Annotated in this window: 52 protein-coding genes (1 of these 52 running past the window's edge); 19 read left to right on the top strand and 33 right to left on the bottom strand. The window is 73.8% G+C overall.

Features of this window, described 5'->3' with window-relative positions; translation table 11 throughout:
• A protein-coding gene (locus AC2A1K_RS27370) for a hypothetical protein (protein ID WP_483899505.1) crosses the window boundary here: on the bottom strand, window positions 1-1346 show its 5' portion. Its footprint begins 130 nt before the window's first position; 1346 of the gene's 1476 nt are visible here — the first part of the coding sequence; it begins with the start codon at window positions 1344-1346; the stop codon falls past the left edge of the window.
• Window positions 1347-1648: 302 nt separating this feature from the next.
• Here AC2A1K_RS27370 and AC2A1K_RS27365 point away from each other — a divergent pair, with 302 nt between their 5' ends.
• Genes AC2A1K_RS27365 through AC2A1K_RS27345 form a run of 5 tightly spaced genes read left to right on the top strand, consistent with a single transcriptional unit; the run spans window position 1649 to window position 6650 of the window.
• Window positions 1649-3046 (top strand): glutamine synthetase family protein, encoded by a 1398-nt coding sequence (locus tag AC2A1K_RS27365; RefSeq protein WP_483899504.1) that lies wholly within the window; start codon window positions 1649-1651, stop codon window positions 3044-3046.
• Between the two features lie 30 nt (window positions 3047-3076).
• Complete coding sequence (locus tag AC2A1K_RS27360; protein WP_483899503.1) at window positions 3077-4006, top strand: class II glutamine amidotransferase; 930 nt, start codon at window positions 3077-3079, stop codon at window positions 4004-4006.
• Window positions 4003-4782 carry a glutamate synthase gene (locus tag AC2A1K_RS27355; protein WP_483899502.1) on the top strand — a complete coding sequence of 260 codons (780 nt, stop codon included), beginning with the start codon at window positions 4003-4005 and terminating at the stop codon, window positions 4780-4782. The genes AC2A1K_RS27360 and AC2A1K_RS27355 overlap by 4 nt, the downstream gene beginning before the upstream one ends.
• A gap of 10 nt (window positions 4783-4792) precedes the next feature.
• Window positions 4793-6205: an FMN-binding glutamate synthase family protein gene (locus tag AC2A1K_RS27350; RefSeq protein ID WP_483899501.1), complete on the top strand. Its 1413-nt coding sequence runs from the start codon at window positions 4793-4795 to the stop codon at window positions 6203-6205.
• On the top strand, window positions 6198-6650 hold the full coding sequence (locus tag AC2A1K_RS27345; RefSeq protein ID WP_483899500.1) for a hypothetical protein: 453 nt from the start codon (window positions 6198-6200) through the stop codon (window positions 6648-6650). The genes AC2A1K_RS27350 and AC2A1K_RS27345 overlap by 8 nt, the downstream gene beginning before the upstream one ends.
• A gap of 13 nt (window positions 6651-6663) precedes the next feature.
• Here the strand turns inward: AC2A1K_RS27345 and AC2A1K_RS27340 are convergent, their stop codons facing one another.
• A complete protein-coding gene (locus AC2A1K_RS27340) occupies window positions 6664-7320 on the bottom strand; it encodes a helix-turn-helix domain-containing protein (protein ID WP_483899499.1) in 657 nt (218 codons plus the stop codon).
• 174 nt (window positions 7321-7494) lie between these two features.
• On the opposite strand from AC2A1K_RS27340, the gene AC2A1K_RS27335 reads away from it, so the two are divergent.
• Window positions 7495-8877 carry a GntP family permease gene (locus AC2A1K_RS27335; RefSeq protein WP_483899498.1) on the top strand — a complete coding sequence of 461 codons (1383 nt, stop codon included), beginning with the start codon at window positions 7495-7497 and terminating at the stop codon, window positions 8875-8877.
• A gap of 103 nt (window positions 8878-8980) precedes the next feature.
• Here AC2A1K_RS27335 and AC2A1K_RS27330 read toward each other — a convergent pair whose 3' ends face one another.
• Both AC2A1K_RS27330 and AC2A1K_RS27325 read right to left on the bottom strand, forming a co-directional pair.
• The gene (locus AC2A1K_RS27330) at window positions 8981-9697 is read right to left on the bottom strand and encodes a CDP-alcohol phosphatidyltransferase family protein (protein WP_483899497.1); all 717 of its coding nucleotides are present in this window, start codon (window positions 9695-9697) and stop codon (window positions 8981-8983) included.
• Window positions 9694-10449, bottom strand: a complete 756-nt coding sequence (locus tag AC2A1K_RS27325) for an endonuclease/exonuclease/phosphatase family protein (protein ID WP_483899496.1) — start codon at window positions 10447-10449, stop codon at window positions 9694-9696. The genes AC2A1K_RS27330 and AC2A1K_RS27325 overlap by 4 nt, the downstream gene beginning before the upstream one ends.
• A gap of 130 nt (window positions 10450-10579) precedes the next feature.
• Here AC2A1K_RS27325 and AC2A1K_RS27320 point away from each other — a divergent pair, with 130 nt between their 5' ends.
• Window positions 10580-10918: a hypothetical protein gene (locus tag AC2A1K_RS27320; protein WP_483899495.1), complete on the top strand. Its 339-nt coding sequence runs from the start codon at window positions 10580-10582 to the stop codon at window positions 10916-10918.
• Window positions 10915-11370, top strand: a complete 456-nt coding sequence (locus tag AC2A1K_RS27315; RefSeq protein ID WP_483899494.1) for a pyridoxamine 5'-phosphate oxidase family protein — start codon at window positions 10915-10917, stop codon at window positions 11368-11370. The genes AC2A1K_RS27320 and AC2A1K_RS27315 overlap by 4 nt, the downstream gene beginning before the upstream one ends.
• A gap of 7 nt (window positions 11371-11377) precedes the next feature.
• Here AC2A1K_RS27315 and AC2A1K_RS27310 read toward each other — a convergent pair whose 3' ends face one another.
• The 3 genes from AC2A1K_RS27310 to AC2A1K_RS27300 all read right to left on the bottom strand — a co-directional run bounded on the left by AC2A1K_RS27310 (window position 11378) and on the right by AC2A1K_RS27300 (window position 14395).
• Window positions 11378-12736, bottom strand: a complete 1359-nt coding sequence (locus tag AC2A1K_RS27310) for an APC family permease (protein ID WP_483899493.1) — start codon at window positions 12734-12736, stop codon at window positions 11378-11380.
• Window positions 12737-13040: 304 nt separating this feature from the next.
• Window positions 13041-14252 (bottom strand): acyl-CoA dehydrogenase family protein, encoded by a 1212-nt coding sequence (locus AC2A1K_RS27305; protein ID WP_483899492.1) that lies wholly within the window; start codon window positions 14250-14252, stop codon window positions 13041-13043.
• Window positions 14253-14317: 65 nt separating this feature from the next.
• Window positions 14318-14395, bottom strand: coding sequence for a putative leader peptide (locus AC2A1K_RS27300; RefSeq protein ID WP_483899520.1), 78 nt, complete (start codon window positions 14393-14395; stop codon window positions 14318-14320).
• A 279-nt stretch (window positions 14396-14674) separates the two neighbouring features.
• On the opposite strand from AC2A1K_RS27300, the gene AC2A1K_RS27295 reads away from it, so the two are divergent.
• Window positions 14675-16804 carry a DEAD/DEAH box helicase gene (locus AC2A1K_RS27295; RefSeq protein WP_483899491.1) on the top strand — a complete coding sequence of 710 codons (2130 nt, stop codon included), beginning with the start codon at window positions 14675-14677 and terminating at the stop codon, window positions 16802-16804.
• A gap of 164 nt (window positions 16805-16968) precedes the next feature.
• On the opposite strand, the gene AC2A1K_RS27290 is transcribed toward AC2A1K_RS27295, so the two are convergent.
• The 6 genes from AC2A1K_RS27290 to AC2A1K_RS27265 form a co-directional block, all read right to left on the bottom strand.
• The gene (locus AC2A1K_RS27290) at window positions 16969-17994 is read right to left on the bottom strand and encodes a 6-phosphofructokinase (protein WP_483899490.1); all 1026 of its coding nucleotides are present in this window, start codon (window positions 17992-17994) and stop codon (window positions 16969-16971) included.
• Between the two features lie 224 nt (window positions 17995-18218).
• Complete coding sequence (locus AC2A1K_RS27285; RefSeq protein ID WP_483899489.1) at window positions 18219-18737, bottom strand: flavin reductase family protein; 519 nt, start codon at window positions 18735-18737, stop codon at window positions 18219-18221.
• Window positions 18734-19048, bottom strand: a complete 315-nt coding sequence (locus AC2A1K_RS27280) for a hypothetical protein (protein WP_483899488.1) — start codon at window positions 19046-19048, stop codon at window positions 18734-18736. The genes AC2A1K_RS27285 and AC2A1K_RS27280 overlap by 4 nt, the downstream gene beginning before the upstream one ends.
• A 17-nt stretch (window positions 19049-19065) precedes the next feature.
• The gene (locus AC2A1K_RS27275; RefSeq protein ID WP_483899487.1) at window positions 19066-20451 is read right to left on the bottom strand and encodes a phenylacetate--CoA ligase family protein; all 1386 of its coding nucleotides are present in this window, start codon (window positions 20449-20451) and stop codon (window positions 19066-19068) included.
• Complete coding sequence (locus AC2A1K_RS27270) at window positions 20448-21260, bottom strand: SDR family NAD(P)-dependent oxidoreductase (protein WP_483899486.1); 813 nt, start codon at window positions 21258-21260, stop codon at window positions 20448-20450. The genes AC2A1K_RS27275 and AC2A1K_RS27270 overlap by 4 nt, the downstream gene beginning before the upstream one ends.
• A gap of 150 nt (window positions 21261-21410) precedes the next feature.
• Window positions 21411-22520: an LLM class flavin-dependent oxidoreductase gene (locus AC2A1K_RS27265; protein ID WP_483899485.1), complete on the bottom strand. Its 1110-nt coding sequence runs from the start codon at window positions 22518-22520 to the stop codon at window positions 21411-21413.
• Between the two features lie 236 nt (window positions 22521-22756).
• Here AC2A1K_RS27265 and AC2A1K_RS27260 point away from each other — a divergent pair, with 236 nt between their 5' ends.
• From AC2A1K_RS27260 to AC2A1K_RS27225, 8 genes are all read left to right on the top strand, one after another.
• Entirely contained in the window at window positions 22757-23128 is a 372-nt protein-coding gene (locus tag AC2A1K_RS27260) for a Zn-ribbon domain-containing OB-fold protein (RefSeq protein ID WP_483899484.1), read from the top strand.
• Window positions 23125-24261, top strand: coding sequence for a thiolase family protein (locus tag AC2A1K_RS27255; RefSeq protein WP_483899483.1), 1137 nt, complete (start codon window positions 23125-23127; stop codon window positions 24259-24261). Before AC2A1K_RS27260 ends, AC2A1K_RS27255 begins: the two co-directional genes overlap by 4 nt.
• Window positions 24258-25529, top strand: coding sequence for a cytochrome P450 (locus AC2A1K_RS27250; RefSeq protein ID WP_483899482.1), 1272 nt, complete (start codon window positions 24258-24260; stop codon window positions 25527-25529). Before AC2A1K_RS27255 ends, AC2A1K_RS27250 begins: the two co-directional genes overlap by 4 nt.
• A gap of 16 nt (window positions 25530-25545) precedes the next feature.
• A complete protein-coding gene (locus AC2A1K_RS27245; RefSeq protein ID WP_483899481.1) occupies window positions 25546-26187 on the top strand; it encodes a TetR/AcrR family transcriptional regulator in 642 nt (213 codons plus the stop codon).
• Entirely contained in the window at window positions 26184-26945 is a 762-nt protein-coding gene (locus AC2A1K_RS27240) for an SDR family NAD(P)-dependent oxidoreductase (protein WP_483899480.1), read from the top strand. Before AC2A1K_RS27245 ends, AC2A1K_RS27240 begins: the two co-directional genes overlap by 4 nt.
• A 16-nt stretch (window positions 26946-26961) precedes the next feature.
• Window positions 26962-28440, top strand: coding sequence for a class I adenylate-forming enzyme family protein (locus AC2A1K_RS27235; RefSeq protein ID WP_483899479.1), 1479 nt, complete (start codon window positions 26962-26964; stop codon window positions 28438-28440).
• Between the two features lie 154 nt (window positions 28441-28594).
• Window positions 28595-29470, top strand: coding sequence for a universal stress protein (locus AC2A1K_RS27230; protein WP_483899478.1), 876 nt, complete (start codon window positions 28595-28597; stop codon window positions 29468-29470).
• Window positions 29471-29612: 142 nt separating this feature from the next.
• Complete coding sequence (locus tag AC2A1K_RS27225; RefSeq protein ID WP_483899477.1) at window positions 29613-32291, top strand: bifunctional acetate--CoA ligase family protein/GNAT family N-acetyltransferase; 2679 nt, start codon at window positions 29613-29615, stop codon at window positions 32289-32291.
• Between the two features lie 33 nt (window positions 32292-32324).
• On the opposite strand, the gene AC2A1K_RS27220 is transcribed toward AC2A1K_RS27225, so the two are convergent.
• The 3 genes from AC2A1K_RS27220 to AC2A1K_RS27210 form a co-directional block, all read right to left on the bottom strand.
• Window positions 32325-32927 carry an Rv1733c family protein gene (locus tag AC2A1K_RS27220; RefSeq protein WP_483899476.1) on the bottom strand — a complete coding sequence of 201 codons (603 nt, stop codon included), beginning with the start codon at window positions 32925-32927 and terminating at the stop codon, window positions 32325-32327.
• 117 nt (window positions 32928-33044) lie between these two features.
• Window positions 33045-33521, bottom strand: a complete 477-nt coding sequence (locus tag AC2A1K_RS27215; RefSeq protein ID WP_483899475.1) for a CBS domain-containing protein — start codon at window positions 33519-33521, stop codon at window positions 33045-33047.
• The gene (locus tag AC2A1K_RS27210; RefSeq protein WP_483899474.1) at window positions 33518-34006 is read right to left on the bottom strand and encodes a universal stress protein; all 489 of its coding nucleotides are present in this window, start codon (window positions 34004-34006) and stop codon (window positions 33518-33520) included. The genes AC2A1K_RS27215 and AC2A1K_RS27210 overlap by 4 nt, the downstream gene beginning before the upstream one ends.
• 249 nt (window positions 34007-34255) lie before the next feature.
• Between AC2A1K_RS27210 and AC2A1K_RS27205 the strand changes: the two genes are divergently transcribed.
• Entirely contained in the window at window positions 34256-38695 is a 4440-nt protein-coding gene (locus tag AC2A1K_RS27205) for a cation-translocating P-type ATPase (RefSeq protein WP_483899473.1), read from the top strand.
• Window positions 38696-38729: 34 nt separating this feature from the next.
• Here the strand turns inward: AC2A1K_RS27205 and AC2A1K_RS27200 are convergent, their stop codons facing one another.
• The 8 genes from AC2A1K_RS27200 to AC2A1K_RS27165 form a co-directional block, all read right to left on the bottom strand.
• On the bottom strand, window positions 38730-39275 hold the full coding sequence (locus AC2A1K_RS27200) for a universal stress protein (protein WP_483899472.1): 546 nt from the start codon (window positions 39273-39275) through the stop codon (window positions 38730-38732).
• Window positions 39276-39340: 65 nt separating this feature from the next.
• Window positions 39341-39886 (bottom strand): universal stress protein, encoded by a 546-nt coding sequence (locus AC2A1K_RS27195; RefSeq protein WP_483899471.1) that lies wholly within the window; start codon window positions 39884-39886, stop codon window positions 39341-39343.
• 140 nt (window positions 39887-40026) lie between these two features.
• Window positions 40027-40926: a universal stress protein gene (locus tag AC2A1K_RS27190; RefSeq protein ID WP_483899470.1), complete on the bottom strand. Its 900-nt coding sequence runs from the start codon at window positions 40924-40926 to the stop codon at window positions 40027-40029.
• Window positions 40927-40934: 8 nt separating this feature from the next.
• Complete coding sequence (locus AC2A1K_RS27185) at window positions 40935-41132, bottom strand: hypothetical protein (protein ID WP_483899469.1); 198 nt, start codon at window positions 41130-41132, stop codon at window positions 40935-40937.
• A 113-nt stretch (window positions 41133-41245) separates the two neighbouring features.
• A complete protein-coding gene (locus tag AC2A1K_RS27180) occupies window positions 41246-42724 on the bottom strand; it encodes a bifunctional aminoglycoside phosphotransferase/ATP-binding protein (RefSeq protein ID WP_483899468.1) in 1479 nt (492 codons plus the stop codon).
• Window positions 42721-43602, bottom strand: a complete 882-nt coding sequence (locus AC2A1K_RS27175; RefSeq protein ID WP_483899467.1) for a universal stress protein — start codon at window positions 43600-43602, stop codon at window positions 42721-42723. The genes AC2A1K_RS27180 and AC2A1K_RS27175 overlap by 4 nt, the downstream gene beginning before the upstream one ends.
• Window positions 43599-44486 (bottom strand): universal stress protein, encoded by an 888-nt coding sequence (locus AC2A1K_RS27170; RefSeq protein ID WP_483899466.1) that lies wholly within the window; start codon window positions 44484-44486, stop codon window positions 43599-43601. The genes AC2A1K_RS27175 and AC2A1K_RS27170 overlap by 4 nt, the downstream gene beginning before the upstream one ends.
• Window positions 44487-44800: 314 nt before the next feature.
• A complete protein-coding gene (locus tag AC2A1K_RS27165; RefSeq protein WP_483899465.1) occupies window positions 44801-46774 on the bottom strand; it encodes a S9 family peptidase in 1974 nt (657 codons plus the stop codon).
• A 528-nt stretch (window positions 46775-47302) separates the two neighbouring features.
• Between AC2A1K_RS27165 and AC2A1K_RS27160 the strand changes: the two genes are divergently transcribed.
• Window positions 47303-47728 (top strand): pyridoxamine 5'-phosphate oxidase family protein, encoded by a 426-nt coding sequence (locus AC2A1K_RS27160; protein ID WP_483899464.1) that lies wholly within the window; start codon window positions 47303-47305, stop codon window positions 47726-47728.
• Window positions 47729-47755: 27 nt separating this feature from the next.
• On the opposite strand, the gene AC2A1K_RS27155 is transcribed toward AC2A1K_RS27160, so the two are convergent.
• The 9 genes from AC2A1K_RS27155 to AC2A1K_RS27115 all read right to left on the bottom strand — a co-directional run bounded on the left by AC2A1K_RS27155 (window position 47756) and on the right by AC2A1K_RS27115 (window position 57391).
• Window positions 47756-48193 carry a hypothetical protein gene (locus tag AC2A1K_RS27155; protein WP_483899463.1) on the bottom strand — a complete coding sequence of 146 codons (438 nt, stop codon included), beginning with the start codon at window positions 48191-48193 and terminating at the stop codon, window positions 47756-47758.
• A gap of 11 nt (window positions 48194-48204) precedes the next feature.
• The gene (locus tag AC2A1K_RS27150; RefSeq protein ID WP_483899462.1) at window positions 48205-48696 is read right to left on the bottom strand and encodes a universal stress protein; all 492 of its coding nucleotides are present in this window, start codon (window positions 48694-48696) and stop codon (window positions 48205-48207) included.
• 279 nt (window positions 48697-48975) lie between these two features.
• Window positions 48976-49500, bottom strand: a complete 525-nt coding sequence (locus AC2A1K_RS27145; RefSeq protein WP_483899461.1) for a hypothetical protein — start codon at window positions 49498-49500, stop codon at window positions 48976-48978.
• Window positions 49501-50144: 644 nt separating this feature from the next.
• The gene (locus AC2A1K_RS27140) at window positions 50145-51029 is read right to left on the bottom strand and encodes a phosphotransferase (protein ID WP_483899460.1); all 885 of its coding nucleotides are present in this window, start codon (window positions 51027-51029) and stop codon (window positions 50145-50147) included.
• Window positions 51026-52117: a phosphotransferase family protein gene (locus AC2A1K_RS27135; RefSeq protein WP_483899459.1), complete on the bottom strand. Its 1092-nt coding sequence runs from the start codon at window positions 52115-52117 to the stop codon at window positions 51026-51028. The genes AC2A1K_RS27140 and AC2A1K_RS27135 overlap by 4 nt, the downstream gene beginning before the upstream one ends.
• Window positions 52114-53853 carry an ABC transporter ATP-binding protein gene (locus AC2A1K_RS27130; protein ID WP_483899458.1) on the bottom strand — a complete coding sequence of 580 codons (1740 nt, stop codon included), beginning with the start codon at window positions 53851-53853 and terminating at the stop codon, window positions 52114-52116. Before AC2A1K_RS27130 ends, AC2A1K_RS27135 begins: the two co-directional genes overlap by 4 nt.
• A 1-nt stretch (window position 53854) precedes the next feature.
• Window positions 53855-55033, bottom strand: a complete 1179-nt coding sequence (locus AC2A1K_RS27125) for a glycosyltransferase family 4 protein (RefSeq protein ID WP_483899457.1) — start codon at window positions 55031-55033, stop codon at window positions 53855-53857.
• Window positions 55030-56253, bottom strand: coding sequence for a glycosyltransferase family 4 protein (locus AC2A1K_RS27120; RefSeq protein WP_483899456.1), 1224 nt, complete (start codon window positions 56251-56253; stop codon window positions 55030-55032). The genes AC2A1K_RS27125 and AC2A1K_RS27120 overlap by 4 nt, the downstream gene beginning before the upstream one ends.
• Window positions 56243-57391, bottom strand: a complete 1149-nt coding sequence (locus AC2A1K_RS27115; protein ID WP_483899455.1) for a glycosyltransferase family protein — start codon at window positions 57389-57391, stop codon at window positions 56243-56245. The genes AC2A1K_RS27120 and AC2A1K_RS27115 overlap by 11 nt, the downstream gene beginning before the upstream one ends.
• Between the last annotated feature and the right edge of the window lie 280 nt (window positions 57392-57671).

Genomic DNA, 57671 nt, shown 5'->3' with positions numbered 1-57671 from the left:
TCGGAACCCCGGACCTGCACGTCCTCGGGGACCCGCAGACCGATGGTCCGCTCGAGGACCACCGCCAGGACGAGGGCGGTGGCCCACCCGATCGCGATCACCACCGCGAGACCGAGGAGCTGCCACCAGGGAGTGATCTGGACGTTCTGGAACGCGTACGGTCCCGAGTCGATCCCGAAGTAGCCGCCCTGAGGTGTACCCCAGGCGACGAGGCCGACGGCGACGATCCCGTAGATCCCGGCGCCGACGAGCACCGGACCGAGCTTGTGCTCGTCGATCTCCCGGCGCTGCATCCACTCGTAGACGCCGTAGGCCACGAACGGCGCGATGAGGGCGACGATGAACATCTGCCACGGCTCGTAGACGTCGAACGCCGGGGCTCCGGACAGGTACCCGGCGAGTGGCCCGAGCAGGGCATAGAAGTACTTGCCGGTCCGATAGGCGATCAGCGCGCCGGTCAGGGCACCCCCGGCCCAGGCGAGGCCGAGGTTGTTGAAGGCGATGCCGACGCTGGTGTCCGACATGTTGATGCTGACGAACAACGCCTCGGGGTCGACGAAGAAGCCACACGAGAGGATCACCATGGGCAGTCCGGCGAAGATCGCCATCAGGCCGACGACCGTCAGGCCCAGATTGTGATAACGGTACTCCGCCACCTCGGGATGCGGCCGAAACACGCCCGGACGGGGCCGGAGGCGTACCGCCAGCACCAGCCCGACGACCCCGGCGAAGACGTAGACGAATCCCGACCCGAAGAAGTCGTGGTAGCCCAGCGCGGTCAGCGGTCCGGTCGATCCCCAGGTGAGCCAGCTCAGCACCGAGGAGACGACGGCGAGCACGAAGGAGATCACGAAGTACGCGGCGGCCCGGATCCGCTCGGTGACGCCGAGATGCACGAGGACGTTGATGATCCCCGCGAAGCAGGCGAGGAAGAAGACGAAGATCTGCTGGTTGTTCAGCGCCGCGCCCGTGCCCACGTCCGGGTCGACGTTCTGGGCGAGGTCATTGGCGAACGCGCCGCCCAGCCACCAGTCCGCGATCGACTGCCAGTACGGATTGGGCACCTCGAACGCCACGTAGTACTGCCAGTTCCAGATCGCGAAGCCGATCAGGAAGTAGGTCGCAAAGCCGATGAAGAAGCCGACGAGCTTCTGGAGCATGCTGTCGAAGACGTTGACCCGCCGGACGCCTCCGAGGTCGACGAGCAGAATCCCCGCGAGGATGAGGAGAGCGCCGACCGTTCCGGAGGCGTAGACGAGGTTCTGCGTCAGGGAGTTCGTGCTCACCTGGTCCGGAAAGATCGGATCCGGTGGTGTCGGCACCGAGTTCCACCATGTCGCCGTCACGGACGCCTCCTGACGTGAGGACCGTCATCTGTGACCCAGAGCATCCCAGGAGCACCCTCCTGACGTAACCCCCTCAGTGAACGGCGTTCGCTTGGGTTCAACACGGCGGCCGGGCGTGGATCTCCTAGGAGCTGGCCGGGCGCGCCCGGGCGCCCCGGGGAGCAGCCCCGTCTCCGGCCGGGCCAGCGCGCGGATCGGCGTCCAGGTGTTGTCTAGTGTGATGAAACAAGGTCTACTCGACGTGGCCCGACGTGGTCCAGTTCACGTCACTCCCGGCGCCCACCATCCGCGGAGGTCCCGCCATGCCCACCGACCTCGAGAACTTCCTTGCCGTGGACGGACGCGACGATGCCGTCGCCGAGATCCGCCGCAGGATCGACGAATCCGGCGTCAGCTACATCTACTACCAGTTCGTCAGTGTCACCGGCCGGATCATGGGCAAAGGGGCACCGGCGCCGCACTGGGAACGCTTCGCGCGCACGGGCTTCCAGCTCGTCTACGGGTCGACGGCCAACCTGTTCACCGACCGCCACGGCGAATACATCGGGTACGGCGCGGAGGCCTGCGAGCTCGTCGGCCTACCCGACGTCGAGACGTTCCAGGTCCTACCCTGGGATCCGAAGACCGCGCGGGTGTTCTGCACGTTGTTCCGAGGCCGTGAAGAAGCCGAGGAGCCGGGCGCCCACCTCACGTCCGACTGTCGCGGGAACCTCAGGCGCATCCACGAGGAGTTCACGAACCTCACCGGGTACCACCTCCGGGTCGGCGCCGAGCCCGAGATGATGTGGCTCAAGCTCAACCCCGACGGCACGCCGTCGGTGGACGGGATGACGAAGCCGTACTGCTACCACATCGACCAGTTCAGCGAGCTGCAGCCGCTCATCCACCGGGTCATCGAGTACGGCACGGCGATGGGTCTGGACATGATCCAGGGCGATCACGAGGACGCCCCGGGACAGCTCGAGCTCAACTGGCAGTTCGACCGTGCGGAGCTGACCGCCGACCGCTTGACGACCTACCGACAGATCTGTCGTCAGGTCGGCCGCGAGTTCGGTGCGTTCCCCTGCTTCATGCCGAAGCCGTTCATGGGCGTCTCGGCCAACGGCTGTCACCACAACCTCTCGCTGTGGGACGGCGACACCAACGTCTTCCTGCCCGAGGGCGACGATCCGCGCATGCCGAGCAAGATCGGTCTGGCGGCGATCGGCGGCGTGCTCGAGCATCTGTCCGCGCTCACCTGCATCACAGCGCCGACGGTCAATTCCTATCGCCGGCTCTGGGACGCCGGGTTCTGGGCGCCGCTCTATGCGGACTGGGGTTTCCAGAACCGCACGACCGCCCTGCGTGTCAGCGCGCCGGACCGTTCCGAGTACCGGTCGGTCGACTCGTCGGTGAACCCCTATCTCTCGTTCGCCTCGCTCATCAAGGCGATGGCCGACGGCATCCAGCGCAACCTGGACCCCGGTCCGCCCGAGGAGCGCAACATCTACAACGCCATGGCCGAGGGCAAGGAGGTGAAGAGCATCCCGATGAACCTCGGCGACGCCTTGCGCGCCCTGGACGCCGACCGGGTGGTGCGCAGCGCCATGCCCGGTGACATGTACCGGGTCTTCGAGCACTACAAGCGCGACGAGTGGGAGCGCTTCTGTGCCGCGGTCACCGACTGGGACGTCAAGGAGTACCTCGACATCCTGCCGTAGCGGGACGAGCCCGAACGAGGGAGAAGCCACATGTGTGGAATTGCCGGGATCATCCACACCGACGGCCCGGGCGACGTCGGTCGCGAGATGACCAAGATGCTCCAGTCCATGCGGCACCGCGGGCCGGACTCCGCGGGGTACGCGCTCTACGGCGAGCCGGGCGAACCGCTCGTCATGCGGTTCAAGCTCGCCGACCCGAACGAGACCGGCGACTTCGACTTCGACGAGCGCCTCGAGCGCAGCCGGCGCGAGGTGGAGTCGCGCCTGTCGAAGGTCGGCGCCACCGTCGACCGCGTCGAGGGCGAGTCGGCCTACGCCTACCGCGCGAGCTTCCGGTACGAGGGCGAGCTCAAGCCGCTGGCCGACTACATCGAGAACATCCCCGGCTGCGAAGTGCTCTCGCTCGGCCATTCTCTGGAGATCGTCAAGGATCTCGGGGACGCGAGGACGGTGTCCGACCAGTACCGCCTGGACGCCTTCCGCGGCACGCACGCCATCGGGCACGTGCGCATGGCGACCGAGTCCGACGTCGACATCGCCGGCGCGCACCCGTACTGGGCGTACCCGTTCTCCGACGTCGCCGTGGTCCACAACGGTCAGCTGACGAACTACCACCAGTGGCGCCGGCGGCTCGAGCGCAGCGGGCACCGGTTCCAGTCCGAGTGCGACTCCGAGATCATCGCGGTCTACCTCGCCGAGCGGCTCGCCGACGGCGTCAGCCTCGAGACGGCGATGAAGGGCAGCCTCGCCGACCTCGACGGCGTCTTCACCTATCTCGTGGTCACCGAGGACAGCCTCGGCATGGCGAAGGACGAGATGGCCGCGAAGCCGCTGGTCCTGCACGAGGGCGACGACCTCGTCGCGCTCGCGTCCGAGGAGAGCGCCATCCGCGCGGTCCTACCCCAGGAGATCGACACGTACGACCCCTACGAGTCGGAGGTGCTGGTGTGGTCGCGATGAGACAACGGGTCGGCCGCAACGACATCCGAGGGCTCGCCGAACCCGACGTCGAGGCCCCGAAGACCGCGCGGGTGGAGGGCGACACCGCCGTCTTCGACGCCGCGGACCTCAGCCCCCGCCAGATCAACCTCGAGCTGCGCCGCCTCGTCTACACCGAGGGCGTCGGCGAGGTGACCATCGAGAATCCCGGCGCGAAGCACTCGGTCGCCGTCGGCATCCTCACCCGCTGCCGCATCACGATCGACGGCAGCGTCGGCTACTTCGGCGCCACCCTCGGCGACGGCCCGGAGATTCACGTGACCGGCCGAGCCGGCTGGTCGCTCGGCGAGAACATGATGTCCGGCGTCGTGGTCGTCGACAAGAACGCCGGTTCGCTCACCGGGGCGGCTCTGCGTGGTGGCGATCTGGTGGTCAAGGGTCACGTCGGCGCTCGGACCGGCATCGACCAGAAGGGCGGGACCATCATCGTCGGCGGCGACGTCGGATCGATGACCGGGTTCATGATGCAGCGTGGGCGTCAGATCATCTGCGGGAACGCGGGCCCGGGCCTGGGCGACTCGATGTACGACGGGGCGCTCTACGTCGCCGGCACGGTCGCCTCGCTCGGCGTCGACTGCGTCGAGGCGGAACTGACTCCGGAGGACGAGGAGCTGCTGGGCCGGAAGTTCCGCATCTACGGCCTGGATCGGCCGGACACGTTCAGGAAGTTCGTCTGCGGCAAGCAGCTCTGGAACTACGACACCCTCGAACCCTCCGAGCGCAAGCTCGTCCTCTAGAGAGAGTCCTATGGCTGACGAGACAGCACCTTCCGAGACGACGTTCCTCGGCCAGAGCCAGATCTTCACGCCCGAGGTCATCAACGACATCCACATGAAGGCCGAGCTCGGCCGCTACCGGATGCGCGGGGGCGGCATCTTCAAGAAGATCCCGCACTGGGACGAGCTCGTGTTCCTCCCCGGCACCCTGACGCGCTTCGTGATCGAGGGCTACCGCGAGAAGTGCGAGACGAGGACCGTGCTCGGAGCGCGCTTCGCGAAGAAGCCGATCGAGCTCGACATCCCCGTGTACATCACGGGCATGAGCTTCGGCGCGCTCTCGCTCGAGGCCAAGATGGCGCTCGCCAAGGGCGCGTCCATGGCCGGTACGGCGACCTGTTCGGGCGAGGGGGGAATGATCCCGCCGGAGCGCGACCTCTCGACGAAGTGGTACTACCAGGTGATCCAGAGCCGCTACGGCTTCAACCCCCACCACCTGATGCTGGCCGACGCGGTCGAGTTCTTCATCGGTCAGGGGTGCAAGGTCGGCCTCGGCGGCCACCTCATGGGCCAGAAGGTCACGGAGCAGGTCGCCGAGATGCGTTCGCTGCCGGTCGGCATCGACCAGCGCTCGCCGGCCCGTCACCCGGACTGGCTCGGTCCGGACGATCTGTCGCTGAAGATCCAGGAGATCCGCGAGGCGACGGACTACCAGGTCCCGATCCAGCTCAAGCTCGGCGCCTCGCGCGTCTACGACGACGTGCGGATGGCGGCCAAGTGCGGGCCGGACGTCATCTTCCTGGACGGCGCGGAAGGCGGCACCGGTGCCGGACCGCACATCGCCACCGAGGAGACCGGCATCCCGCTGATCGCGGCCATCCCGGAGGCTCGCAGGGCGCTGGAGGACGTCGGCCTCGCCGACGACATCGACCTCGTGGTGGCCGGGGGCATCCGCAACGGCGCTGACATCGCCAAGTGCATCGCGCTCGGTGCCACAGCCGTGGCGATCGGAAGCGCCGCGCTGATGGCGCTGGGCTCCAACAAGGAGATCCCGGGGGTCACCGACTACGAGGGCACCATCGGCGTACCGGCGAGCAAGTTCTACCACTGGCACACCGGTCGCGACCCCGCCGGTATCACCACCCAGGACCCGGAGCTGCGCAAGCGGCTGAACGTCGACGAGGGCGCCGAGCGGGTCTACAACTTCCTGCACACGCTCACTCTCGAGGTGCAGATGCTCGCCCGTGCGTGCGGCAAGACCGACGTGCACAGCCTCGAGCCGGAGGACCTGGCCGCACTGACCACGGAGTCCGCGGCGATGGCCCGGGTGCCGCTGGCCGGCACCACCTACATCCCCGGGGTGACCGAGGAGCGCACCCTCTCCGAGATCAAGTCGCTGCTCGGGAAGCACCTCGCCAACGACGGGGGCGGCCGCGATGTCTGACCTCTTCGACCTGTCCGCGCGTCGGCTCACGACGCGCTCCGGCATCGACACCGAGGAACTGACGGGGCGCACGTTCGACTACCAGTTCGACGCGTCCCTCGTCGAGGACGTCGATCTGTACGCCTCCACGCCCGGCGACGACCTCAACTGGCTCGAGGACATCCACCTGATGTCCGAGGACGGCGTCCCGGCGGTGTTCGACCGGTACACCAACGCGTTCGTCAAGATTCATTTCGAGATCCCCGAAGGCCGGGAGGACGAGTACGCCCGCAAGGTCCTGATCAAGCACCTGCAGGAGGGCAACTCGTATGGCGTCTGGCTGAAGTACCGGCACGCCAAGTTCCCCCAACCCGAGCTCGGGTCCTGGCTCCGGGACTCGCCGACGGTCGGGGAGAACTGGACCCCGCCGCAGCTCGAGGGCTGGGAGCCGCCCGAGGGTCACTGAGGGGCGAGCGTCGCTAGGGGATCTCCGGCATGTGCCCGTAGCCGGTGACGGTGAGGAACGTGATCGGGAGCTGCACGAGCTCCGAGGGGCCGTGCGGGCCCTCGCCGTCGAAGATCAGCGAGTCGCCCGCGCGCATCTCGTACTGGGTGTCGCCGTGCACGTAGCGCATGACCCCGTCGAGCATGAACAGGAACTCGGTTCCCGGATGCTGGAAGAGCGGGAAGACCTCGCTGGCCTCGGTGAGCGTGCAGAGCAGGGGTTCGAGTCGCTTGTGCTGCCCGCGCAGCGCGCCGAGCATCCGGTAGATGTGCCCGACGTTGCTGCCCCGGCGTGAGATCTCCGCGCCGTGGCCGGAGCGGGTGAACACGGCCTCGCGGTCGGAGTCGATGCCGCGGAACAGCGCCGTCACCGGGATCTCCAGCGCTGCCGCCAGCCGGGACAGGACCGAGAGGCTGCACGACGTCTGCGCGTTCTCGATCTTCGAGAGCATCGCCTTGGACATGCCGACGCGCTGCGCGAGCGACGTCATCGTGTAGCCCTTCGCGATGCGGTACTCGCGGGTGCGGGAGGCGATGACGTGCTCCAGCTCGCCCAGGCCGGGAGCGAGCTGACCGAGGGGCTCGTCCGACCCGGGGTCCGGTTCGCCCGAATCCTCGGTCACTGAGGTCACGACCCGAGAATAGTCCGTGGACGCTGGCGGGAAACGCCGTTCACCACCCGGTCGAGCGGCCGCGCGCCCGTGCGCGGGACTCCGACCCGGCGCCGTCCGGTCTCCGCGAGCAGCTGCGCGCCGAAGCACACCCCCGGTTTGCGCTGATCGCCCGCTTCACCATGATGGCGCGCCATGCCCGGCTGGTACCTCGTCACGGCGACCGCAGCGGTCGTCGTCCTCGCCGTCCTGCTCATCGTGCGGGTGCGCGTCCACCCCGCCGTGGTGCTCGCGCTCGCCGCGGCGACCGTCGGGCTGGCCACCGGCCTCGGGGTGGAGGGCACGGTCGACGCCGTCACCACCGGGTTCGGCGACATCATGGCCGACGCCGGCCTGCTCATCGCCTTCGGCGTGCTCATCGGCTCGCTGCTGCGCGCGGTCGGCGCGATCGAGCGCCTCGTCGCGACCCTGCTGCGCTGGTTCGGCCCGCAGCGCATGCCGATGACCATGACGGTGGCGTGCGCGACGGTGCTGCAGCCGATCTTCGTCGACGTCCTCATCGTGATCGCGGCACCGCTGGCCCGGCGTATCGCCGCCCGGATCGGGCCGACGGGCGTCCCGCGGATGGCGGCGGCGATCGCGATCGGCTGCGAGTGCGGGATCGTCATGATGGTGCCCGGGATCGGGACCGTGGCGATCGCCGGCGTCCTCGGCGTCCCGCTCGGGCGGATGCTGGTGTTCGGCCTCGTCGTGCTGGTGCCGACCGTGGTGATCGCCTCCGCGATCACGGGCGCGATCGTGTCGCGTTGGTGGGACCCCGCGCGCGACGAGCCGGAGGCGGCCGAGGACGCCGATCCCGCGGAGACCGGCGAGGACCAGGCCGGCGAGGACCAGCCCGCCGGGATCGACGGCGCCGACCGGACCCCGGCCTCGCGCACCCCGCTGGCGGTCCTGCTCGCCCCGCTGCTCGGCGCTCTGACCCTCATCGCCGCCGGCGCGATCGTCGAGGCGGCGGGCGCGTACCTCCCCGTCCTGGCCTTCGTGGCCGCGCCACCGATCGCCCTGCTGCTCGGCGTGCTGGGCACGATGGTCGTGGCCCGCCGCGAGCTCGGGCGCGACGGGATCGACGCCCCGCTCGCCGAGGGCTTCCGGGAGAGCGGACTGATCCTCGTGCTCACCGGCGTCGGCGGGTCGCTGGCCGAGGCGATCTCGGCGTCCGGCCTGGGCGAGGTGCTCGGCGGGCTGTTCTCGGCGAACACCGCGCTGCCGCTGGCCACGGTCTGGCTCACCGCCGCGGTACTGCACGTGGCCGTGGGCTCGGTGACGATCTCCGCCATCACCGCCGCCGGCGTGCTCGCCCCCGTCGCGCCCGCGATCGGGCTGGACCCGGTGCTCATCGCCCTGGCCGCCGGCACGGGCGCGCTGTTCGTCGTGCACGTCACGAGCAACACGTTCTGGCTGCTGCAGTCGCTGCTCGGGCAGACCGTGCGGGGCGCGTTGAAGACGTGCTCGTTCGGGGTCTCGATCGCGTCGGTCGTCGGGCTGGGCTGCACGTTGGTGCTCAGTGCGGTGCTGTGAGGCGCTGCGAGGCGCTGTGAGGCGCTGCGAGGCGGGAGCCGCATCGCCTCCCCCGCCGCCGGCCGGGGCGCGTCACCCCTGCCCGTGCGCCGGCTCGAGGCCGTCAGTCCCCCAGGTTCCGGGGACGCCCGCGCAGGTGCCGGCGGACGTTGACCACGAGCTGGACGGCGGCGGCGACGGTCAGCGCGGTCCAGATCCCGGCGGCCACGGTCACCGCCGTGGCGGCGACGGTCGGGACGACCCCGGCCGCGAAGAGCCCGACACCGCCGATCACCAGGCGGGCCGGGCGCTCGGGGAAGCTCACGAGCCCCACCCCGCCGACGCCCTCCGCAGCCGCGCCGGCGCGGATCGCCTCGCCGAGCAGGGTCAGCACCGCGGCCGCGGCGCACAGCGGTCCGGGGGCGCCGAGAGCCCACAGCCCGACGATCATGCTGAGGTCGCCGATGCGGTCGACGAGCTGGTCGACGACCCGGCCCCAGGCGGTCGAGGAGTCCGTGAGCTGGGCGACCGCCCCGTCGACGCCGTCGAGCACCGCGACGACCACGACGAGCGCCGCGGCGAGCAGCGGCCAGCGCCCGCCGAGCGCGGCGACGGCCCCGACGGCGACCGCGACGACGCCGCCGACGACCGTCACCGAGGTCGGCGAGACACCGCGGCGGGCCAGCGGGGCGCCGAGCCGGTGCGCGAGGCGCAACCAGGCCATGGTGGGACGGGACGAGCGGACGTCGTAGCCGCCGTGGGCCCGCGACCAGCGGTCGAAGTAGCCCTCGAGGTCGTCGACGTCCACCCGCATCACCCCGACGAGCACTGTAGCCGTCACGCCCCGGACAACCGGAGCTCCGCGATCACGGGGTCGTGGTCGCTCGCCCGGGTCCCGCGCACGATCCAGGAGTCCTCGACGTCCCAGACGTCACCGCCGGCGAGGATCCAGTCGAGGCGCAAGGGGCCGCCGTGGAACCGGCGCACCGCGGCCGCACGCACCCCGCCGAACCCGTGGAAGGTGTCCTCGTCCTGGCGCACGGTGTCGGAGTAGCCGTGGGCGAGCAGCGCGCGGTACGGCGTCGAGCCGGGCGGGCAGTTGAAGTCGCCGGTCACCACGGTCGGCGCCGGGCCGTCCAGGCGCCGCAGGAGCAGCTGGGTGCTCTCCTGCCGCGCGAGCGCGCTCCAGTGGTCGAGGTGGACGTTCACGTGCCGGAACGTCGCGTCGGTGCCGCGGACCGCGAACCTCGCCCAGTTCAGGGCGCGCACGTTGCGCGTGCCCCAGGACGCCGACGGAACGTCCGGGGTCGCGCTGAGCCAGAAGCCGCCGTGCTCGAGCAGCTCGAGACGGTCGGGCGCGTAGAGGATCGCGTTGTGCTCGGGGCGCCCGCGGGTACCCGCCGCCGGGCCGAGCACGAGGCCGTAGCCGGCGAGCTCGCGGCGGTAGGTCGCGAGCGCGGCGCGCTGGAGCTCCTGCACGCCGAGCACGTCCGGCGCCTGTGCACGCACCGTCGCGACGTTCACCGCCGCCCGCCGCGACCACCGGTGCCGGCCGTCCACGGGCGTCGTGAAACCGCGGACGTTGAAGCTCATGACCCGCAGGCGCGCCGACTCTCCGATGGCCCCATTCAAGAGGTCCGCTGGAAGCGGGCGCGCAGTGGGCGCCCGTCGGGATCGAGCACCATCCGGTAGGCGGGCCCGGTGATCCAGCGCCGTCGCCCGGGTGCGCACGCACCGTCGCCATCGCCTCGGCCTGCCCGATCATGGCGGGGTTCGGGCCGGCGTCGCGGTGCGGGCGCGGCACGACGGCGACGAGGTGGCCCAGCGCCGTGATGACCGCTTGATGACCGCGCGCGCGACGCTGCGCTCGCCCCACGGGGCGTACGGGAGCGGCGGCGTCCGGCGGGGATTAGGTGCGCAGGACCTGGACGGCGCACGTCCCGGTCGCCGGCGGGTCGGGGATCGGCGCCGGGATTCGGGAGGCCCGCCGCGGGGAGTCCCGGGAGGCGACGTCGCCGGCACCACGGCGCTGTCGGACCTCGGTGCCATCCTCGGCGCATGACGAGCTGGCGAGATGTCGAGACAGCGGTGCCGGAGTTCGCGCGCCGTGTGCGGGACCTGTTCGACGCCCACCGGCACAAGACCCTCGCGACGCTGCGCGCCGACGGGTCGCCGCGCATCTCCGGCATCGAGACGGTGTTCGACGACGGCGAGCTGACGTTCGGCTCGATGCCGGCCGCGCGCAAAGGCGCCGACCTGCGCCGCGATCCCCGGTTCGCCCTGCACAGCGCCACCGTCGACCCCGTCGAGAGCCAGGAGGCGCAGTGGCCCGGCGAGGCGAAGATCGCCGGCCGGGCCGTCGCGTCCGGGGCGATCACCGAGGGACCGAGCGGCGACCTCTTCCGCGCCGACATCACCGAGGTCGTCCACACCCACCTCAACCCCGAGGCAACGCTCCTCGTCGTCGAGTGGTGGACGCCGGCACGGGGACTCCGGAAGCTCGAGCGCGAGTAGCGCCGGCTCAGAAGGTCAGCGTCGTCTCCTTCGGCCCCTGTTCGAACCGACGCTTCCCGACGCGGGCGATGATGAACAGGATCGTCCCCACCACGACGAAGGCCGCGCCGAGCAGCCAGATCTCGAGCGACTGCTGGGTGAGCAGCACGATGCTCGCGATGATCGCGAGGATCGGGATGACGGTGGGGACCCGGAAGTGGTCATGGTCCACCTCGTCCTTCTTGAGCACCAGGCACGAGATGTTCGTGGAGATGAACACGAACAGCAGCAGGAGGACCGTGGTGTCGGCGAGGGTGCCGATGTTGCCGACGAAGCTCATCCCGATCGTCGCGAGGCCGACGGCGATGATCGCGACCCACGGCGTGCGACGGGTCGGGGCGACGTTGCCGAAGATCGAGGGCAGCAGGCCGACCTCGGCGAGCCCGTAGGTCGCGCGGCTCGCCATCACCATGAACAGCAGCGCGCCGTTGGCGATGGCCACGAGCGCGATGAGCGAGAACAGCCACTCGGGGATCGGCAGCCCGGACGCCGTGATCACCTCGAGCAGCGGGCCGGTGGACTCCGCCATGACGTTCGGGTCGACGACGATCGCGGAGCCGAGGGCGATGAGCAGGTAGATCACGCCGGCGGTGCTGATCGCGCCGAACAGCGCCCGCGGGTAGGCGCGGCTCGGCTCCTTGACCTCCTCGGCCATGTTGGCCGCCGCCTCGAACCCGAGGAACGAGAAGAACGCGACGACCGAGGCGGCGAAGGCCCCGACGAGGATGGGCTGGTCCGGCGAGGGCATGAGGATCCGCCCCGGGTCGCCCCCGCCGCCACCGAAGACGATGGCCGCCACGACGATCACCATCACCAGGCCGCTGGTCTCGATGATCGTGGCGATCGTGTTCGCGGCCAGGGACTCCCGGACGCCGCGCAGATTGATGCCGATGAGGATCAGCAGGAAGATGACGGTGACCGGCGCGGCCGGCACGTCGACGAGCGTCGTGAAGTAGTCGCCGGCGAACGCGTTGGCCAGCAGCGCGGAGGTGACGATGCCGGACGAGAGCATGAAGAACCCGACGATGAAGGTCAGGAAGGGTTTCTTGTAGGCCCGTTCCGCATACCGCGCGGCGCCGCCCGCGTGCGGATACTTCGTGATCATCTCGGCGTAGGTGCCCGCCGTCAGCAGCGCCACGACCAGCGCGATGACCAGCGGCAACCACAGCATGCCGCCGACGTCCTCGGCCATGGTGCCGACGAGGGTGTAGATGCCCGCGCCGAGCGTGTCGCCGACGATGAAGAAGAACAGCAGCACCGTGCCGACGTTGCGCGCCAGCTTGGTGTCCTGCCCCGCCGGCTCTGTCGTCCGCCCGGTTTCCGTCATGGAGGAATGGTCGGGGAAGGACGCCCCTCTCGCCTCTCGATGTCGGGATTTCGAAACATGACCTCAACGCAGGCAACGAGCGCGCAACCGCTTGCGCGATCTCGGCAGCGTGCGGGGCAGGCGCGCGTCGACCCGGCCCGCCCGACCGCCTCGGCGATCGAGCGCAGCAGGAACCCCGGCCCGGAGCCGACGCCGAGCACTCCCGTCTCCGAACTGCAGCAGTGCCGTTCCGGCGTCCTCCCTCTCCCGGGAGGCCACACGACAGGGACGCGCCCGCCCCGGCGCCGTCCGTTGGGCCGCAGGTTCAGCGGCGTCCGGCGCTCCAGGCGTAGGGCAGCTCGGCGCCGTTGAGGACGTGGTCGCCGACCGTCTGCAGCTTGTAGATCAGCGGGTTGTGCACCGAGATGGTGCGCGCGTTGCGCCAGTGACGGTCCAGGCGCAGCGTCTCCGACGTGATCGACGCGCCGCCCACCTCGAACAGCTGCGTCGTCGCGTCGAGGACGGTCGGGATGACGACGGCCTGGGCGCGGGCCACGTCGAACTCGACGCGGTCGAGCAGGTCGGCGTCGGAGCTCTCGGTGGCGAGCAGGTGGTCGAGCTGGTCGGCGATGTCGAGCACGAGCGTGCGCGCCGCGTAGGCGGTGGACGACAGCCGCCCGATGACCTGGTGGACGAGCGGGTCGTGGCGCGGGAGATCCGCGGGGGCGTGGGTGAAGGTGCGGGTGCGCTCGCGCACCCAGCCGGCGACGTCGTCGGTGGCCCGCTGCGCGATGCCCGCCAGCACCGAGAGCTGCACCAGCTGCAGGTACGACGTCCCGTACGTCCGCCCCGGCGTGCCGTAGCCGGGGCCGAGGACCCGGTCGGCGGGCACCGTCACGTCGCTGAACTCGGTGGTCCCGCTGGCGGTGAGACGCTGCCCGAACCCGTCCCAGTCGTCGTGCTGGGTGACGCCGTCGGCGTCGGCGTCCACGAGGACCGCGACCCGCTCGCCGTCCCGGTCGGCGGCGACGACGATGTGGTCGGAGTACAGGCTGCCGGTGCTGTAGTACTTGGTGCCGCTCAGACGCAGGGAGTCGCCGTCCGGCGTCACGGCCGTGCTGTATCGGTCGATCGCGCCGACCCCCGGCTCGGAGATGGCGTTGCCGACGAGCACACCGTCCGCGGCCGCGCGCAGCCAGCGCTCCCGCTCGGGCCCGTCCTCGGCGAGCAGCTGCTCCTCGACGAACCACCAGTGCACGCGCAGCGCCTGCGGCAGGTTCGACTCCGCGGCGGCGAGCAGGACCAGCTGGCGGAACAGCTGGCGCACCGAGGCGCCGTAGCCGCCGAGCTCGACCGGCACGCGCAGCGCCCCGAACCGGACCTCCTTGAGCGCGGCGACCTCGTCGTGGGCCAGCGAGCGGTCCTGCTCGCGCTGTACCGCGCCCGCGGCGATGCGGGCGTAGACGGGCGTGAAGATCTCGTCGAGCTGGTCGTCGGTGAACGTGGCGGACGCGGTCGCGGTCACGGAGATGTCCATTCGCAGGAGGGCACGCCGCGACCGCGTGCGCCGGCCCGGCGAGAGGAGGGGTGCGAGGAAGCAGCTCAGCGACGACAGAGGGCCGACGACACGCGCAGGAGGTCGATGTGACCCCGGGTGGTCAGCAGTGCCCTGACGAGCATGCGCCGACCCTAGCCCGACAGGCCGGGTGAACGCGATCACGACCGTCGCGGCGAGCCCACGGCGCGTCGCGTCGCGCCCGGGGCGGCACGGAGTAGGATGGCGGGAAGTTCGGCGAGGTCATGCACCGCACGCGCGGCGCACTCCGGAACACGCGGTATCGATCTGCGCTGATCCCGTGTTCCACCTCGCAGGGTGGAGGAGCCCTTCTCGGGCCTCCCCTGCGACCCGTCACCGAACGACCGTGCCCGGCAGAGCGTCGGGTGTGCCGGAGGAGGTACATGGCTCGTCGAGGCCAGCCCCAGCCCGGGGGCCGACGTGGCGCCCCGGGGCGCGGTCAGCAGCGTCGCGGCCGCCGCCGCGAGGACGTCATCTCGGTGCTCACCCGCGCCGTCGACGAGATCGGTGCCGCCCTGAAGAAGGGCCGGCCGACGTCCGCGACCCGCACCAAGTTCCAGGCCGTCGCCCTGCTGCTGCGCGACGAACGCGCGCGCGTGCGGGCGAACGAGGATCTCAGCGACGCCCGCCGCGGCGAGCGGCTCAAGAAGCTCGACGAGATCGCGACGTCGCTGGCCAGGACCGCCGTCCGCGACCAGTCGCTGCTGGCGCTGCTCGGCGAGGACGCCGTCGTCTCCGACGAGGCCCGCTCGGTCGAGCGCGACATGATGCGCCGCGCCGGCATCACCCCGCCGCCCGAGGAGGAGCCGCCCGCCGAGGAGGAGGCGCCCCCGGCGCCCGCCAAGCAGGGCGTCGTGCCGCAGTCGGTCGTCTCGCGCCAGATGGCCAACCCGTTCCTCGCCCCCGACTTCTCCGCCGCCCGGCCCGCCGCGCACCGCCCGACGCGCCTGGACGGCTGGGAGCTCCTCGACCCGCTGCTGCGCTCGTTCGAGCGTGCCGGGGACGGCGCGGCCACCATGGCGCTGCCGCCACCGGGATCCCGCAAGCTGGCCGACGGCAGGGAGCTCATGCCGCACCAGGCGGGCGTCGTCGCCGCCGCCGCGGAGGGGCACCGCACCTTCCTGCTCGCCGACGAACCCGGTCTGGGCAAGACCGCGCAGGCGCTGCTCGCGGCCGAGGCGGCGAAGGCCTATCCGCTGCTCGTCGTGGCCCCCAACGTGGTCAAGACGAACTGGGTGCGCGAGGCCGGCCTGTGGTCGACGCGACGCAAGGCCACCGCGATCCAGGGCGACGGCGACACCGTCGACGGCTTCGCCGACATCGTCGTCGTCAACTACGAGGTGCTCGACCGGCACATCGGCTGGCTGCGCGACTTCGGCTTCCGCGGGATGGTCGTCGACGAGGCCCACTTCATCAAGAACAAGACCTCGCAGCGCTCCCAGCACGTGCTGTCGCTCTCCGAGAAGATCCGATCGTTCACCGCGGACCCGCTGCTCATGGCGCTGACGGGTACTCCGTTGATCAACGACATCGAGGACTTCCTGGCCATCTGGGAGTTCCTCGGCTGGATCGACGTGAAGAAGCCGGTCGGCGCCCTCATGGACGCGCTCACCGAGACCGGCCTGACGCCGGCCGACCGCGGCTTCTACCCCGCCGCGCGCCGGTGCGTCGTCGACCGGGGCGTCGTGCGGCGCCGCAAGGTCGACGTGGCCGCCGACATCCCGGCGCGCCGCATCGCCGACCTGCCCGTCGAGCTGGACGGGCCGGCGGGGCGCTCGATCCGCGCGGCCGAGCGGGACCTCGCCCGGCGGATGGTGTCGCGCTACACCGACGCCCTCGCCGCCCGCGACTCCGGGCCCGTCGAGGGCATCGACCACGACCTCGTCGCCCGCGTCGCCACCTGGGAGCAGAAGGACGCGACGAACGCCTCGAGCGGCGACAACGTGTTCAGCATGATGCGCCGCATCGGGCAGGCGAAGGCGACGCTCGCCGCCGACTACGCCGCCCAGCTCGCCCGCAGCGCGGGCAAGGTCGTGTTCTTCGCCAAGCACGTCGACGTCATGGACGCCGCCGAGGAGACGTTCGCCAAGCAGGGCGTCCGGTACTCGTCGATCCGCGGCGACCAGACCCCGACCGTCCGGCAGCGCAACATCGACGCCTTCGTCGAGGACCCGGAGGTCTCCGTGGCGGTCTGCTCGCTGACCGCCGCCGGGGTGGGCATCAACCTCCAGGTCGCGTCGAACATCGTGCTCGCCGAGCTGCCGTGGACCGCCGCGGAGCAGACGCAGGCGATCGACCGCTGCCACCGCATCGGCCAGACCGAGCCCGTCACCGCGTGGCGCATCCTCGCCGCGCAGACGATCGACGCCCGCATCGCCGACCTCCTCGGCGAGAAGGCCAACCTCGCCGCCGTGGCCCTCGACGGGTCCGGCGAGGAGCTCGGGTCGTCGGCCGACGCGCAGCACGCGGCGCTCGTCGCCCTGCTCACGGAGGCCCTGCAGACCGCGGCCTGAGCCTCCGAACGGCCGTTGACGTCCCCGAAGACTGGTTGCGGGGGCGCGGTCCGGGCGGATCGGCCCGCGTCCCCCGTGGAGCGGGCCATGTCCGGGTGGGTGCCCTTCGCCGATCGCGCGCCGCGGCGGCGGCCGTTCCTGCTGGCGGTGTCGGGACGGAGTAGTCAGCCGAAGAAGACCGCGGCCTCGGCGTAGAGCGAGGGGTCGACGAGCTTGAGCTGCTCGGTGGCCTCGCGCAGCGGGACCATGGTGATCTCGGTGCCGCGCAGCGCGGTCATGTGACCCCACTGCCCCGCCGCGACCGCGTCGATGGCGTGCAGCCCGAACCGGGTGGCGAGCCAGCGGTCGCGCGCGCTGGGCGTTCCGCCGCGCTGGACGTGCCCGAGCACCGTCGTGCGGGCCTCCTTGCCCGTGCGGGACTCGATCTCGCGGGCGAGCCAGTCGCCGATACCGCCGAGCCGCACGTGGCCGAACTCGTCGGTGCCGCCGGCGACCAGCACGTTCTCGCCGCCCCGGGGCATCGCGCCCTCGGAGACGACGATGATCGGCGCGTAGTCCAGCCGGAAGCGGCTCACCACCCAGGAGCAGACCTGCTCGATGTCGAACTGGACCTCGGGGATGAGGATGGCGTTCGCGCCGCCGGCCATCCCGGAGTGCAGCGCGATCCACCCTGCGTGGCGGCCCATGACCTCGACGATCAGCGCGCGGTGGTGGGACTCGGCCGTGGTGTGCAGCCGGTCGATCGCCTCGGTCGCGATGCTCACGGCCGTGTCGAAACCGAACGTGTAGTCGGTGCCCGAGAGGTCGTTGTCGATCGTCTTCGGCACCCCGACGACCTTCACGCCCTTCTCGTGGAGCTCGCCGGCGACACCGAGCGTGTCCTCCCCGCCGATCGCCACGAGCGCGTCGACGCCGAGCGCCTGGAGGTTCTTGCGGATGCGCCCGACCCCGTCCTCGATCGCGAACGGGTTGGTCCGCGACGAGCCGAGGATCGTGCCCCCGCGCGGCAGCAGCCCGCGCACCGCGGGGATGTCCAGCGTCCTGGTCTCGGCCTCCAGCGGCCCGCGCCAGCCGTCGCGGAACCCCAGGAACTCGAAGCCGTACTCGGGCACACCGCGCCGGACGATCGCCCGGATGACCGCATTGAGACCGGGGCAGTCGCCGCCACCGGTCAGCACACCCACGCGCATGTCGCCCGCGCTCCCGTCATCGATCCAGATGGTCCGGGTGAATCATGACGCAGGTCACTCGAGCCGGCGCCGGCCGGGCGTCGGGACAGCCTGGCTCCGCAACCAGCAGCCGTTGAACGAGGCGGTGCTGGCCCGGCGAGCGAACGGGGAGTTCGGGTCCTTAGAAGCAGCGAACAGCGCGTTCGCGGCCAACGCCGCCGTGCCACCGACGGGCGATCTCCAGCTCAGGCGGCCACCAGCGGGCGCAGGGAGCTGCGGTGGAACACGAGCGGGCTGTGGCCGTCGTCGACGAGCACCTCGTTCACGCGGCACACGACGATGAGGTGGTCGCCCGCGACGACGTCGTCGACGACGCTGACCGTCAGCGCCAGCGGCGCCTCGGTGACGAACAGCGCGGCGTCGTCGCGCACCTCGGTGGCGACGTCGCGGAAGCGGCGCTCGGCGGGCCCGGCGAGCGCGCGGGCGACGCCCTCGTGGTGCGAGCCGAGCACGCTGATCCCCAGGCGCGGTGCCCGCCGCAGCAGCGGCCAGGTCGTCGACGCGGTCCGCACGCAGATGCTGACCAGCGGCGGGTCGAGCGACACCGGGACGAACGTGCTCACCGCGAGGCCGACCGGCGCGCCGTCCACCTCGGCGCACACCGCCACCACACCGGTCGGGAACCGTCCGTAGACCTGGCGCAGGTCGTCGCTCGCAAGCGGCACGCGCACCTTCTCCGCGGTGGTCACCGCACCGGTGGTCACCGCACCGCTCCGGAGTACTCGACGTGGGCCCGCACCGCCGTGTCCTGCGCCGTCACCCACCCCTTCGTCCTGGCGTAGTCGATCATCTTCGCCCACTTCTCATCCCAGTCCGGGTCCTGTGCACCGGCCCGGGCCCGCTCACGCAAGGTCTCCAGGTCGAGCAGGGCCTCGCCCGCGTCGAGCCGGCCGACGCCGGAGCTCCGGAGCGCGTCCTCGACGGCCCCGGCGGGCAGCGACGTGGCCACGTGCAGGCGGGTGCAGTCGTCGGGCTCGGCCACGGTGGCCGAACCGGCGGACAGCTGGACGATCACGAATCGGCTCCTCGGTGTCAGTTCCGCGCTCGCTGGTCGACGACGCGCCGGGCCTTGAACATGGTCTCGGGCAGGGTCCCGGGTTCGAGCAGCGTCACCGGCACCCTGATGCCGAGGCTGCGACGCAGGGCGTCCTCGACGCGCCGGACGAGCTCCTCGCGAGGGGCCTCACCGGCAGCCCTCGGCGTCAGCTCCGCCTCGACGGTCATCTCGTCGAGCGCACCGACCTTGCTCACCAGGATCCGGAACTCCGGCCCGAGCTCGGGGACGGTGCGCAGGCCGGTCTCCACGGCGCTGGGGAAGACGTTCGCGCCGCGGACGACGAGCATGTCGTCGAGCCGGCCGAGGATGCCTTCCGGCAGCCGCGGGTAGGTGCGCCCGCACGGGCACGGGTCGGTGGCCAGGTACGTCTCGTCCCCGGGCGCGAACCGGATCATCGGCTGGGACTCGCGCCAGAGGTGGGTGTAGACGACCGCGCCGCGCTCGCCGGCGGGGACGGGCGCGTTGAGGTCGTCGGCGGCCGCGACCTCGGTGAACACTTCGTCGGTGATCAGGTGCGTGCCGGTGCCGGCCTCGCAGCCGACGCTGGTCTGGAACGGGTACATCTCCGAGGTGGAGCCGGCGTCGGCGGCGATCGCGCCCCAGCCCTCCTCGATGATCGTGCGCGTGCCCGGCAGGCTGCCGCCGGGCTCTCCGCCCACCAGGATGCGCCGCACGCTGCTCGCGGCCAGGTCGATGCCGAGGCGCTCGGCCACGGAGAGCAGGTGGATGCAGTAGGACGGCGTGGCGCTGAAGACCGTCGAGCCCAGCGAGGTGATCAGCTGGAGGTGCCGCTCGGAGTCGGTGACCCCGAGCGGGAACACGGTGGCCCCGATGCGCTCGGCGCCCTGCACGACGCCCCAGCCGCCGAAGAACAGGCCGAACGGGAACCCGACCTGCACGAGGTCGTCGGGCCGGATCCCCGCGCACCACTGGGCCATCGCGTGCACGTCGGCCGCACGCCGCCAGTCACCGTGGGAGACCGCGTACATCGTCGGCGTCCCCGAGGTCCCCGACGACCCGTGGATACGGGCGATCTGCCCCGGGGCGAACGGAGGCGTGTAGCTGCCGAACGGCGGGTGCTCACGCTGGTCGGCGACCAGCATCTTCTTGGTGATCACGGGGACCTTCGTCGTGAAGTCCTCGATCGACCGCACCTGGTCGGGGTGGAAACCGTGGGCGTCGTAGTGACGTCGGTAGAACGGGAGCTGCTCGTACGCGTAGCGCAGCTGGTGCTGCATGCGCCCGAGGATGATCCGGTCGCGCTCCGCGGGGCTGCACGTCTCCCGCTCCTCGTCCCAGAAGCGCGGGAACCCCCGCGTGCCCGGGGCCGCCACCGCCTGCGGCCGCGCCTCGGTGGTCACTGCCCCGGCCGCGCGACGATGCCCTGGGCCTCGGCGACGTCCCAGTACGAGTGCAGGCCGCGGACGTGCTGGCCGCCGTCGACGGGGATGAAGTGACCGGTGATCCGGCCGGCCGCCGGCGACATGAGGAACAGCGCGACGTCGGCGATGTCCGAGGGCTCCTGGTGACGCGGAGGCCCGACGAGCGTGCGGTCGAGGAACTCCTGGCCGATCTGCCCGACGGTGAACCCGGCGCCGAGCGGGGTGTTGACGGTGCCCGGCCCGATCGCGTTGACGCGGATGCCGTGGCGCCCGAGCTCTCCGGCGCAGACCTTGGTGAAGTTCATGACGCCCGCCTTGGCGGCGCAGTAGTGCCCGAGGCCGTCGGTGGCGGCGATCGCGTTGAGCGACGAGATGTTGACGACCGAGCCGCCCTTCCCGGCGGCCAGCGCCCGGCGGGCGAAGGTGCGGGTGCACAGGAACGTGCCCTTGAGGCAGGTGTCGACGATGAGGTCCCACTCGTCCTCGCTGCAGTCGATCACCAGCGAGAGCGACGCGGTGCCGGCGTTGTTGACGAGGTGGTCGACGGTGCCGAAGCGGCTCTCGGCGAGGTCGAACGCGGCCTCGACGTCCGCGGCGACGGTCACCGAGCCCTCCGACCACGCCAGACGGTCGCCGCCGTCGAGCTCGTCGGTCGCCGTCTTGATGTTGGCCGACTCGATCTCGAGCCCGACCACGTTCGCACCGCCGGCGAGCAGCGCCGCGGCGATGCCCTTGCCGATGCCGCTGCCGGCCCCGGTGACCACGGCGGTCTGTCCGGTGAGGTCCATGGGTCTCCTTCGGGTCTGTGATCGCCGCGAGATGACGCGCGGGACCGACGCCGGGGGGGAGAGGCGCCGGTCCCGCCCGGCGCCGGCTCTGTCAGCCGGCGCCGCCTTCACCGTTCCCGCCGCCCGCGAGCGGGGGGATCCCGGGCGCCATCAGGCGACGCCGAGCGCGACGTTGGCCATCTTCTGGCGGCGCGCCATGCGCTGGTTCGCCTGGAACTGCGGCATGACGTAGCGGGCGAACATCTCCAGGGAACGGTTCCACTTGTCGGTGGTGACCCAGTCCCGGCAGTTGATCAGCAGCGTGCCGAAGCCGCCGGTCTCCTCCTCCAGCTCCTGGATCTGCCGCGTGCACTCCTCGGGGCTACCGACGATCCAGGGGATGTTCTCGACCATCCAGTCGAGCGTGAGGTCGGCGTCGGTCATCCCGTCGCCGATCTTCATGAGGGCGCCGAGACCGAGGCCGAACAGGTAGTCGTAGGACAGCTTGACGCCCTCGCGGATGTCGCGGAGCGCCTGGTCCTTGTTGTCGGTCACGTAGACCTCGCGCACGATGCGCCAGTTCTCGCGGGTCACGGACTCGGCGATCCCGGCGCGGTTGCCCGCCTCGAGCATCGCGGCGCCCATCGCCTTGAGGTCAGGGGCGTCGGTGTACGTGCCGTTGTCGGTCGGCGCGAAGTGCACCGACAGCGGCTTCCAGCCCTTCTCGCCGCACTTCGCATAGTTGTGTGTGCCGGTGAGGCCGGCGATCGCGAACGGCGGGACGTCCTGGTACGGGCCCACCTGGAGCTGGCGGTTCTCGTACTTCCAGTACACGCCCTCGTAGTCGACCGGGTCCTCGGACGTCAGCAGCTGCCAGATGATCTCCAGGGCCTCGTTGGTCCGCGGCGAGGCCTCGGAGGGCTCGAGCCCGAACAGCGCCTTGTCGGTGGGCAGCCCGCCCCCGCCGAAGCCGTACTCGAGCCGGCCGTGGGTGAGGTGGTCGAGGAACGCGAGGCGCTCGGCGACCATGAACGGGTCCTGGTACGGCAGGTTCACGACGCCCGTGCCGAGCCGGATCCGGTGCGTCAGCGCCGACGCCTTGGCGATCATGAACTCCGGGACCGGGACGTTCTCGTACCCCCCGGTGTGATGCTCACCGATCCAGTACTCCGAGAACCCGAGCCGCTCGGCCTCGACGATCGCGGCGAGGTCGCGGTCGTAGGACAGCGTCCAGTTCTCGATCGGCGGGTGCTCGGGCATCGTGAAAAAGCCGAACTTCATCGATCGGTTCCTCCTGCTCGACTCGAGCGCGCACTGCGGGGCGAGGGCTCGGCGTTGGCAAACTTGCGTTTGCCATCGGCACGGGACTCACTGTGGTATGCCTCACCAGTCGTGTCAAGGCTGGTCACGACTACCCAGCCGACCCGAGTCGCCCCGATCCACGCCCCACAGGCGGACGGTTGTTAACCGACCATAGGTTTGCTTACATGGCCGCCATCTGAGACAGAGGAGTGCCCATGTCCTCTCCGACGGGCGTCGATCCGCGCCCGGAGATCCACCGCACGGCCGACGGCGACTGGGTCGTCGTGGGACGACGCTGTCGTACCTGCACCGAGCCGGTGGCCTACGCCTGGCCGCGGTGCCCCGCGTGCGGCGGCGAGGTGGAGGAGGCACGCTTCGGTCCGCGCGGCACCGTCTGGAGCAGCACCGTGGTCCGGATCGCCGTGCCCGGCCACACCACGCCGTACTCGCTGGCATACGTCGACCTGGACGACGGGCCGCGGGTGCTCGCGCACGTCGCGAGCGACGAACCGGCCCCGGTCGGCGGGCCGGCGTGGCTGATCGGCCCCTCGGGCGACGGCGACCTGCAGGTGGAGGTGGCCCGGTGAGCGTCGCGGTGGCCGGCGTCGGCACGTCCCACTTCGGTCGTCAGCCCGACCGCGACCTGGTGGCGCTGGCGTACGACGCGGTGAGCGAGGCGCTCGCCGACGCCGGCGTGGACGGCGTCGGGGACATCGACGCCGTCTGGGTCGGCACCGTGTTCGCACCGGCCGGTGTGGCCCAGCGCGTCCTGCGCGCCATGGGCATCACCGGTGTCCCGATCCTGACCGTCGAGAACGCCTGCGCCAGCGGCACCACGGCGTTCGTCGAGGCGCACGAGGCCGTGCGCACCGGGCGCTACGGGTGCGTGCTGGCACTCGGGCTGGAGCAGATGAGCACCGCGTTCTCCGGCGCCATCACCCCGGAGACCACCGACCCCGAGGGACGCGCCGGGCTCGCCATGCCGGCGATGTACGCCATGAGCGCCGCCCGCTACCTGCACACGGGCGCCGCGACGCGGGAACAGCTCGCGGCGGTGTCGGTGAAGAACCACGCGCACGCCGTCCACAACCCGCGGGCCCAGTACTCCGGGCGCCACACCGTCGACGAGGTGCTGGCCTCGCGCATGATCGCCGACCCGCTGACGCTGCTGCAGTGCTGCCCGACCTCGGACGGAGCGGCGGCGGCGGTTCTGGCCCCGGCGTCCGGCTCCGTGGGTGAGGTCGTCGTCCGCGGGGCGGCGCTGCGCAGCGGCGCGCCCTGGAACCACCGCTCCCCCCACGTGTGGGGCCACGACGTCGTCGCCGACACCACCCGCGACGCCCTGTCCGCCGCCGGCGTCGACGCCACGACCGACGTCGACGTCGTCGAGGTGCACGACGCCTTCACCATCGGTGAGATCGTGACCACCGAGGCCATCGGCCTCGTGCCGCCCGGCGACGGCGGGAAGGCCGCGGCCGGCGGCGTCACCGCCCTCGGCGGCGCGCACCCCGTCAACCCGTCCGGCGGGCTGCTCTCCCGCGGCCACCCGCTGGGCGCCACCGGTCTCGCGCAGCTCGCGGAGATCACCTGGCAGCTGCGCGGGCAGTGCGGGGCGCGGCAGGTCGAGGGCGCGCGCCTCGGGCTGGTCGAGACCATGGGCGGCGGCGTCTCGCTGCTCGACGGCAACGCGTGCGTCGTGACGGTGCTGGAGGCCCGGTGACCCGCGGGGGCGAGCGCAGCGACGGGGGAACGCTCCAGCACATCGACCTCGAGCACGCCGACCTGCTCGGCGCCGAAGCCGTCGCCGACCCGTACCCGCTGCTCGCGGCCCTGCGCGAGCACGACCCCGTGCACTGGAGCACGCGGTACCGCTCGTGGTTCGTCACGCGGTACGACGACGTCCTCGCCGCGCTGCGCGACGAGCGCTTCTCGTCCGACCGGATCACGCCCTACCGCCGCGCGAAGCTCGAAGGCCCGGACGCCGACCCGGGCGTGCGCGCCGCGTTCGAGGTCCTCGAGGGCTGGATGGTGTTCAAGGACCAGCCCGACCACAAGCGCCTGCGCCGCCTGCTCAGCCGCGCGTTCACCCCGCGTGCGGTCACGCGGATGACGGCGTCGGTGGAGGTGATCGCGTCGGAGCTGCTCTCGGGAGTTCTCGAACGGTCGACGGGCTGCGTCGACCTCATCGGCGACTTCGCCTACCCCCTGACCGCCTCGGTGATCGCCGACATGCTCGGCGTGCCCCGCGAGGACCGCGAGCAGTTCAAGGACTGGTCCGACCAGATCACCGGGCTCGTCTTCGGCGGCATGGGCGACGCGTCACGACACACGGTCGGGGCCCGCGGCATGGCCGAGCTGACGTCGTACCTGTCGGATCTCGTCCGCTCCCACGAGCGCGAGCCGGCCGACGACCTGATCTCCGCCATGATCAGTGCCCGCGACGATCGCGATGCCCTGAGCCACGACGAGGTCATCGCCACCGGGATCCTGTTGCTGTTCGCGGGCCACGAGACGACGACGAACCTCATCGGCAGCGGAATCCTGGCGCTGCTGCAGCACCCTGCGCAGCTTCAGCTCCTGCACGACCGTCCCGGGCTCGTCGGCGGCGCCGTCGAGGAGGCGCTGCGGTTCGACGGCCCGGCGAAGACGGTCGCGCGGGTGATGGGTGACGACGTCGAGCTGCGCGGCCGGGTTCTGCGCCGCGGCGAGCGCGTGTTCCTCAGCCCGTCGTCGGGCAACCGCGACCCCGAGGTGTTCGCCGACCCGGACACCTTCGACATCACCCGCGAGAAGTCCGGCCAGCTCGGCTTCGGGATCGGCATGCACTACTGCCTGGGCGCCCCGCTGGCCCGGCTCGAGGCGTCGATCGCGATACCCCGGGCGTTCGCGCGGCTGCCCGGGCTACGGCTCACCGACGAGCCGTTGCGGTGGCATCCCGTGCTGCTCTCGCGCGGCATGCAACGCTTTCCCGCGCAGTTCACGCCCTGATCTCCCGGAGTCCGCCATGCCCCGTCCCAGCCGTTGGCCGGAGATCCTGCAGGCCGCCGGCCAGGAGTTCCGTGAGCACGGGTACGAGAACGCGACCCTCGAGGGCATCGCCACCCGCGTCGGCATCCTCAAGGGCAGTGTCTACAACTACGTCGACAGCAAGGAGGATCTCCTCCTCGCCGTCGTCGAGCAGCCCGCCCGAGCCCTGCTCGACGAGCTGGAGCGCCTCCTCGCCGACACCGACAGTGGCGTCGCGATCCGCCTGCGCGAGCTGGTGCGGATGCAGGTCCGGATCTTCAGCGAGTACTACCCGGCGGCGTTCGTCTACCTCGAACATCTCGGGCGCCTCAAGCAGTCGGCACGGTTCGCGGAGTTCCGGCGGATGGACGCCCGGTACATGGAGGCGGTCGAGGCGCTGGTGGCCGAGGGTGCGGCGTGCGGGGAGTTCTCGCTGACCGCCGAGCCGCGGATCGTGGCGCGCGCGATCGTCGGGATGATCGACTGGATGCAGCACTGGTTCACGCCGCACGGCGAGGAGGCCGACGTCCGGCTCGCGGACCAGCTGTTCGCGCTGGCGCTGGGCGGTCTCGCGGCCGGGGGCAGCATGCGCGCGATGCTCGGCGCGCTACCCGACCCGGTCGTCGTGGAGTCGTCGTGACGTTCCGCCTCGACGGGCGCGCCGCCGTCGTCACCGGGGCGTCGTCGGGGCTCGGCGCACATTTCGCGGTGGTCCTCGCCCGCGCGGGCGCGGACGTCGTGGTGGCCGCGCGGCGGGCCGAGATGCTCTCGACCGTCTCGGCGGCGGTGCAGGCCGAGGGACGGCGGTGCCTCGCCGTGCCCACCGACGTCACCGACGCCGCGGGGTGTTCTTCTCTGGTCGACGCGGCGGCGGCCGAGTTCGGTGCGGTGCACGTGTTGATCAACAACGCGGGCGCCGGGTATGCGCGTCGGAGCGAGCGCGACGATCCCGCGCAGGCGGCTCGGTTGTTCGAGGTCAACCTGCTCGGCGCCTACCAGGTGGCCATCGCCGCGGGACGGGCGATGATCGCTGCTGAAGCCGGCGGCTCCATCGTCAACGTCTCCTCCGCCCTCGCTCTCGCGACCAGCGACATCCCCCAGGCCGCCTACTCGGCGTCCAAGGCCGGCCTGCTGGGCATGACCCGCGACCTGGCGCGGCAGTGGGCGCGTCACGGCATCCGGGTCAACGCGCTCGCGCCGGGGTTCTTCTCCTCCGAGATGACCGACCCCCTGCTCTCGCACGACGCCGGCGCCGAGTCCGTCCGCGCGATCACGCCGCTGGGACGGATCGGTCGCCTCGACGAGCTCGACGGCCCCCTGCTGCTGCTCGCATCCGACGCCGGCTCCTACATCACCGGGACCACGCTGGGCGTGGACGGTGGCATGGCGATGCACTGATCTCAGGGAGGCCTTCGTGCGAACGACGCTGGGCGCCGAGTTCACCGCGGCGTTCGACCGCTGTCGCGACCGAATCGCCGTCGAGTCGGGCGGGCGCAGCTGGACCTTCGCCGACCTCGACCGGTGGTCCGGCGCGGTCGCTCGGCAGCTGCAGGCTCACGGGGTCGAGCCCGGCGACCCGGTCGCGCTCCACGTCGGCAACGGCGTGGAGTTCGTCGTCGCCGACGTGGCCGTGGCGCGGCTGGGCGCGGTGAAGGTGCCGATCAATACGCTGCTGCCGGCGGACACGGTCCGGTACATCGTGTCGGCGACCGCCGCGCGCGTGGCGATCGTCGACCCGGCGCTCGGCGTGGAGGTTCCGGGGCCGGTGATCCTGGTCGACGAGCTCGCCGGGCCCGCTGCCGCGCCCGCACCCACTCCCCCGTCGATCGGCCCCGACGCGCGAGCGGCGATCTACTTCACCGGCGGCACGACCGGTCAGCCCAAGGGCGTCGTGCACACCCAGGCCTCCGTCGTCGCGCTGCACTACGCGCAGCTGCTGGAAGCCGAGATCGTGCAGGACGACCGGCTGCTGCTGACCACGCCGCTGGCCCACGCGGCCGGCCTGTTCGCCCAGTCCGCGCTGCTCCGGGGCGCGACGAGCGTCATCGAGCCCGGCTTCGACGCCGACGCCGTGCTCGCTGCCCTGCGCAGCCGCGGGATCACCTGGACCTTCCTCGTCCCGACGATGCTGTACCGCCTGCTCGACGCCCTCGAGGGCCCGGAGCCGTTCGCGCTGCGGACGGTCGTCTACGGCGCGGCGCCGATCACCCCCGACCGCCTCGCCCGAGCTCTCGAGGTGTTCGGGCCGGTGTTCGTGCAGCTCTACGGCCAGACCGAGTGCCCGAACTGGGGCACCCGGCTGGCGAAGGACGACCACGACCCCGCCCGCCCGGAGCTCCTCGACTCCTGCGGCCGCGCGTCGATCATGGCCGACGTCGCGATCGTCGACGAGGCGTTCGAACCCGTTGCGGCCGGTGCGACCGGCGAGGTCTGCCTGCGCTCCCCCTACGTGCTCGAGAGCTACCTGGACAACCCGTCGGCCACCGAGGAGAAGTTCCTTCCCGGCGGGTGGATACGCACCGGCGACATCGGGTTCCTCGACGCCGAGGGCTACCTGCACCTGCGCGATCGCCAGGCGGACATGGTCATCAGCGGCGGCATGAACGTCTACTGCCGCGAGGTCGAGGACGTGCTCGCGAGCCACCCCGCGATCTCCCAGGTCGCCGTCATCGGCGTCCCGCACGACGACTGGGGCGAAGCGGTGCACGCGGTGATCGTGGGCTCGGTCGAGGTGGACGAGGTCCTCGCGTGGAGCCGGGACCGGCTCGCCGCCTACGCCCGCCCGAAATCGGCAGAACTCGTCGACGACCTCCCCGTCACACCGTTCGGGAAGATCGACAAGAAGGTCCTCCGGGCCCCGTACTGGGCCGGTCGAGCGCGGGCGATCGGGTGATCGGGTGTCGGGTGCGACGGGCGGGGTGGTACTGCGAAGCGCCGCCCGGGACCGGCCGCGGCGGCGGCTCGTCAGCCGGTACGGGCCCTCCGTCCCCCGACTCACGGGCCCGCGGCCCTGCCTGTCGGGGACCGCACCCGTCGACGATCCGGACATGAACCCTGACCCCGGCTCGCACCGGGCCCGCGACCTGATGACCAGTCCTGTGCTCACGGTGCCGCCCGACGCGCCCCGGCCGGCCGTCGCGGCCCTGCTCGTGTCCCACGGCATCGCCTCCGCCCCGGTGGTCGACGCCGAGGGCCGCCTGCTCGGGCTGGTCGACGAGCTCCACCTGGTGGGCGCGGACGACACGGCGCCCGCCGCCGAGCTCATGACCCGCTCGGTCCCGGTGGCCGCTCTCGACACCGTGCTCGCCGACGTCGTCGCCGGCCTGCTCGAGGCGGGGACGCGGGCCCTGCCCGTGCTGGTCGAGGACGTGCCCGTCGGCATCGTCAGCCGACGGGACGTGCTGCGTCGCGTCGCGCGCGGCGAGCCCGTTCCCGCGCCCCGCAGGTCGGCCGGCGAAGACGGCGAGCGGACCGGGCCGATCGTGGTCGGTGTCGACGGATCCGACGGTGCGCTCCAGGCGGTCCGCTGGGCCGCGGCGGCCGCCCGGCGGTCGGGAGCGACGCTGGTCGCCCTCACCGTCGCCGGCACACCCGACCTCTACGGGACCGACGCCGAGCTCGAGGACGACGCCGGCCGGGCGCTGGCCGCGACACTGCGACGGGCGCTGCCTGCCGTCGAGGCGGACGCCGTGACCACGGAGGTGCGCACCGGGCGGGCACTGCCCGTCCTGGTGGAGGCGAGCGATCGCGCGAGCCTGCTCGTGGTGGGCAGCCGGCGTGTCGAGGGCCTCGGCGGCCCGCGCCGCGGCTCGCTCACCGCCCGCCTGGTCGGCCACGCCCGGTGCCCCGTCGTGGCCGTCCCCGAGCACGTCGGAGTCCCGGCCGCGCCGACCGATGCACGGGTCGCGCCCTCCGTCCCGTGAACTCTCGCGTCGCCGTCCCCTCTGCGCCCGGTGGAGACGAACCGGGCGAGTCCACCCGCGCGACGTGGCGGGACCGGAGGTCCCGGAGCACGGTGGGCCGACGACCCTGACGGCGCCGTCCCGTGGGAGCTGCGATGGACACATGAGCGTCCTCGACCACGTCCCGGCGGCCAGCGGCACGCGCGTCCTGCTCGCCGACGGCAGCTCCGTCGACATCCGGCCCCTCGATGCCGGCGACGCCGCGGCGCTCGTGCGCCTGCATCGCCGGCTGCCCCTGCACGACCGCTGGCTGCGTTTCGCGAGCGCCTCGACGCACGGGATCGACGAGTACGCCGCGGGCGCCGCGGCGGCCGGGCAGGTCTGGGGCGCCTTCCTGGGGGCCGAGCTGGTCGGAGCGGTGCACCTCGCTCCCGAGGCCGACACCCCCGACCGGGCCGAGGTGGCCGTGACGGTCGGCCACCAGGTCCAGGCCCACGGGGTCGGCACGGCCCTGCTCGAGCGGGCCGTGCGGGAGTCCGCCCGTCGGGGTATCCGCCGCTGGACCGCCGAGGTCCTCGCCGAGAACACCGCCATGCGACGCGTGTTCGCCGACCTCGGGCTGCCCGTGACGACCGTCCCGGACGGGCCGCAGCTGCACGTCACGATCACCCTGCCCGATCCGGACGACCCCGCCGCGGGCACTGCGTTCGCCGCCGCGGCACTCGCCCGCTCCGCCCACGCCGCACGAGCGGGCCTCGGGCCGGTGCTGCGGCCGCGCTCGGTCGCGGTCGTCGGCGCCGGCCGCCGTTCCGGGTCGGTCGGACGAGCCGTCCTCGACGCGCTGCTCGCCGGGGGCTACACGGGCCGGCTGGACGTCGTGCACCCGCACGCCGCCGAGATCGCGGGCGTCCCCGCCACCGCGTCGGTCGACCTCCTGCCCGAGGCACCGGACCTGGTCGTTCTCGCGACACCGCCGGCCGGCCTCCCGGAGCTCGCCGAGGCCTGCGGACGGCGCGGGGTGCGGGCGCTGCTCGTGATCACCTCGGGGCTGGCCGCCGCCGGGGTGGACCGGGAGGTCCTCGCCACGGTCCACCGTCACGGGATGCGGATGGTGGGACCGAACTGCCTCGGTCTCGTCGACACCGCCCCCGACGTCCGGCTCGACGCCACCTTCGCTCCCGGTCCCGCCCCGTCCGGCGCCGTGGGTGTGGTGGCCCAGTCCGGCGGGGTCGCGATCGCGGTGCTCGAGGCGCTGCGCGGTCTCGGCCTGGGCGTCTCCACCCTCGCCTCGGTCGGCGACCGCTACGACGTCAGCAGCAACGACCTGCTCGCCTGGTGGTGCGAGGACGCGGCTACCCGCGTCGCGGTGCTCCATGTGGAGTCGTTCGGCAACCCCCGCGCGTTCTCCCGCCTGGCTCGGCGGCTCTCCGGACGCGTGCCGGTGCTCGCGGTCCGGACGGCGAGCAGTGACGTCGGCGCGCGGGCGGCGGCCTCTCACACCGCGGCCTCGGCCACACCGGCGGTGCGCCGGGACGCGCTCTACCGCCAGGCGCGCGTCCAGCCGGTGGACGACCTGGGCGAGCTGGAGGGAGCCCTCGCGGCGCTGAGCTGGAGCCCGCCGGCGCCGGGAGACCGGGTCGCCGTGCTCGGCAACGCCGGAGGCACGAACGTGCTGGCCGCCGACGCCTGCGTCGCCGCCGGCCTGCAGGTCCCGTCCCTGACCGCGGCGACCCGGGAGCGTCTCGAGGCCCTGCTCCCGTCGACGGCCGCCGTCGGCGGTCCCGTGGACACGACGGCCACCGTCGACGCCGAGACGTTCGCGGCCTGTCTCGACGTGCTCCGGGAGACCGAGGAGGTCGACGCCGTGATCACCGTGGTGTGCCCGACCGCACTGGGCGATCCGGGAACGGCGCTGGGGGCCGCCCTCGCACGCCCGGCACCTCGCGCCGTCCCCGTCGTCGCGGTCGTCCTCGACCAGCGCTCACGGGTCGCCCCGCTGACCGATCCCGGGGGCACGCCCCGGGCCGCGAGGTTCGCCGACCCCGCGGATGCGGCCCGGGCCGTCGCCCATCTCGCGCGCCGCGGCTCCGACATCGCCCGTGACCCGGGTCGCCCGCTCCCGGCCGACGAGCATCCGGTGGACACGGCGACCGCGCGGGCCGTCGTGAACGCGGGGCTGGACCGTCGGCCCGAGGGTTCGTGGCTGGAGCCCGAGGAGTGCGCCGCGCTGCTGGAGGCCGCCGGGCTCGGGGTGCTCCCCACCCGCACCGCCCACACCGTGGACGAGGCGGTGGCCGTGGCCCGTGACCTCGGCGGTCCCGTCGCGCTCAAGGTCCTGGCCGACGGGGTGCTGCACAAGTCCGAGCAGGGCGGGGTCGCGCTGTCGGTCGAGGGCGACGCCGCCGTGCGGGCCGCGGTCGAGGGGTTCGCCGCGCGCTTCGGGTCGGCCTGGCGCGGCGCGGTGGTCCAGCCGATGGCCCCGGCCGGTGCGGAGATGCTCGTCGGCGTGGCCGGCGACCCGGACTTCGGCGCCCTGGTGACCGTCGGCGTCGGTGGCACCGGCACCGACGTCGCCGACCGACGCTGGCACCGCCTCGTGCCCCTGACCACGACCGACCTCGAGGACCTGCTCGACGAGCTCCCCCTGCAGCGCGGGATCGCGGCCCGGCTCGTGGACCGCCACCTGCTCGCGACCGTGATCGCCCGAGTCGCCCGCCTCGCCGAGCTCCTCCCCCAGATCGCGGAGATGGACCTCAACCCGGTCGTGTGCACCCCGGACGCCTGTCGGCTCGTGGACGCGCGCGTCCGCGTCGCGCCGGTCACCTCGCCGCCCGGTGACTGACACGATCCACGCCGCGGCGCCGGCGTTCCGTGCTCAGCGTCGGCTCTCCTGGTCGGGACCGGTGAACCGGCGCCACGCCCTCTCCCACTGGCGCAGGCGCCGTCGGTCGAGGAACCAGCGCAGGCCCGACAGCAGGAGCAGCGACAGGACGAGGTCCGCGGTGATGACGAACAGGATCGTCAGGACGCCCTGCGCCTGCGGGGAGCCGGGCGTCATCGGCGGGGCCACGGGCCGGTCGGTCCGATCCACCCACAGGTCGCGCGGATCGCCCGCCCGCGTGCCGGGCGGCACCCGCACCATCGCCTCCCGTGGCGTCCCGTCTGCAGCGACCCACCGCACGGGAGCCCGCCAACCACCGGACCCGCCGTCCGGCCGCGCCTCGCTCGCGCTCCGGGGATCGGCGAGCACCATCGCGACGACCTGGTGACGCTCGGCCTGCTGGATGGCGACCTGCGGAGCGAGCCGCGCCGTGACCTCGCTCCCGGCGGTCAGGGCCACCGGCACGAGCAGCAGGCCCAGGAGGAGCAGCACCCACCGTGCCGCCACCTCGACCCGGTCGCTGCCCCGCCGCAGCTCCGACCTCTTCGGTACGAAGGCACCGATGACCTTCTGCATCGCCGCGGTCGCATCACCCATGGCGAGCCGCCTCCCTCACCGCCTCGTCGTCGCCGACGAGCGTCCGGACCGGGCCGGGGTCCGTCCGGGCGCCCGGCAGGGTCGTTGGTCCCCGGAGAGGCTCACGGCCCTCCCGGGTCACCGGAGGTCGCCGAGCAGGAACCCGACCACGTCGCGCATCGACACGATGCCGGTCACGGGCCCGCCCTCGGGGTCGTCGTCCGGCTCCCGCACCAGGACGTGCCGGACGCGCGCGTCGACCATCAGGCGCGCGACGTCGACGACGGTCGTGTCCTCGGCGGCGCTCACCAGGTCCATGGTCATGAGGTCGGCCGCCTGCGCGTCGAGATCGCCACGAGAGGCGATCACGGCGACGAGGTCCCGCTCGGAGATGACCCCGATCGGCTCGTGGCCGTGCTGGACCACGACGAGGCCGATCTCGTCGACCGCGAGCTCCTCGGCCACCTCCGGCACGGTCGCGTCGGGTTCGACGGTCGCGAGGTTCCGGTTCGCCAGGTGCCGGACGGGAGTCGTCGCGTCGGCGGGCTCCGCACTGGTCGGGCTCGGTGCGCGGCAGGGACGACGGCCCGTGCCCGCCGGTCCGCCCGCGCTCACGTCGCCCGCTCCGCGGCCGGCTCGGGGACGACCGTGACCGGACAGGTCGCGTGCAGCACGCAGCTCAGCCCCACGGAGCCGAGCAGCAGACTGCCGATCGCCCCCCGCCCGCGGTGCCCGACGACGAGCTCGTCGGCGCTGCGCGCAACGTCCACCAGCTCCTCGGCCGCTCGGCCGGGCCGCGCCTCGACGACGATCTCGGGCAGCGTGAGCTCGGCGGCCATCGCCTCGCTCACCTCGTCGACCTGGCCCTGGGCGAGCTTGAGTCCCTCCCGGTGCAGGGTCGTGCCGTCCGGGATCGGCAGGTCGCCCACGGCGCCCCAGCTCAGAGCCGCCCACATCTCCGGCGGTTCGTACACGGCCACGGCCTGCACCCGGGCGCCGCGGCGGGCCGCCGAACGGATCGCCTCCTGCAGGGCGGACCGCGACCCCGACGAACCATCGATGCCACAGACGACCACACCCCGTGCCGCGTCCCCGGTCATGTCCGCTCCCTCCTCGCGTGGCGTCCGTGGTGGCGGCCGTCGCCATGCCGTCCGCACCGTCACGCACCGTCACGCACCGTGCCCCGCGGTGGCAGGGCCGGACGGTCCGCGGGAGGTCCCCCGCACACGGACCGAAGGTCCCGAGCCGGGACACGTCCCGACGGTCCCGAGCGATCACGGTCGATCGGCCCTGGCTACGCGCCGGACCGACGGGTGCACTGCAGACATCCACGGAACGGAGTCCCTCGCGTGCGCTCGCTCCTGCTGTCCGTCGTCGGTCCCGCCGTCCGGGCCCCGGTCCGGGTGCTGGCCACGGCCGAGGCCTTGACCGCGCCGCTGGTGGACACGACCACCCAGCTGGCCCGTGCCGCCGAGGCGCTCGTCGCTCCCGTCCTCGACACGATCGGGATCACCGTGCCGACCGTGCCGACCGTGCCGACCGTGCGACCCACCGCCCGGCGCGCCGCGGGCCCGGTGTGGACGGGCTCCGGTCGCCTCCATCTCCCCGTCCACGGCGTGCCGGCCGAGCGCCTCGACGCCTTCGCCGCCGACCTCGCCACGGCGGTGGGTTCGCTGGACGGGATCGCCTGGGCCGCCCTGGACCGCGGGTGCGGACGCCTGGTCGTCACCGCCGGCGAGGACACCGAGCCCGGCCCCGAGCTGGTCGACGCGGTGGTCGACGCGGTGGTCGAGGCCGTCACGGCGGTGGAGCGCGAGGCCGGGGCGTCCGGGCCGTTCCCGTCCGTGGTGGCGGAGCACCCCGCCGACCGCACGACCATCACCCGGCACCTCGCCGAGGCGGCCACCGACGTGGTGGGCGGGATGACCGCCGGCGTCGGCGCGGTGCTACGGCTGCCCCGCGTGCCGCTCGACCCGGCCCCGCTCGTGGCGTTCCTGCGCCACGAGGAGCGGCTGCGCGGGCCGTTGGAGCGCCGCCTGGGCGTCGCGCGCACCGAGGTGGTGCTGGCCGGAGCAGCCGCGGCGGCGCACGGCCTCGAGCAGCACCTGCTCGCGCCGATGGTCGACCTCGTGCACCACCTGCTGTTGGCGGGCCAGGACGTGTCCCGGTCCCGCACCTTCACGCGCCTCGAACCGCGCCTCTACCCCGTCCCGCCCGCTCTCCCGGCGCCGGTCGGAGCGCGCCGCCGGCCGGTCCCCGTGCCGCCCGGCCCCGTGGAACGCTACGTCGACGGGGATCTCGTCGCCTCGTGCGTGGCCGCTCTCGCCGCACTGCCGCTCTCGCCCCGCGCCCTCGACGCCACCCGGGTGCTCGCCGCCGGGGTGCCGAAGGCCGCCCATCTGGGTCGCGAGGCGTTCGCGGTCGGCGTGGCGGAGTTCCTCGGCTCGCGCGACATGCTCGTGGTGGCGCCCGACCGGCTCCGGCTGCTCGACCGGATCGATCGCCTGGTCCTGGAACCCGCGGTCCTCGGCGGACCCGGCCCCGAGCGCGCCGACCTGGAGCGCCAGGTCGTCGGCGCCGCCGACGCGGCCGGCGTCGACATCCTGCTCCTGGCGCCCGGTCAGGATCCCGAGACGGTGGTGACCGGCTTGCAGGAGGGCGGGCACGTCATCGCCCTGGTCACCGGGCCCGAGGCTCCCGCCCTGGGCGCCGCCGATCTCGGCCTCGCCGTCGTACCCGAGCCCGTCGCGGCGGTGCCCTGGCACGCGGACGTCGTCGGGACCGACGCGGCCGCCGGAGTGCTCGCCCTGCTCGCCGCGATCCCCGCGGCGCGGGATCTGAGCCGCCACGCCGTGGCCCTGGCCGCCTCCGGGTCCGCGGCCTCCGCCCTGACCCTGCTCGGCAGGCCCGCCCTCCCGTTCCCCCGGGGCCGCCTCGGTGTCCCACCGTCGGCCGGGGTCGACGTCGCCGCCCTCGTGGCTCTGTTCCACGGTCGTCTCCGCGGTCGCGGGCTGCGGCCGGTCCAGGTCGCGCGCCCGCAGCCCGCGTGGCACCGCCTGGTGGGTCGCGAGGTCCTCGAGCGGCTCGGCAGCACCGCCGACCACGGTCTCGGCGAGGAGGAGGCCGCCCGGCGGCGTCCCGCGCTCGAGGCCCCGCCGAGTGCCCCGGTCCGGCTCGCCGAGCTGGTCGCCGACGAGATGCGCAACCCGCTGACCCCGGTGCTCGCCGCCGGGGCGGCGCTGTCTCTGGCCGTGGGCTCGGTGCTGGACGCGGCGATGGTCGCGGCGGTCGTGCTCGGCGACGCCGCGCTCGGCGCGATCCAGCAGGACCGGGCCGGGCGGGCCATCGCGGCCCTCGACCAGGCCGCCGCGCAGGAGGTCCGGGTGCGCCGCGGCGAGCACGAGATCGTGACGGCGACCGCCGACCTGGTCCCCGGCGACGTGCTGCTCCTCGCGGCCGGCGAGAGCGTCCCCGCGGACTGCCGCGTGCTCGACGCGGTCCGGTTGGAGACCGACGAGTCGGCGCTCACCGGGGAGTCGCTGCCCGTGACGAAGTCCACCACTCCCACCGATGCCGAAGCCCCGGGTGACCAGGAGTGCATGCTCTTCGCCGGGACGGCGGTGGTCGCGGGAACGGCGCGGGCGGCGGTCGTGGCCACCGGCGAGGACACCCTGGCGGGTCGCGCCGCAGCCCGCGGCGGGGCCGTGCGCAGCGGGGTGGAGAAGCGGCTCGAGGCGCTCGCCTCCCGCGTGACCCCGGTGGCCGTCGGGGCGGGCGCCGTCGTCGTCACCGCCGACCTCCTCCGCGGGCGGCCGCTGACCGACACGTTGGCCACGGGGGTGAGCCTCGCCGTGGCCGCCGTCCCCGAGGGGCTGCCGATCCTCGCCACGGCCGCCCAGCTCGCCGCCGGCCGCCGGCTGAGCCGCCGGGGCGTGCTGGTGCGCAACATGCGCGCCATCGAGGCCCTCGGTCGGGTCGACGTGCTCGGGGTGGACAAGACCGGGACCCTGACCGAGGGCCGGCTGGACGTCGTGGCCGTGCACGCCGGGGCGACGACGCTCGAGGTCGCCGACACCGAGGCGCTCACCGCGGCGCACCGGGACGTCCTCACCACGGCCCTGGGCGTGGCCGCGGCCACCCCGCCGGCGCGGCGCCGTCCGGGCAGCACCGACGACGCGATCACCCGGGCCGCGACGGGGTTGCCCACCCCGCCGCGACCGCTGGCGGAGCTCGCCTACGAGTCCGGGCGCGGGCACCACGCGGTCGTCATCCCCGCTGCGTCGGGTGGCGACCACCCCGTCCTGGCCGCGGTCGGCGCCCCGGAGGTGTTGCTCGACAGGTGCGGCCCCCACCGCCGGACCCGGATCGGAGGGAGACGCCGCCGCGAGCTCGACGCGACGGTGGAGCAGCTGGCGAGCGCCGGCGGGCGGGTGCTCGCGGTCGCCGCACGGCCGCACCCCGAGCCCGTCTCCACGCTGACCGACGACGCGGTGAGCGGGCTGGACCTCGTGGGCTTCCTGGTGCTGGCCGACCCGCCCCGCGCCGACGCCCGCGACGCCCTCGAGCGCATCCGGCGCGCCGGGGTCCGCCCGGTCCTCATCACCGGCGACCACCCCACCACGGGACGCTGGCTCGCCGCCGAGCTCGGGATCGCCGAGCACGGCGCGCCCGTGCTCACCGGTGCCGAGCTGGACCGCCTCGACGACCAGGCTCTCGACGCGGCGCTGCCCGGCGTGACCGTGTACGCCCGCGTGACACCCGCGCACAAGGCGCGGCTGGTCCTCGCCCTGCGCCGCGCCGGCCACACCGTGGCGATGACCGGCGACGGGGTGAACGACGCGGCGGCGATCCGGGTCGCCGACGTGGGAATCGCGCTGGGCGGCGCGGACACCGGCGCCGCCCGCCGCGCCGCCGACGTGGTCCTGGTCGGCGACCACGTCACCCGCATCGTCGACTCCCTCCTCGAGGGCCGTGCGCTGTGGGTGGCGGTGCGCGACGCGGTGGCCAACCTCGTAGGACACAACTACGGCGAGATCGCGGTCATCGCCGGGGCGAGCCTCCTCACGGGTTCCTCCCCGCTGACCGCACGGCAGCTGCTGCTCGTCAACCTCTTCACCGACACCGTGCCGGCCCTCTCGATCGCCATGCGGCCCCCTCCCGATCTGGACCCCGCGGCACTGCTCGCCGAGGGACCGGACCGCTCGTTCGGTCCCGAACTCACCGAGGCGATCGTGGTGCGAGGTGCGGCGACAGGGGCGGCCGGCACCGCCGGCTACGTCGCGGGTCGGCTGACCGGCACCCTGGCCCGGGCGCGGACGATCACGTTGCTGTCCATCGTCGGGGCCCAGCTCGGGCAGACCGCGACGGCCCGGCCGAAGGACCCGGTGGTGGTCGGCACCGCCGCCGCGGCGGCGCTGCTGCTGGTGGCGATCGTCGAGACACCGGGGGTGAGCGGGCTGTTCGGCTGCCGCCCGCTCGGGCCGGTCGGGCTCGGGATCGCCGGGACCGCCGCGACGGGGGGCACGGTGGCGACGGCTCTGTTGCCGTCCGCGGTGCGCCGGGCCCGATCCTGGTGGGGCGCGCCCCCCACCGGTGGGGGATCGCCCGTCGACCACCCGCCCGCTCCGGTCCCGCCACCCCTCGTCCTGCGGGAGGAGCGGGCCGCCACCCCGTCGGCCGCCCACGTCGCGGTGACCTCGAGCGACGAGCCGCGACGGACGCTGTCGGCGTGGAACGGGACGTCCGGGAGGCGGCGTCCCTCCGGATCAGCACCTCCCGAGCGCCGGTGAGGGGCGAGGCACCGCTCTGCGCGACCCGCGGCCGTCAGGAGCGGGTCCGGTGCGGCGGCGGTGCGAGGCGGTGCGGGAGCACCAGCACCGGGCAGGCGGCCTCCCGCAGGCAGCGCGCACTCACCGAGCCGAGGAGCGCGGCGCGAGCCCGCCCGCGGCCGCGGGAGCCCACCACGAGGACGTCGGCGTCACGGGCGGCGTGGAGGAGGATGCCGGCCGCGTCGGGACCCTGGGACAGATGGAGGTCGACGTCCCGGACCTCGTCTCCGACGAGCCCGGGGACGACCTCCGCCAGCTGGTGCCGGGCGACGACCTCCATCTCGGCCAGCGACGGCGTCCCGGTCTCCTCGACCGCGACCGCGGCGTCCCAGACGTCGCGGATCTTCCACGCCCACACCACCCGCAGTGCGCTGCCCGTGAGCCGAGCGAGCGAGGCCGCCCACCGCACGGCCTCACAGGCCTCGTCCGAGCCGTCGAAGCCCACCACGATGAGAGCGATGCCCCGGGCCCTGACCTCCTCGATCCGGTGACCGGGGCCCGCGGCACCCTCCGGGCGGGCGGACCCCGCCTCCTCGTCCACGAGCCCGTCCTCCCCGTCCGTGCCGACCCTCCCGCCGACCCTCCCGCCGACCCTCCCGCCGCGCATCACTCCGCCGCAGGCTCCGCCCCGGTCCGGTCGGCGGGCGTCGGCACGACCAGCACCGGGCAGGGTGCGTGCAGCACACAGCTCAGGCCGACCGAGCCGAGGGCCAGGCTGCGCAGCGCACCCCGGCCGCGGTGCCCCACGACCAGGAGATCGGCCCCCCGGGCGGACTCCACGACCACGTCACCGGGGCGGCCGAGGCGCGCGTGGATCTCCACGGGCACACCGGTGTCCGGCTCCGCCGCCAGCACCCGAGCGACGTGCTTGCGGGTCGTCTCCTCGTTGGCGGCCTGCATCTCGCTCTGGGCACGCGCCGTGAGGCCGTAGAACGCCTCGAGGGAGACCTCCGGGCGCTCCCACGCCGAGACGACCTCGAGCCTGCCCCCGCGCAGCGCGGCCTCCTGCAGCGCCCGACGCAGTGCGGCGTCCCCGTGCGCCGACCCGTCGATCCCGACGACTACGCGCGGCCTCGTCCCGTCCGCCATCTCGGTCTCCTCGTGCTCGTCCTCGTCGCGGGCGACGTCGCCCCGGCCGCGGTCGCGACCCACGCGACGACCGAAGTATCGAGGGCGCACGGACCGCGGATCAGGGGCGAAGGCCTCGACCGAGGTCCCGGAAGGAGGGGACCTTGAGCCCTTCGTGCGTGGCGAGGGCGAGCCCTCGACGCCCACGACGACCGGGCGCCCCCTCAGCGGGTCGGACCCGCAGCCGGGCCGGTCGCAGGGACGACGGCCACTGGGCACGACGCCTCGTGCACGAGGGTCCGGCTCACCGAGCCGAGCAGGAGCCCGGCGAAACCGCCGCGACCGCGCGTACCGACCACCACCATCCGTGCCCCGCGGGCGTGCCCGAGCAGCGCGCGCGCCGGGTGCGCGCGCTCGACCACCGGGGTGATGGCGACCTCCGGGTGGGCGGCGGAGGGCCCGGCGAGCTGCGCGCAGAGCAGGTCGTACTCGCCGCGCGGAATGGCCTCCGCCTCGAGCAGGTCCTCCAGCTCCGGTGTCGGGCGGAGGTCCCACCAGGTGTGGACGGCGACCAGAGAGCACCCGGCCGCGGCCGCCGCGTCCACGGCGAAGGTGGTGGCCGCGCCACTGGCCGGCGAGCCGTCCACCCCGACCACGACCGGAGCGTCGGGCGCGGGCGGCGCTCCGTCACCGACGACCACGACCGGTCCCCGGGCGTGCGCCGTGACCGTGGCGGCGACCGAGCCCGTGAACGGCCCCCCGGACGCGCGGTGCGCACCCACCACGAGCGGTCCGTGGCCTGCCCTGTCCAGCAGCACGGTCGCCGGCGGGCCCTCCACCAGCTCCGAGGAGACGAGGAGATCGGGAACCTCGCTGTGAGCGACGACCGCCGCGTGGGAGATCCCCTGCCGCGCGCCGTCGAGCAGATCGTCCTGGTAGCGGTGCCACAGCAGCGGATCGGCCATGAGCGCCGCGTCCACGCTGGAGTAGGCCAGCACGATCTGGAGGTCCCGCCCGCACGCCCTCGCCGCGCGCGCCGCCCAGCGCACCGCGTCCTCCGCGGGCCCGGAACCGTCGGTGCCGACCACCACCGGCCGGCCCGGACCGGCCCCGTCGCCCGACACGGCCGAGCTCAGGCGAGGGCCGCGTCACGCGCCTCGCGAACGGTGCCGATGTGCACGCCCGCGAAGTCACCGACGGCGCCCCCGTCGCCGACCCGCCCGATACGCACGCCGGGGAAGTCCACGACCCAGCCCGCATCGTCGACCCGCCCGATCACCACGCCGGCGAAGTCCACGACCCGGCGCGCCTCGTCGCCAACGGTCCCCATGGTGCCCCCTCTCCTCGCGCGGGCCCTCGCCCGCCCGGCACGACGCTCCAGCGCCACGGCATCGGGCACCCGGGCCTTCCGGGCCCCGCACGGCAGGTCCTTGGTCTCCGGGATCACACCTCGACGACGGTCCAGGACCCGTGACTCGCCGGCGAACGCACCGCCGTGGCCGCGGCGGTCACGGCGTCGTCGACGGCCCTCGCGGTGTCGATCACGGTGGCTTCCGGCCACGGGTCCGCGTCGGCGGCCATGACCGCGGCCACCAGCGGGGTGGCGTCCGAGGCCGCGCCGCGTCGCGCGCGGAGACGTGCGTCAGCGACGTCGCGCGGCACCTCGCAGCACAGCGCGGTGATCGGGACGGAGCTGCGGGCCGCGAGGGCCCGCGCCGCCTCGCGACGCGTGGCCTCGGTCCACGAGGCGTCGAGCACCACCGATTCGCCGCGCGCGAGGAGCCCCTCCGCGCGGTGGAGGAGCTCCTCGTAGGTCGCGGCGGTGTGCTCGGGGCGATAGAGGCCGCTGCGGTACTCGGCCGCGGCCGGGGTGACCGGGTCGATCCCCGCGATCTCCTTGCGGATGCGGTCGCTGGACAGCAGCGTCGCCCCGAGACGGTCGGCGAGACCGCCGGCGACGGTGGTCTTGCCCGTCCCGGGCAGCCCCCCGACGAGGATCAGCCGCACGCGACCGGCCTCGAGGTGGTCGGCGGCCAGATCGAGAAGGTCGCGCGCCAGAGGCGCGCTCCCCCCGCCCTGGTCGACGCGGACACACGCCACCGCCGACCGGACCGCGGCGCGGTAGGCCACGAAGTGGTGGCGCAGCGCCGGCGGTGCCGGATCGTCGGCGAACTCGGCATACCAACCGAGAAAGCGCTCGGCGAGCTCGGCACCCCCCAGGCGCTCGAGGTCCATGGCGAGGAACGCCGCGTCGTCGAGACCGTCCACGTAGCGCAGCCGATCGTCGAACTCGAGACAGTCCAGCACGACGGGACCGTCGGGCACGCAGAACACGTCGTCGGCGAGCAGGTCGCCGTGCCCGTCCACCACGCGGCCGTCGGCGCGGCGCAGGTCGAACAGGGCCCGGCGCCCGTCGAGGAAGGCCTCCGCGCCCGCGGCGACGCGGGCGACGAGATCCGCGGGCAGGACGGTACCGGCGTGGCGACGCAGCCCGTCGAGCACGCCGGCCCACCGGACTCTGGCCGCCTCGAGCGTGCCCTCGTGGTCCACCGCCAGGTCGTGGACGGCGGCGCTGTGGAACGCCGCGAGCCGACGTGCGAGGGCCCGCAGGTGGTCGTCGACCGGCTCCCCCGCACGGACGAGGGCAGCGAGGCTGCGCTCGGCGGGCATCCGCCGCATCGCGACCAGATACTCGGCGGCAAGGCCGTCGGGGCCGAGCAGCGTCTCGAGCCCGAGGTAGGCCTGCGGGCTCAGTCGCCGGTTGAGCGCGATCTCCCGCAGGCACGCCGCCCGGCGCCGTGCGAGCGTCGTGAAGTCACAGAACCCGAGGTCGACCGGTTTCTTCATCTTGTGGACGCGATCGCCGGCGAACCACAGCACCGCGGTGTGCGTCTCGACCACCGCCGGCTCGACGCCGCTCACGGTGCGCCCTCCCCCACCGCCGTGTGACTCGGCGTCCCCGCGGGGCCGAGCGGACCGAGGACGGCCACCGGGCACGGAGCCGCGGTGAGGACCGAACGGGCCGTGGAGCCCGGTCCGCGCAACGTGGCGGCGCCGTCGCGACGGTGCCCGACAACGAGCTCGTCCGCCCCGGCGGCACGCTCCAGGAGGGCTCGGGCGGGCCGCTCGGCGACGACCTCGGTGGTGACCGGCACGTCGGGGCCGTAGCGGCGGGCGGCCGCGACCAGCTCGTCGAGCTCGCGCTGCGCCCGGGCGAGCTCGGCGTCGGACACCTCGGCGGTCTCCAGACCTTCCCGGGGCGGCACCACGCGGACGGCCTCCACCGACGCGCCGAGCGCCGCGGCGCTCCGGAGGGCGTGGGCGAGCACCGCAGGCGCGGACGGTCCTCCGTCCACCCCGGCCACGACCGCGCGCCGGACGACCGTGGTCGGAGCCGTCGGTCCGCGGTACTCGGGGACCACGAGAACCGGGCAGGGCGCCGCGGCGACGGCCCGCTCGGTGAGGTGCCCGGCCTCGCTGGCCAGACGCCGGTGTCGGTCGCCGAGGACCAGGACCGACCCGGCGCCACAGGCCCCGACGAGGATGGCGAGGGCGTCGCCCGCGCGGCAGACCAGGGACGCCTCGAGGTCGGGTGCCGTGCGCGCCAGATACGCCTCGGCGCGCCGACCCGCGTCGTCGGGCCAGGGCGCGACCGGCGTCGCGGGGCCGTGGGCGTGCACCAGCGTCACCCCGCCGCCACGCCACCGGGCCTCGGTGGCCCCCCGGTCGAGCACCCGCGGACGCAGGAGTCCGTCATCGATCCCGACGACCACCGGGTCGTTCCCGGCGCGGCCCGTCACACGCCCTCCTCGGTCCACACGCGCTCCGGGGAGACCCAGCGCGCGGCCGCCGCGGACGACAGGACCGCGACCGGGCACGGTGCGGCGCGGATCACCGCCTGGCTGGTGGACCCGATCAGCGGGCCGATCACGGCACCACGCCCCCGGGACCCGAGCACGACGAGCGCGGCGTGATCGCGCGCCGCAGCGAGCACCTCGCCGCTGGGTGCGCCGTGACGCACCACCTCGTGGATCCGCATCCCCGGGTGCTGCGCGGCCGACCCGGCCCGGGCCTCGGCGAGAACGCGTCGGCGCGCGTCGTCCTCGGCGTCGGTCGCGCCCCGCGGGAGCACACCGATTCCGGTGATCCTCGTGCGCCACCGATCGGCGACATCGACGGCGAAGGCCACGGCGCCGTGTGACTCGGGGGAACCGTCGATCGCGGCCAGGACGGGGCCGACGTGCCGGTCCTCGGGATCCCAGCGCGCAGGCACGACGACCACGGGGCACGCGGCCTGCGCCATGGCGTGGACCAGCGTGCGGCCGAGGGTCAGTTCGAGGGCGCCGGCGAGGTCCCGCGCGGCGAGGACGAGCAGGTGCGCGCGACGGCTCACGGCGACCAGGGCCGGCCCGGCGACCCCGTCGACGACCGAGAGACGCACGGCGAGCTCGGGTGCGGCGGCGATCGCGATCCGCCGCGCCTGGTCGAGCAGCGAGAGGGCGCGTCCGGTCGGGGCGTGCAGCTCGTCGGCTGGGCGATGTGACGGCGGGAGCACCTGCACGAGGTCGAGGGGCAGACCCCGGCGGTCGGCCTCTCGAGCGGCCCATCCCACGGCCCGCAGGGTCGTCGGATCGCCGTCGACGCCGACGACCACACCCGCGGGCGGCACCGAACGATCGATCATCTTCTGCCTCCTCGGACCTGCGGTGACAACCGCGCGGCGCGGCTCGCTCAACGGCTCCAGGCTCCGCGTCGGCGCGTCCCCGCGGCAGGGCCGGAAGTCCGTCCCTCCCCGAGACCTCCGGGGCCAGAGGTCCCGGAGGTCTCGGGAGGCCGGCGCCGTCGACGACGCCGCCCCGCGCTCGACGACGGCCGCCAGGTGGTGATGCGTCGGTGGCCCCAGGCCCGGGCGCTGCAGCAGCGGGCCCGAGCTGCGGACTGGCTGGTCACTCTGATCACGACGGCTGATGGCGCGACCTGAGCCCGCCCGGGCCGGGGTCAGGTGGGCCGGGAGGACGAGCGGTCGTCGATGTCGCTGTCGTCGGGTCCGGTCTGGGTCCGGCCGCCGAGGTGGCGGGCGAGGAAGCGCTCGGCGGCGCGGATGTAGTCGATCTGGCTCTCCGGGTTGACGAACCCGTGTCCCTCGTCGTCGTTGACCAGGTACTCCACGTCGGCCCCGCGCTCGCGCAGCGCGGCGACGACGTTGTCCGACTCTGCCCGCACCACCCGGACGTCGTTGGCGCCCTGGACGATGAGCAGTGGCGTGCGGATCCGGTCCAGGTGGTGGATCGGCGAGCGGGCGGCCATGTCGGCCGCCTGTTCGGGGACGTCCGGGTCCCCGACGTAGCGGATGAAGACGTTGGCCTGCTGTTCGCGGGCGAACGGCGGTATCGTCCGCATGAAGCTGGCCAGGTCGGAGATCCCGACGTAGTCGACCGCGGCGGCGAACTTCTGCGGGGTGAAGGTGACCCCGACCAGTGTGGCGTACCCACCGTAGGAGCCACCGAAGATCGCGACGCGGTCCGGGTCGGCGTAGCCGCGGGCGACGGCCCAGTCCACGGCGTCGATCAGATCGTTGTGCATGGCCCCGGCGAACTCGCCGATCGCGGCCTGCATGTGGGCCTTGCCGTAACCGACCGAGCCCCGGAAGTTGACCTGCAGCACCGCGTAGCCGCGGTTGGCCAGCAGCTGGACCTGCGAGTCGAAATCCCATGCGTCGCGGTACCACGGGCCGCCGTGCACCAACAGCACCAGCGGCAACCCGGCCGGTTCCACCCCGACCGGCAGGGTCAGGTACGACGGCAGCACCAACCCGTCGCGGGCCGGGATCGTCACCGGCGTCATCGGGGCCAGCACGGCCGGGTCCAGCCAACGGTAGGGCCGGAACAGCAGCCGGGACCCACCGGTGGTGTGGTCGTAGAGCCAGGTCACCCCCGGGTCGCGGTCATGGGTGAACGACACCACCCACCGGGTGCCGCTCTCATCGCAGGAGACGCCCTCCAGGTCCCCCTCGGAGAGCTTCTCGACGTTGGCGAGCACCTCGGCGAAGTGCGGCTCCACCGCCTGGATCACCTGTCGCTCACCCAGGTACCGGACGCCGAGCAGCTCCCCGGTGCCGCCGTGGCGGATCAAGGGCGACGCGGTCGACAAACCCGCCCCCTGCATCACCACGCGGCGCTCCGCGTCGAGGTTGAGGTGCGGGTGGCCGTCGACTTCGGTCTGCGCGCCGGTGGTCAGGTCGAGGCGCGCCAGACGCATCCGGTCGGTGCCGGCGTAGGAGCCGAACCACATCCCGGACCCGTCCGCGGTCAGTTCCCCCGGCGCCGGGCCGTAGATGTGGTCGAGACCGGAGAGCTCGGCGATCGGCTCCACCGCATCGCCGTCGTGGCGCGAGACGATGTGCGTGCCGTCCTGCGCCAGGCTCACGGACACCGGGCGGCGGTCGGACGGCAGCAGCCAGCCCGTGACCGAGCCCGGGTTCTGCGCGAGCACGGTCAGCTCTGCGGTGGCCACGTCCAGCTCGGCCAGGTCCATCTCCGTGACCACGCGGTGGTTGATCTGCAGTACCACGGTGCCCGGCCGCCCGGGCGGCTGCTCCCAGGTCAACACCCGCGCACCCTGATAGGGGGTCAGGTCCACCACGGGCAGATCGGGCGCGTGCAGGTCCACGCGGAAGAGGTGGAAGTTCTCGTCGCCCCCCTTGTCCTGCTGGTAGATCAACCAGCGGGAGTCGTGGGACCAGGCGAAGCGCTGGATACTGCGCGTGGCATCAGCGCTGACCCGGCGCGGTTCGCCGTCTGCCCCATCGACCGGGCCGAGGTCGGCCACCCACACGTTGAGACGATGGCGCCACGGCGCCAGGAAGGCGATCCGGGTGCCGTCAGGGGAGATCACCGCGGCACTCCGCTCGGGCGGCGCCAGCAGGTCCTCCACCGGGATCACGTCGGGAAGGGTCGGGCCGGTGACGGTCATCGTCATCCTCTCGTCGGCTGCGGCGGTGCGGCCAGGGCACGCCATGCCGTCGCGGCACAGTCCAAGACGAGTGACAGGGGTCACCGACAGACCGTCGACTGAACGGAAGGCCGAACAGCCACGCAAGCGCATCGGGACGACCTCGGCGGGGTCAAGCCCGGGAACGTGGATCACGCGGCCATCCGGCGCCTCGGCCCACGGCCGCTCCGGGCCTCGTGTGCACCATCGTGTCGGGTCCGCGACGGGTGCCGGCGGGGTCGTGGGCTCCTGCCCGGTCGGCGGGCGTCCCGATGGTCCGGGCCTTCTGGCCCTGTCCCGACCTCGGGCACCACGCGCACCGTGGCTTCTGGCCCGCCGACGACGCCGACGACGTGGCGGACCGGAAGGCGGACACCGCACCCGGGCACCGGCGGGGACAGGGAGCCGGGGCCGGACGTCCCCCTCCGGGCGGGCCGTTCGCGCCTGGGACCACCGCACTCCCTCGCCCACCCTCAGGGGTGCGGGGACACGTGAGTCGAGGGAGACGTCATGGTCGGGAGCCGCGAGACCGAGGTGCTGTCGGTCGGCGACAGCCTCGAGCTGCTCGACACGACCCCCGTCGGTCGGCTCGTGTTCACAGAGAAGGCCCTTCCCGCGGTCCACCCGGTGAACTTCGTGCGACACGGTCGCTCGATCATCATGCGGACCGGTCCGGGCAGCAAGCTCGATGCGGCCCGTCGTGGCGACATCGTCGCGTTCGAGGCTGATCACGTCGACCCCGAGTCGCGGACCGGGTGGAGTGTCATGGTCGTCGGGCACTCCTCGATCGTGAACGACATCGAACGACTGGTCGACGTCATCGACCACCGATACCGGCCGTGGATACGGGGCCGGGGTCTCCACGTGATCCAGATCGACGCCGAGCGCATCACGGGCCGGCGCCTCGTCCTCGACCCGTGGCAGGACGACGGCTGACGTGGCCCGGGGGTGGTGGGTGCGCCGTCACGACGGTGTTCCGCCGGCGAGCAGGGCGGCGAGCACCCCGGCCGGAGAGATGAGCTGGAGGGCCATCCCGCCGCGCGGGCGCACCGGCAGCGCCGGCAGACCGGTCGCGAGCAGCCGATCCGCGGCGCGGCGAAGCGGATCGTCCGGGGCGAGCACCTCGACCCCGCAGGGGTGGTCGAGCACGTCGTGCACGGTGCACCCGTACTGGAGGCGGGGCCCGCCCCCCGGCCACCGCTCGGCGAGGGCACCGGCGGTCACGACCGCGATCGGCAAGCCGTCGCGCATGACGACACCGCAGCGCTCCTCGTCGCCGTGCAGCCGGGTCCAGGCCTCGGGCAGCGACGTCGCCTCCGGGATCAGAGTGGCGTGACGAGCCACCCTGCCCACCGGCACGTCGAGGCCGACCGGCCCGACGGCGGACGGCGTGGCGGACACCGTCGACCGCCTCAGGCCGCAGCCGGCTCGGGCACGACGGTCACCGGGCACGACGCGTGCAGCACGCAGCCCAGGCCCACCGAGCCCAGCACGACACTGCCGAAAGCGCCCCGCCCCCGGTGCCCGACCACGAGCTCGTCGGCCCCGCGAGCGACGTTCACGAGCACCTCGGCCGGGTGGCCCGCCAGCGCCTCGACGGTGATCGCGGGCGGCGGCACGTCCCACGCCGCGTCCTCGGCCACCTCGCCCGTCACCTCGTCGACCATCATCCGAGCGGCCGTCAGCTCCTCCTCCCGCAACGCCTCGGGGTCGGGCAGCGAGCTCGCCGATCCCGGCCCGTATCCCCAGGCCGCCCACATCTCCGGCGGCTCGTACACCGCGACGGCGCGAATCCGGGCGCCGCGGCGAGCCGCGGTCCGGATCGCCTCCTGCAACGCGAGCCGCGATCCGTGCGACCCGTCGATCCCGCAGACGACCACGCCCTGGCTGCCGTTGTCGGTCATCGGAGCTCCCTTCCTCGGTGCTGCCCGCGCCACCACGCTCGCAGCACCGGCCCGGCGGGAGCAGAGCCGGACGGTCCGCTCGCTGCGGGACCTCCGGACCCGCGTCCTCGCGTCGGACACCCACGACCACGGACGGTTCGTGTTCGTCGTCCGCGGTCGTCCGCGGTCGCCCGCGTCCCGACCACCCTCGCGGGGTCCGTCCGGCGCGCGGTCACGGCGATGGCTCGGGCGCCGTCCCTCCGTGGGGAGCCGGCCCGGTCCGGTCGGAGCCGCTCGGTGTCACCGCAGCCACGCGTGGCGCCTGACCAGGGGACGACTGGCCCACCACTTCCCCAGCCCCCAGGTGTCGCCGGACAGCGTCACCGCCGAGATGATCAGGAGCAGGGCCTCGTGCCAGTGCGAGTCGACGATCGGGTTCGTGGTCGGCTCCCCGATCCACGGCAGAGCCACGAGGTACATGAAGAACAGCAGCGCCGTACCGGTGACCGCGGCGATCCGGAGGCCGGCGCCGGCCACCATCGCCACACCGATGCCCAGTAGTCCGACCATGAACAGGACGTCGCCGAACGGGTTGAGGAACAGCGTCTGGAAGATGCCCGCGAACGGTTGGGCCGGGTCGAGGTTACCCAGGAAACCCTGCGCCGGAGTTCCTCCGCGGATCCAGGCCCGCTCGGCGGCTGTGGTGAAACCCAGGCCGATCGCCTTGTCGAGGAACGCCCAGAGGAACGTGAACCCGATGACGATGCGGCCCGCCGCGAGGACGCGGCGCACGCCGGGTCGGGTGACGACGTCCTCCTGTGTCACGATGGGAACGACGGAACGGACCTCTGACGAGCTCGTGGCCATGATGTGCCTCCTCCGGGGGCGGGACGAACGGCTCTGTCACCGTGGATGTGATCCTCGGCCGCTCTCCGACCGGACGCGTGAGCCGAGAGTCCCGGAATGTCGGGAATTCGACCCGGGTCGCTGCCCGCGTGCCGAGGCCGTTGGTCCCGGACCCACGTGCCCGTCGTCGGGCGGCCCCGGAGGCCGGCGAACGTCCTCACCCAACGGCCTCACCCAACGTCCTCACCCAACGTCCTCACCCGGTGCGCGGTGCGACCAGCGGGACGACTCGGTTCGAGCGCATCGCGGCGATCACCCGCTCGACGGTTCGTCCTCTGGGTGACCGGGACGGCGGACGGCCCGGAACAGCCCTGGCGGCGATCCTGCCGCTCGCGCGGTGTGGATGCTGCCCACGGTCGCCGGCAGCTTCGTCGGAGTCGCGATCGCCTCGGTCCTCGCACGCACGGTCCGCCCGGCCGTCCTCGTCGCAACCGGCCTCCTGGTCGCCGCCGCGGCTTCCTCGCCGTCAGCACGGTGACCCCCGAGTCCCACGCCGGCACGCTGATCGCCGCCCACCGACCCTCGGAGGTGGCCGCCCCGGCGGACGTCCGCAGGACGGCGCCCTACTCCTGGGTCTCGGCCATCGGCTGGGGGGATGCGACCGCCCTGCTCCGGGTCCGCCCGCAGGCGAGGTGCGCGAGGATGCGCGGAAGGCTCGTCGAGCCGGCCGGGCACTGTGCGTACACGCCGGCGAGGCGCAGCAGCGCGGCGGCGTGGTAGGCGCGTAGCGCATCGGGGTCCGCGGGGAGTGCGTCGCTGAGGGCGGCCGCACAGCGCTCCGTCGTCACGGCGGAGCAGCGCCCCTGCAGGTGACGCAGGGTCAGGTGGGCCAGCAGGTTGGCGACGTCGAGGGTGGGGTCCGCGGCGCAGAGGGTGTCGAGGTCGAGGAGGCCGACCGCGCCCGTGGGGTCGTCGAGAACCTGCTTGTCGTGCAGGTCGCGGTGGCAGGCCACCCGCGGGCGGGGTGGCAGGACGAGCAGCGGTGCCGTCACCTCGTCGACCAGGGCCGAGTGCGCGGTTCCGAACGTGCCGCGGCGTACCACGGCGATCTCGTCGGCGGGCCCGTGTCCCGGAAGCCCGTCGACCGGCGCCGTCTGCAGGGCGGCCAGCGCGCTCCCTACCCGCGCGCACAGGTCGACGGCCGCGGGCGGGTCATCGCGCAGCAGCACGTGCAGGGGCGGGCCGGGCAGGGCGTGGAGCCTGACGTGGTCCCGCCCCTCACCACACACCGCGGGAACGCGCGGCGCTCCGGGGACGCCCCGCAGCATCGCCGCGGCTCGGCGCAGCGTACCGGCGAGGCGCACGCCGCGCCCGGCACGGAGGAGCTTGAGGTAGTGACCGTCCGCGGTGCGGACCACGGCGCGTCGGCCCGGGCGGTGGCTGACCAGGACCGCGCCCGGTTCGGCCAGCGCCCGCGCCAGTCCGGGGAGGCGCGAGTCGTCGATCACGACAACGCCCGTGCGGCATGCTCGGCGAGATCGAGGACGGCGGCGGTCCGGGCGATCCGATCGGGCCGCAGACGCCGAACCGGTTCGGGAGCGCGCAGCAGTGCCGCGGCGAGCACGAGCACCGGCGGCGGATCGCCCCACGGCGTGGCGGGCACGCCGGCTGCCACGGGGGCGATCGCCCACTGGGCGAGGTCCCAGCCGGGCGGCCCGACCGCGGCGCGGTCGAGGTCGAGGAGGACCGCCCGTCCGCCACCCGCTCGCGCCGGGCTCCGCGACGCGCCGTCGGCCGGAGTCACCACGACCTGGTCGGGGCTGAGATCCCCGTGCACGAGGACGCGCTCGGCCGGCCACGCGGCGGTGCTCAGGACCGCGAGCAGCCGGGCGACGCGTTCGCCCTCGGTGGGTACCAGCGCCGCGACCGCCCGGGCGGCACGCTCCGCGGCGGCCCGGATCGTCGGTCCGTCGAGCACCGGCAGACCGGGCGGGGGCGGAGTCGCGTGCAGCGCGGCGAGAGCCTCGGCCACCGGGGCGGCGTCGCGGGGGCCTGCCCCGTCGACCCAGTCGGTGACGACGCGACGGCCCCCGTCCGAGGTCACGGCCGGCGCGAGGTGGGCCGCCACGCTCGCGGGCGGGGCCGTGAGCAGCGTGGTCACCCCCGCCGGCGGGGCGGCGGCGTGGATCTTCACCACCGCGTCCTCGATGCGGCCGACCCAGCGACGTGCCGGGTTGTAGGACAAGGGTGTCCCCGGGGTGACCGGAAGGGCGCCATCGGCGGCGGCGGGCGCGACGACGACCCCGGCGACGCACGCCGCGTCGGGGAGCTCCGCGAGCCGCCGGGCCCTCGCCGCGCCGGGCGGAAACGCGGCCGCGAGCACCGCGACCGGGCCGGCGGGCCCGTCGACGATCAGACCGACCCGCGCGTTGGTGCCCGGCTTCCACCGCAACCGTGCGGCCCGCACCGGGCCGGGCGGAACCCACGGCACGTCACCGAGCAGGGTCACGAGCGCCTCCGGGTCGGCGAGACGAGCGAACCCGGGGAGCGCCGGGTCCGCCGGGTCCGCCGGTGCCGCCGCCGGGCCGGGGCTCATGACGCGCCCCCGAGCGCCGGGGCGGCGGTCGGTGTGATCCGCCCGCCGGCGACCCGCACGACCCGGTGGCACGACGCCAGCAGCTCCTCGTGATGGGCGACGACGAGCACCGTGCGACCGGACGCCAACCGGTCGAGCCCGGCGAGCACGGCGCGGCGGCTCTCCGCGTCGAGCCCGGTGGTCGGCTCGTCGAGCAGCACGATCGGTGCGTCGCGCAGGATCGCGCGGGCGACCGCGAGGCGCTGGCGCTGCCCGCCGGACAGCGAGTCACCACGCTCGGCGAGCACCGTGTCGTACCCGTGGGGCAGCCGGGCGACGAACTCGTGCGCGTCGGCGGCACACGCGGCCGCGACGACCTCGGCGTCGCCGGCCCCCGGCCGCCCCAGCCGGATGTTCTCGCGCACCGTGTCCGCGAACAGCACCGACTCCTGCAGCACCACCGCGTAGGCCCCGCGCACCGAGTCCAGCGTCAGATCCCGCAGGTCGTGGCCGTCGAGCCGGACCTGCCCGTCGGTCGGGTCGAGCTGACGCAGCAACAGGGCGAGCACCGTCGACTTGCCCGCACCGCTGGCGCCGACGATCCCGACGCGCTCGCCGGGACGCACGTGCAGGTCGGCCTGCGTGAGAACGGGCGGCCCGGCCCCGTGGGTCACCGTCACCCCGGCGAGGCGTAGATCGCCGACGACGCGGCGCAGCGGGCGGGCGCCGGGGTAGTCCCGCAGGTCGGGTTCGGCGTCGAGCACCTCGGCGATGCGTTCCCCGGAGGCCAACGCCCGGCCGATCCGTCCGATGTACTTGGCCAGGTTGCGCATCGGCTTGAAGACGCTCTTGAGGTAGCTCAGGAACACGACCAGCTCACCGACGCTGAGCACTCCCTCGGCGACGCGCACGGTGCCCAGGAGCAGCACGGCCGCGGTGGCGACCCCGATGAGCAGGTCGGTGCGCCGCTCCAGCCCGGCGGCGAGGCGCTGGCTGCGGACCCCGCTGCGCAGGCCGTCGGCGTTGCGCCGGGAGAAGCGCCCGGACAACGGCTTCTCGAGCCGGTAGGCCTGGACGACCCGCACCGAGGCCAGGGTCTCCCCCACGATCCCGGCGACCTTGCCCTCGGCCGCGCGCTGGGCGCGGGCCGCCGCGGTGACCCTCCCGCCGGCCCGGCCGGCACCCACCACGAACAGCGGCACCGTCACCAGCACCACCACCGCGAGCAGCGGGTCGAGCACGAGCATCACCACACCCATGCCGAGGAAGGTGACGACGTTGCCGAGCAGCGGCAGTCCCGCGGTGACCCCGGCCTCCTGGATGCGGGTGACATCGGCGGTGAGCCGCGAAAGCAGGTCACCGGAGGAACCGCGCTGGTGGTAGCGCAGCGACTGCGCGAGCACCCGTTGGTACGCAGCGTCGCGCAGCGCGACGGTCACCGAGGCCCCGACCCGCGCGAAGCACACGGTGGCGACGTAGGCCGCACCGGCCCGCACCGACACCGCCGCGAGCACCAGGGCCCCGGCCAGCACGGCCAGCACGGGCAGACCGAGGACGTACCCGCCCGGTAGCGGCTCGCCGGCGAGCGCCGCGGGCAGCACGTGGTCGATGACGATCGTCAACGGCCACGGCTCCGCCAGCGTCGCGGCCACCTCGACGAGCAGCGCGAGCAGCCCGAGCGCCACGAGCTTCTTCTCCCGGCGCACCAGCGGGAGCAGGTGTCGCAGGCTGGTGCGCAGCGACGAGTCACGACGCACGTCAGCTCACCGTCCGCAGGCGCCCGGCCAGCAGGCCGAGCGTGGTCTCGACCGTCGTGGACCAGCTCATCCGGGCCACCGCCGCAGCCCGCGCGGCGGTGGCGAGTCGGGTCCGCAAGCCCGGATCGACGGCCAGGCGGTGCAGGGCCGCGGCCAGCGCCTCGGCGTCGCCCGAGGGCACGAGCAGCGCCTCCGTGCCGTCGACGACGAGGTCGGGCAGGTCCGCGATCGCCGCGGCGACGGTCGGCAGGCCCGCGGCGAGGTACTCGGCGACCTTGAGCGGTGAGAAGTAGTGCTCGCCCACCGGATACGGCGCAGCGGCGAGGTCGGCGCGCCGCAACCACCGGGGCACGGCCGCCGGGTGCAGCCCGCCGGTCGCGATCGTCGGCACGCCGGCGGCGGTGGCCCGGTCGACCGTCGCGGCGAGCCGCGGCCCGTCGCCGATCAGCAACAGACGCAGACCCGCCCCCTCCCCGCGCACCGCGGCGACGGCGTCGACGAGCAGGTCGGTGCCGTGCCACGGCTTGAAGGTGCCGGTGAAGGCAACGGTCAGCTCACGCCGAGGGCTCCGACGTCCGGGCGCGAAGCGGGTGACGTCGACGCCGTTGGGCACGACCGGGATCGCCCGACCCCGGGGATCGACGGCGCTCACCCACCGGGCGACCGGTCCGGCGACCGCGAACGGCGCGTCGGCGGCCTCGAGGGCGCGGCGGGTCGCGGCGACGGCCCCGGCCGGGTCGTGCAGGCCACGGTGCTCGGCCTGCTCGGCCGGCAACGGCGCGTTGACCTCCAGGATCGTCGGGACGCCGGCGCCGGCCGCGGCCTCGAGGGGCGCCGCGCTCCACAACGCGTAGCGGGTGTAGACGACCGCGACGTCCCCACCGGCGCACAGCTCGGCGACGACGCGACCCGCGGCGGCGTCGGCCCGGCGTTGCGCCGCCTCGCGGGCGGCCGGCCCGCCGCCTCCGGGGCGGGGAAGCGCATGCACGACGATCCCCGCGAGGTCGGCCGGCGGCGCTCCCCCGCGCCGTGTCGCCACCAGATGGACCGCGTCGTACCGGCGGACCAACTCACGCAGGATCTCTTGGACGTGCACGGAGCAGCCCTTGGTTCCGAACACCGGTACGCCGGGGTCGGTGACGACGTACACCGCCGTGCCGGCGGCGTCCGCGGCGCTCACGCGACCACCGCTCGGGTGCGCGGTGCCGCGGTCCGCAGCGCACGCAGCGCAGCGGCCTGCCGGGCCCGGTCGAAGGTGGTCTCGACGTGACGGCGGGCGGCGTGGGCCAGACGGACCCGCAGGGCCGGGTCGTCGAGCAGTCCGGCGATCGCGTCGGCCACCGCGTCCGGGTCGCGCTCGGGCACCAGCAGCCCGGTGTGTCCGTCGAGCACGGCCTCGGGGATCCCGGCCACCGGCGTCGCCACGCACGGCGTCCCGAGAGCCATCGCCTCGAGAAGCACCGTCGGCAGGCCGTCCCGGTCGCCGTCGGACGCGTGCACGCACGGCGCGACGAGCACGCTCGACTCCGCGATCACCTCGGCGACCCGGTCGGCGGAGCACGGTCCGTGGAACGTGACCAGGTCGTCGAGCTCCAGCGCTCGGACCTGCCGGCGCAGCACCGGCTCGAGCACGCCTGTCCCGACGAGGTCGAGCGCGACCGGTCGGCCCCGCTCCCGGAGCACCGCGACCGCGTCGAGCAGGTCGGCGACGCCCTTCTTCTCGACCAGGCGGCCGACGAAGGCGACCCGGCCGTTGCGCGTCGAGGGCTCGGTGAACACCACGTCCGCGCAGTCCAGCCCGTTGTGGACACGGTGCACCCGTGTCGCGGCGGCACCGAAGCGCTCGCGCAGCCAGCGCGCGGTGAAGTCGCTGACCGCGACCACGTGATGGGCATTCGCGAGCGCCGTGCGCAGGGCGGCCTGGTCGACGTCGACGTGGAACACGTCCTTCGCGTGCGCCGTGAACGAGTACGGCACCCCGGTGATGCCGGCCGCCAGCCGGGCGACGGTGGCGGCAAGGGTCGCGAAATGGGCGTGCAGGTGGGTCACCCCGGCGCGGTGGACCCAGTCGGCGACGTGCAGCACCTGCGTCACGGTCCGGGCGGGCTCGGCGAGCAGGTCCGGCAGACTCGCGCCCAGCCCGGGGTGGGTGGCGTGGGCGCCCGCGAGGGCGGCCCACAACTCGGGCGCGGAGCGGTCGTGCTCGGGCACCCAGGTGACCGGCGCCCGCACGCGTGCCGTGGCGGGGTGGACGTGGGTGTCGCGCGCGTGACCGAGCGCGGCGACGACGATGTCCTCCCCGGCGGCCTCCCGGGCGAGGATCTCCTGCACGATGAACGTCTCCGAGAGCCGCGGGTAGCGCTTGAGCACATAGCCGACCCGCCCCTGCTCAGGCGACACGGGCCACCGCCCGCAGCTGGGCCGCAGCGAGCTCGCGGACGCGGGCCAGGCCGTCGAGAGCGATGCCGTCGCGGCGTCGGCGACGGGCGGTGGGAAACCAGCCGGCGAGCACCTCGGGAGACAGGTCGTCGGGGTGGGCCTCGTCGACCAGCCCCAGCGCCGAGAGCCGGCGGGCGCGCAGCAGCTGCTCGCCGCGCGGGACCACCCGCGGCACGACGAGCACCGGGGCCTCGGTGGTGAGCAGCTCGGCGACGGTGTTGTACCCACCCATGGTCACGACGGCCGCGGCCCGTCGCGCCCACGCCGTCGGGTCCGGGCAGAAACCGACGACGTGCAGACCCGGATCGGTCGCGGCGACCTCGAGCAGCGCCGCGCGCGCGGGAGCCGGCAGGTGCGGGCCGGTGACGACGACGGCGTCGACCCCGGGGGGTCGGTCCGCCACCGCGAACATGCGTACCAGCCGGTCGCCGTCCTGTCCCCCGCCGAGCAGGCACAGCACGAACCGCCCGGAGGTCGGTGGTGGACCGACCGGCGCGCTCGGCCGTCCCTCGGCCAGCAGCCCGGTGTAGCGCATCATCCGCCGCACGCTCGGCGGCAGCCGGCAGTCCGCAGCGAGGTCCGAGACGCGCGGGTCGCCGTACACCCAGACCTCGTCGTACCAGGCGCGCAACGCCTCGGTCGTACCCAGGCGACGCCACTCGAGCGACGCCGCCGCGGGTGCGTCGAGGACGTCGCGCAGTCCGAGGACCGTGCGTGCCCCCGCCGCGCGCAACAGGGGCAGGGCTTCCTCGAGCTCACCGGCGAACCCCCGCGCGACCTTGTCGACCACCAGCAGGCGCGGTGCGAACGCCGTCAGCGCCGCTGTGAGCACCGACCGCCGGAACGCGACCGTGCGCTCCAGCGGCCCCGTCCATCGGCGGCTGCGGTACCCGCCCTCCGGATCCTTCGCGATGCCGGGCAGGACCAGCAGCTCCACGCCGACGGGCAGGGGGAACCGGCCGGCTTCGGTCGTCGCGCTGACCACGAGCACCTCCGGTGGGTCCTCGCCCGCCCGCAGGGCGGCGGCCAGCGCCAGATTGCGACGCAGATGCCCCAGCCCCATGGTGTCGTGTCCGTAGAGGACCACTCGTTCACCCACCGTGTGCTCCTCGCGGCCCGTCCGGTTCCATGTGACGAGCGTCGAGCCATTCGGTGAACCTCTCCTGAGACCGGGGTGAAGAACCCTTCATCCCCGGCCGGACGACCTTCGCCGGGCGTCGTCGTCGGACCTCCCGTGGGACCCGACCGCCAACGCTCACTGCTTGACCCTTGGTGGCGCGGCGGGCTGAGTAGCTTGCCGTGACACCCCGGTGCCGTCGGTGCATCGCCATGCTGACGCAGCTCGTCGAGAGCCTGGCTGAGAGTTCGCGAGCCCGACG

The organism is Actinomycetospora sp. 2LY8.5 (assembly GCF_057180585.1).
The sequence above is the reverse complement of the archived record's forward strand: the minus strand, read 5'-3'. Positions and strand labels throughout refer to the sequence as shown.

Bases quoted from the DNA above. Each gene is read 5' to 3' on its own strand.
- AC2A1K_RS27185 (WP_483899469.1), bottom strand. From the start codon at position 41,132: ATGGGGACCGTTGGCGACGAGGCGCGCCGGGTCGTGGACTTCGCCGGC.
- AC2A1K_RS27310 (WP_483899493.1), bottom strand. From the start codon at position 12,736: ATGACGGAAACCGGGCGGACGACAGAGCCGGCGGGGCAGGACACCAAG.
- AC2A1K_RS27165 (WP_483899465.1), bottom strand. From the start codon at position 46,774: ATGACCGTCACCGGCCCGACCCTTCCCGACGTGATCCCGGTGGAGGAC.
- AC2A1K_RS27335 (WP_483899498.1), top strand. From the start codon at position 7,495: ATGCCCGGCTGGTACCTCGTCACGGCGACCGCAGCGGTCGTCGTCCTC.
- AC2A1K_RS27265 (WP_483899485.1), bottom strand. From the start codon at position 22,520: ATGAAGTTCGGCTTTTTCACGATGCCCGAGCACCCGCCGATCGAGAAC.
- AC2A1K_RS27270 (WP_483899486.1), bottom strand. From the start codon at position 21,260: ATGGACCTCACCGGACAGACCGCCGTGGTCACCGGGGCCGGCAGCGGC.
- AC2A1K_RS27305 (WP_483899492.1), bottom strand. From the start codon at position 14,252: ATGGACATCTCCGTGACCGCGACCGCGTCCGCCACGTTCACCGACGAC.
- AC2A1K_RS27360 (WP_483899503.1), top strand. From the start codon at position 3,077: ATGTGTGGAATTGCCGGGATCATCCACACCGACGGCCCGGGCGACGTC.
- AC2A1K_RS27135 (WP_483899459.1), bottom strand. From the start codon at position 52,117: ATGAGCCCCGGCCCGGCGGCGGCACCGGCGGACCCGGCGGACCCGGCG.
- AC2A1K_RS27220 (WP_483899476.1), bottom strand. From the start codon at position 32,927: ATGGGTGATGCGACCGCGGCGATGCAGAAGGTCATCGGTGCCTTCGTA.
- AC2A1K_RS27295 (WP_483899491.1), top strand. From the start codon at position 14,675: ATGGCTCGTCGAGGCCAGCCCCAGCCCGGGGGCCGACGTGGCGCCCCG.
- AC2A1K_RS27150 (WP_483899462.1), bottom strand. From the start codon at position 48,696: ATGACCGACAACGGCAGCCAGGGCGTGGTCGTCTGCGGGATCGACGGG.
- AC2A1K_RS27365 (WP_483899504.1), top strand. From the start codon at position 1,649: ATGCCCACCGACCTCGAGAACTTCCTTGCCGTGGACGGACGCGACGAT.
- AC2A1K_RS27230 (WP_483899478.1), top strand. From the start codon at position 28,595: ATGAACCCTGACCCCGGCTCGCACCGGGCCCGCGACCTGATGACCAGT.
- AC2A1K_RS27170 (WP_483899466.1), bottom strand. From the start codon at position 44,486: ATGATCGATCGTTCGGTGCCGCCCGCGGGTGTGGTCGTCGGCGTCGAC.
- AC2A1K_RS27300 (WP_483899520.1), bottom strand. From the start codon at position 14,395: ATGCTCGTCAGGGCACTGCTGACCACCCGGGGTCACATCGACCTCCTG.
- AC2A1K_RS27350 (WP_483899501.1), top strand. From the start codon at position 4,793: ATGGCTGACGAGACAGCACCTTCCGAGACGACGTTCCTCGGCCAGAGC.
- AC2A1K_RS27315 (WP_483899494.1), top strand. From the start codon at position 10,915: ATGACGAGCTGGCGAGATGTCGAGACAGCGGTGCCGGAGTTCGCGCGC.
- AC2A1K_RS27260 (WP_483899484.1), top strand. From the start codon at position 22,757: ATGTCCTCTCCGACGGGCGTCGATCCGCGCCCGGAGATCCACCGCACG.
- AC2A1K_RS27160 (WP_483899464.1), top strand. From the start codon at position 47,303: ATGGTCGGGAGCCGCGAGACCGAGGTGCTGTCGGTCGGCGACAGCCTC.
- AC2A1K_RS27225 (WP_483899477.1), top strand. From the start codon at position 29,613: ATGAGCGTCCTCGACCACGTCCCGGCGGCCAGCGGCACGCGCGTCCTG.
- AC2A1K_RS27325 (WP_483899496.1), bottom strand. From the start codon at position 10,449: ATGAGCTTCAACGTCCGCGGTTTCACGACGCCCGTGGACGGCCGGCAC.
- AC2A1K_RS27290 (WP_483899490.1), bottom strand. From the start codon at position 17,994: ATGCGCGTGGGTGTGCTGACCGGTGGCGGCGACTGCCCCGGTCTCAAT.
- AC2A1K_RS27355 (WP_483899502.1), top strand. From the start codon at position 4,003: ATGAGACAACGGGTCGGCCGCAACGACATCCGAGGGCTCGCCGAACCC.
- AC2A1K_RS27245 (WP_483899481.1), top strand. From the start codon at position 25,546: ATGCCCCGTCCCAGCCGTTGGCCGGAGATCCTGCAGGCCGCCGGCCAG.
- AC2A1K_RS27345 (WP_483899500.1), top strand. From the start codon at position 6,198: ATGTCTGACCTCTTCGACCTGTCCGCGCGTCGGCTCACGACGCGCTCC.
- AC2A1K_RS27210 (WP_483899474.1), bottom strand. From the start codon at position 34,006: ATGACCGGGGACGCGGCACGGGGTGTGGTCGTCTGTGGCATCGATGGT.